65 protein-coding genes (2 of these 65 cut by a window edge) are annotated in these 53,430 nt (G+C 58.2%); 39 read left to right on the forward strand and 26 right to left on the reverse strand.

The window, feature by feature from the left end:
- Window positions 1-573, forward strand: the 3' portion of a protein-coding gene (gene argF / locus ACR0I0_RS11780) for an ornithine carbamoyltransferase (RefSeq protein WP_171724400.1). The gene continues 354 nt to the left of window position 1, outside the view; only the last 573 of its 927 coding nucleotides appear in the window; the start codon falls outside the window, past its left edge; its stop codon occupies window positions 571-573.
- Here argF and ACR0I0_RS11785 read toward each other — a convergent pair.
- Window positions 570-1,166, reverse strand: coding sequence for a ferric reductase-like transmembrane domain-containing protein (locus tag ACR0I0_RS11785; protein WP_371732299.1), 597 nt, complete (start codon window positions 1,164-1,166; stop codon window positions 570-572). The two genes, argF and ACR0I0_RS11785, sit on opposite strands and share 4 nt — an antisense overlap.
- Window positions 1,167-1,174: 8 nt before the next feature.
- Entirely contained in the window at window positions 1,175-1,663 is a 489-nt protein-coding gene (locus ACR0I0_RS11790) for a peptidase associated/transthyretin-like domain-containing protein (RefSeq protein WP_171117607.1), read from the reverse strand.
- Window positions 1,664-1,879: 216 nt separating this feature from the next.
- Here ACR0I0_RS11790 and ACR0I0_RS11795 point away from each other — a divergent pair, with 216 nt between their 5' ends.
- The 3 genes from ACR0I0_RS11795 to ACR0I0_RS11805 all read left to right on the forward strand — a co-directional run bounded on the left by ACR0I0_RS11795 (window position 1,880) and on the right by ACR0I0_RS11805 (window position 4,849).
- Window positions 1,880-2,713, forward strand: a complete 834-nt coding sequence (locus tag ACR0I0_RS11795; protein ID WP_480491544.1) for a phytanoyl-CoA dioxygenase family protein — start codon at window positions 1,880-1,882, stop codon at window positions 2,711-2,713.
- A gap of 119 nt (window positions 2,714-2,832) precedes the next feature.
- Window positions 2,833-3,795 (forward strand): pirin family protein, encoded by a 963-nt coding sequence (locus ACR0I0_RS11800; protein ID WP_171638206.1) that lies wholly within the window; start codon window positions 2,833-2,835, stop codon window positions 3,793-3,795.
- Between the two features lie 79 nt (window positions 3,796-3,874).
- Complete coding sequence (locus ACR0I0_RS11805) at window positions 3,875-4,849, forward strand: 2-dehydropantoate 2-reductase (protein ID WP_480491547.1); 975 nt, start codon at window positions 3,875-3,877, stop codon at window positions 4,847-4,849.
- A gap of 9 nt (window positions 4,850-4,858) precedes the next feature.
- Here ACR0I0_RS11805 and ACR0I0_RS11810 read toward each other — a convergent pair whose 3' ends face one another.
- The 3 genes from ACR0I0_RS11810 to hrpB all read right to left on the reverse strand — a co-directional run bounded on the left by ACR0I0_RS11810 (window position 4,859) and on the right by hrpB (window position 9,524).
- Window positions 4,859-6,334 (reverse strand): inorganic phosphate transporter, encoded by a 1,476-nt coding sequence (locus tag ACR0I0_RS11810; protein WP_480491549.1) that lies wholly within the window; start codon window positions 6,332-6,334, stop codon window positions 4,859-4,861.
- Window positions 6,335-6,423: 89 nt separating this feature from the next.
- Window positions 6,424-6,882, reverse strand: coding sequence for an NUDIX hydrolase (locus tag ACR0I0_RS11815; protein WP_171724395.1), 459 nt, complete (start codon window positions 6,880-6,882; stop codon window positions 6,424-6,426).
- A gap of 167 nt (window positions 6,883-7,049) precedes the next feature.
- The gene (gene hrpB / locus ACR0I0_RS11820; protein ID WP_480491551.1) at window positions 7,050-9,524 is read right to left on the reverse strand and encodes an ATP-dependent helicase HrpB; all 2,475 of its coding nucleotides are present in this window, start codon (window positions 9,522-9,524) and stop codon (window positions 7,050-7,052) included.
- Between the two features lie 188 nt (window positions 9,525-9,712).
- Between hrpB and meaB the strand changes: the two genes are divergently transcribed.
- From meaB to ACR0I0_RS11840, 4 genes are all read left to right on the forward strand, one after another.
- A complete protein-coding gene (gene meaB, locus ACR0I0_RS11825) occupies window positions 9,713-10,684 on the forward strand; it encodes a methylmalonyl Co-A mutase-associated GTPase MeaB (protein ID WP_171232539.1) in 972 nt (323 codons plus the stop codon).
- A gap of 186 nt (window positions 10,685-10,870) precedes the next feature.
- Complete coding sequence (rpmB, locus tag ACR0I0_RS11830; RefSeq protein WP_050603240.1) at window positions 10,871-11,158, forward strand: 50S ribosomal protein L28; 288 nt, start codon at window positions 10,871-10,873, stop codon at window positions 11,156-11,158.
- A 407-nt stretch (window positions 11,159-11,565) separates the two neighbouring features.
- Complete coding sequence (locus tag ACR0I0_RS11835) at window positions 11,566-11,916, forward strand: hypothetical protein (protein ID WP_171638200.1); 351 nt, start codon at window positions 11,566-11,568, stop codon at window positions 11,914-11,916.
- A gap of 40 nt (window positions 11,917-11,956) precedes the next feature.
- Window positions 11,957-12,430, forward strand: coding sequence for a copper chaperone PCu(A)C (locus ACR0I0_RS11840; RefSeq protein WP_209546981.1), 474 nt, complete (start codon window positions 11,957-11,959; stop codon window positions 12,428-12,430).
- Window positions 12,431-12,522: 92 nt separating this feature from the next.
- On the opposite strand, the gene ACR0I0_RS11845 is transcribed toward ACR0I0_RS11840, so the two are convergent.
- Entirely contained in the window at window positions 12,523-13,131 is a 609-nt protein-coding gene (locus ACR0I0_RS11845) for an HdeD family acid-resistance protein (protein ID WP_171638196.1), read from the reverse strand.
- A 61-nt stretch (window positions 13,132-13,192) separates the two neighbouring features.
- Window positions 13,193-13,891, reverse strand: a complete 699-nt coding sequence (locus tag ACR0I0_RS11850) for an NAD-dependent deacylase (protein ID WP_480491554.1) — start codon at window positions 13,889-13,891, stop codon at window positions 13,193-13,195.
- A 28-nt stretch (window positions 13,892-13,919) separates the two neighbouring features.
- Between ACR0I0_RS11850 and ACR0I0_RS11855 the strand changes: the two genes are divergently transcribed.
- The gene (locus ACR0I0_RS11855; protein WP_171638194.1) at window positions 13,920-14,363 is read left to right on the forward strand and encodes a low molecular weight protein-tyrosine-phosphatase; all 444 of its coding nucleotides are present in this window, start codon (window positions 13,920-13,922) and stop codon (window positions 14,361-14,363) included.
- Here the strand turns inward: ACR0I0_RS11855 and ACR0I0_RS11860 are convergent.
- The 4 genes from ACR0I0_RS11860 to ACR0I0_RS11875 all read right to left on the reverse strand — a co-directional run bounded on the left by ACR0I0_RS11860 (window position 14,360) and on the right by ACR0I0_RS11875 (window position 16,983).
- The gene (locus tag ACR0I0_RS11860; RefSeq protein ID WP_480486969.1) at window positions 14,360-15,313 is read right to left on the reverse strand and encodes a LysR family transcriptional regulator; all 954 of its coding nucleotides are present in this window, start codon (window positions 15,311-15,313) and stop codon (window positions 14,360-14,362) included. The two genes, ACR0I0_RS11855 and ACR0I0_RS11860, sit on opposite strands and share 4 nt — an antisense overlap.
- A gap of 65 nt (window positions 15,314-15,378) precedes the next feature.
- Window positions 15,379-15,687 carry a hypothetical protein gene (locus tag ACR0I0_RS11865; RefSeq protein ID WP_171229650.1) on the reverse strand — a complete coding sequence of 103 codons (309 nt, stop codon included), beginning with the start codon at window positions 15,685-15,687 and terminating at the stop codon, window positions 15,379-15,381.
- Between the two features lie 174 nt (window positions 15,688-15,861).
- Entirely contained in the window at window positions 15,862-16,368 is a 507-nt protein-coding gene (locus ACR0I0_RS11870; protein WP_480491556.1) for a hypothetical protein, read from the reverse strand.
- Between the two features lie 486 nt (window positions 16,369-16,854).
- Entirely contained in the window at window positions 16,855-16,983 is a 129-nt protein-coding gene (locus tag ACR0I0_RS11875; RefSeq protein ID WP_256369018.1) for a hypothetical protein, read from the reverse strand.
- Window positions 16,984-17,102: 119 nt separating this feature from the next.
- On the opposite strand from ACR0I0_RS11875, the gene lepA reads away from it, so the two are divergent.
- The 5 genes from lepA (at window position 17,103) to ACR0I0_RS11900 (ending at window position 21,926) form a co-directional block, all read left to right on the forward strand.
- Window positions 17,103-18,902: a translation elongation factor 4 gene (lepA, locus tag ACR0I0_RS11880; protein ID WP_480491558.1), complete on the forward strand. Its 1,800-nt coding sequence runs from the start codon at window positions 17,103-17,105 to the stop codon at window positions 18,900-18,902.
- Window positions 18,903-19,017: 115 nt separating this feature from the next.
- On the forward strand, window positions 19,018-20,277 hold the full coding sequence (locus tag ACR0I0_RS11885) for a hypothetical protein (RefSeq protein ID WP_480491560.1): 1,260 nt from the start codon (window positions 19,018-19,020) through the stop codon (window positions 20,275-20,277).
- Between the two features lie 314 nt (window positions 20,278-20,591).
- Window positions 20,592-20,945, forward strand: coding sequence for a hypothetical protein (locus ACR0I0_RS11890; RefSeq protein WP_171641127.1), 354 nt, complete (start codon window positions 20,592-20,594; stop codon window positions 20,943-20,945).
- A gap of 83 nt (window positions 20,946-21,028) precedes the next feature.
- The gene (locus tag ACR0I0_RS11895) at window positions 21,029-21,349 is read left to right on the forward strand and encodes a hypothetical protein (protein WP_170345061.1); all 321 of its coding nucleotides are present in this window, start codon (window positions 21,029-21,031) and stop codon (window positions 21,347-21,349) included.
- Window positions 21,350-21,455: 106 nt separating this feature from the next.
- Window positions 21,456-21,926, forward strand: a complete 471-nt coding sequence (locus ACR0I0_RS11900) for a hypothetical protein (RefSeq protein WP_480491562.1) — start codon at window positions 21,456-21,458, stop codon at window positions 21,924-21,926.
- A gap of 74 nt (window positions 21,927-22,000) precedes the next feature.
- Here the strand turns inward: ACR0I0_RS11900 and ACR0I0_RS11905 are convergent, their stop codons facing one another.
- The 3 genes from ACR0I0_RS11905 to ACR0I0_RS11915 all read right to left on the reverse strand — a co-directional run bounded on the left by ACR0I0_RS11905 (window position 22,001) and on the right by ACR0I0_RS11915 (window position 23,786).
- Window positions 22,001-22,417, reverse strand: a complete 417-nt coding sequence (locus ACR0I0_RS11905) for a type II toxin-antitoxin system Phd/YefM family antitoxin (protein ID WP_171724388.1) — start codon at window positions 22,415-22,417, stop codon at window positions 22,001-22,003.
- Between the two features lie 828 nt (window positions 22,418-23,245).
- Window positions 23,246-23,383 (reverse strand): entericidin A/B family lipoprotein, encoded by a 138-nt coding sequence (locus tag ACR0I0_RS11910; protein WP_152457342.1) that lies wholly within the window; start codon window positions 23,381-23,383, stop codon window positions 23,246-23,248.
- Window positions 23,384-23,444: 61 nt separating this feature from the next.
- Window positions 23,445-23,786, reverse strand: a complete 342-nt coding sequence (locus ACR0I0_RS11915; RefSeq protein WP_171724387.1) for an ArsR/SmtB family transcription factor — start codon at window positions 23,784-23,786, stop codon at window positions 23,445-23,447.
- Between the two features lie 368 nt (window positions 23,787-24,154).
- Here ACR0I0_RS11915 and ACR0I0_RS11920 point away from each other — a divergent pair, with 368 nt between their 5' ends.
- The 6 genes from ACR0I0_RS11920 to ACR0I0_RS11945 all read left to right on the forward strand — a co-directional run bounded on the left by ACR0I0_RS11920 (window position 24,155) and on the right by ACR0I0_RS11945 (window position 28,035).
- Window positions 24,155-24,787 (forward strand): ATP-dependent Clp protease proteolytic subunit, encoded by a 633-nt coding sequence (locus tag ACR0I0_RS11920; protein WP_117869644.1) that lies wholly within the window; start codon window positions 24,155-24,157, stop codon window positions 24,785-24,787.
- A 131-nt stretch (window positions 24,788-24,918) separates the two neighbouring features.
- On the forward strand, window positions 24,919-26,187 hold the full coding sequence (gene clpX, locus ACR0I0_RS11925) for an ATP-dependent Clp protease ATP-binding subunit ClpX (protein ID WP_152457344.1): 1,269 nt from the start codon (window positions 24,919-24,921) through the stop codon (window positions 26,185-26,187).
- Between the two features lie 193 nt (window positions 26,188-26,380).
- Window positions 26,381-26,743: a RidA family protein gene (locus tag ACR0I0_RS11930; protein ID WP_171724386.1), complete on the forward strand. Its 363-nt coding sequence runs from the start codon at window positions 26,381-26,383 to the stop codon at window positions 26,741-26,743.
- Window positions 26,744-26,822: 79 nt separating this feature from the next.
- Window positions 26,823-27,206: an NADH:ubiquinone oxidoreductase subunit NDUFA12 gene (locus tag ACR0I0_RS11935; protein ID WP_152457346.1), complete on the forward strand. Its 384-nt coding sequence runs from the start codon at window positions 26,823-26,825 to the stop codon at window positions 27,204-27,206.
- Window positions 27,207-27,217: 11 nt separating this feature from the next.
- Window positions 27,218-27,670 (forward strand): outer membrane lipid asymmetry maintenance protein MlaD, encoded by a 453-nt coding sequence (mlaD, locus tag ACR0I0_RS11940; protein ID WP_209835006.1) that lies wholly within the window; start codon window positions 27,218-27,220, stop codon window positions 27,668-27,670.
- Window positions 27,667-28,035, forward strand: a complete 369-nt coding sequence (locus ACR0I0_RS11945; protein ID WP_480491565.1) for a DUF2155 domain-containing protein — start codon at window positions 27,667-27,669, stop codon at window positions 28,033-28,035. The genes mlaD and ACR0I0_RS11945 overlap by 4 nt, the downstream gene beginning before the upstream one ends.
- On the opposite strand, the gene aat is transcribed toward ACR0I0_RS11945, so the two are convergent.
- From aat to ACR0I0_RS11965, 4 genes are all read right to left on the reverse strand, one after another.
- Window positions 27,990-28,622 carry a leucyl/phenylalanyl-tRNA--protein transferase gene (gene aat, locus ACR0I0_RS11950; RefSeq protein WP_480491567.1) on the reverse strand — a complete coding sequence of 211 codons (633 nt, stop codon included), beginning with the start codon at window positions 28,620-28,622 and terminating at the stop codon, window positions 27,990-27,992. The genes ACR0I0_RS11945 and aat overlap by 46 nt on opposite strands.
- 48 nt (window positions 28,623-28,670) lie before the next feature.
- Window positions 28,671-30,020 (reverse strand): acetyl-CoA carboxylase biotin carboxylase subunit, encoded by a 1,350-nt coding sequence (gene accC / locus ACR0I0_RS11955; RefSeq protein ID WP_480491568.1) that lies wholly within the window; start codon window positions 30,018-30,020, stop codon window positions 28,671-28,673.
- Window positions 30,021-30,029: 9 nt separating this feature from the next.
- Window positions 30,030-30,524 carry an acetyl-CoA carboxylase biotin carboxyl carrier protein gene (gene accB / locus ACR0I0_RS11960; protein ID WP_171638174.1) on the reverse strand — a complete coding sequence of 165 codons (495 nt, stop codon included), beginning with the start codon at window positions 30,522-30,524 and terminating at the stop codon, window positions 30,030-30,032.
- Window positions 30,525-30,675: 151 nt separating this feature from the next.
- Complete coding sequence (locus ACR0I0_RS11965) at window positions 30,676-31,212, reverse strand: LuxR C-terminal-related transcriptional regulator (protein ID WP_152457352.1); 537 nt, start codon at window positions 31,210-31,212, stop codon at window positions 30,676-30,678.
- A gap of 189 nt (window positions 31,213-31,401) precedes the next feature.
- On the opposite strand from ACR0I0_RS11965, the gene ACR0I0_RS11970 reads away from it, so the two are divergent.
- The 5 genes from ACR0I0_RS11970 (at window position 31,402) to ACR0I0_RS11990 (ending at window position 37,318) form a co-directional block, all read left to right on the forward strand.
- Entirely contained in the window at window positions 31,402-32,694 is a 1,293-nt protein-coding gene (locus tag ACR0I0_RS11970; protein WP_480486986.1) for a helix-turn-helix domain-containing protein, read from the forward strand.
- Between the two features lie 78 nt (window positions 32,695-32,772).
- A complete protein-coding gene (locus tag ACR0I0_RS11975) occupies window positions 32,773-33,153 on the forward strand; it encodes a response regulator transcription factor (protein WP_152457354.1) in 381 nt (126 codons plus the stop codon).
- Window positions 33,150-33,458 carry a hypothetical protein gene (locus ACR0I0_RS11980; RefSeq protein ID WP_245218138.1) on the forward strand — a complete coding sequence of 103 codons (309 nt, stop codon included), beginning with the start codon at window positions 33,150-33,152 and terminating at the stop codon, window positions 33,456-33,458. The genes ACR0I0_RS11975 and ACR0I0_RS11980 overlap by 4 nt, the downstream gene beginning before the upstream one ends.
- Window positions 33,458-36,136: a sensor histidine kinase gene (locus tag ACR0I0_RS11985; protein WP_171638170.1), complete on the forward strand. Its 2,679-nt coding sequence runs from the start codon at window positions 33,458-33,460 to the stop codon at window positions 36,134-36,136. The genes ACR0I0_RS11980 and ACR0I0_RS11985 overlap by 1 nt, the downstream gene beginning before the upstream one ends.
- A gap of 78 nt (window positions 36,137-36,214) precedes the next feature.
- Entirely contained in the window at window positions 36,215-37,318 is a 1,104-nt protein-coding gene (locus ACR0I0_RS11990; protein ID WP_480491571.1) for a FliM/FliN family flagellar motor C-terminal domain-containing protein, read from the forward strand.
- A gap of 3 nt (window positions 37,319-37,321) precedes the next feature.
- Here the strand turns inward: ACR0I0_RS11990 and ACR0I0_RS11995 are convergent, their stop codons facing one another.
- From ACR0I0_RS11995 to ACR0I0_RS12010, 4 genes are read right to left on the reverse strand one after another with little or no spacing between them, the layout of a single operon-like run.
- On the reverse strand, window positions 37,322-37,753 hold the full coding sequence (locus ACR0I0_RS11995) for a protein tyrosine phosphatase family protein (RefSeq protein ID WP_480491573.1): 432 nt from the start codon (window positions 37,751-37,753) through the stop codon (window positions 37,322-37,324).
- A 9-nt stretch (window positions 37,754-37,762) separates the two neighbouring features.
- Window positions 37,763-38,194: a DUF6691 family protein gene (locus ACR0I0_RS12000; RefSeq protein ID WP_480491575.1), complete on the reverse strand. Its 432-nt coding sequence runs from the start codon at window positions 38,192-38,194 to the stop codon at window positions 37,763-37,765.
- Complete coding sequence (locus tag ACR0I0_RS12005; RefSeq protein WP_480491577.1) at window positions 38,194-38,622, reverse strand: YeeE/YedE family protein; 429 nt, start codon at window positions 38,620-38,622, stop codon at window positions 38,194-38,196. Before ACR0I0_RS12005 ends, ACR0I0_RS12000 begins: the two co-directional genes overlap by 1 nt.
- A gap of 35 nt (window positions 38,623-38,657) precedes the next feature.
- Window positions 38,658-39,521, reverse strand: coding sequence for an MBL fold metallo-hydrolase (locus ACR0I0_RS12010; protein WP_480491579.1), 864 nt, complete (start codon window positions 39,519-39,521; stop codon window positions 38,658-38,660).
- Window positions 39,522-39,764: 243 nt separating this feature from the next.
- On the opposite strand from ACR0I0_RS12010, the gene ACR0I0_RS12015 reads away from it, so the two are divergent.
- Window positions 39,765-39,980 (forward strand): hypothetical protein, encoded by a 216-nt coding sequence (locus tag ACR0I0_RS12015; protein ID WP_480491580.1) that lies wholly within the window; start codon window positions 39,765-39,767, stop codon window positions 39,978-39,980.
- A gap of 9 nt (window positions 39,981-39,989) precedes the next feature.
- Here ACR0I0_RS12015 and ACR0I0_RS12020 read toward each other — a convergent pair whose 3' ends face one another.
- Window positions 39,990-40,208 carry a hypothetical protein gene (locus ACR0I0_RS12020; protein ID WP_171117671.1) on the reverse strand — a complete coding sequence of 73 codons (219 nt, stop codon included), beginning with the start codon at window positions 40,206-40,208 and terminating at the stop codon, window positions 39,990-39,992.
- Window positions 40,209-40,368: 160 nt separating this feature from the next.
- Between ACR0I0_RS12020 and ACR0I0_RS12025 the strand changes: the two genes are divergently transcribed.
- Both ACR0I0_RS12025 and ACR0I0_RS12030 read left to right on the forward strand, forming a co-directional pair.
- Window positions 40,369-40,557, forward strand: coding sequence for a hypothetical protein (locus tag ACR0I0_RS12025; RefSeq protein WP_171638158.1), 189 nt, complete (start codon window positions 40,369-40,371; stop codon window positions 40,555-40,557).
- 79 nt (window positions 40,558-40,636) lie between these two features.
- A complete protein-coding gene (locus ACR0I0_RS12030; protein ID WP_152457363.1) occupies window positions 40,637-40,900 on the forward strand; it encodes a DUF2312 domain-containing protein in 264 nt (87 codons plus the stop codon).
- A 578-nt stretch (window positions 40,901-41,478) separates the two neighbouring features.
- Here the strand turns inward: ACR0I0_RS12030 and ACR0I0_RS12035 are convergent.
- The 3 genes from ACR0I0_RS12035 to ACR0I0_RS12045 form a co-directional block, all read right to left on the reverse strand.
- The gene (locus ACR0I0_RS12035; protein ID WP_480491582.1) at window positions 41,479-42,540 is read right to left on the reverse strand and encodes a YeeE/YedE family protein; all 1,062 of its coding nucleotides are present in this window, start codon (window positions 42,538-42,540) and stop codon (window positions 41,479-41,481) included.
- 41 nt (window positions 42,541-42,581) lie between these two features.
- A complete protein-coding gene (locus ACR0I0_RS12040; protein WP_152459831.1) occupies window positions 42,582-42,890 on the reverse strand; it encodes an ArsR/SmtB family transcription factor in 309 nt (102 codons plus the stop codon).
- 100 nt (window positions 42,891-42,990) lie between these two features.
- Window positions 42,991-43,365 (reverse strand): thioredoxin domain-containing protein, encoded by a 375-nt coding sequence (locus ACR0I0_RS12045; RefSeq protein WP_171638155.1) that lies wholly within the window; start codon window positions 43,363-43,365, stop codon window positions 42,991-42,993.
- Window positions 43,366-43,445: 80 nt separating this feature from the next.
- Here ACR0I0_RS12045 and ACR0I0_RS12050 point away from each other — a divergent pair, with 80 nt between their 5' ends.
- From ACR0I0_RS12050 to ACR0I0_RS12100, 11 genes are all read left to right on the forward strand, one after another.
- Entirely contained in the window at window positions 43,446-44,186 is a 741-nt protein-coding gene (locus ACR0I0_RS12050; RefSeq protein ID WP_171724378.1) for a cytochrome c biogenesis CcdA family protein, read from the forward strand.
- 14 nt (window positions 44,187-44,200) lie between these two features.
- The gene (locus ACR0I0_RS12055; protein ID WP_480491584.1) at window positions 44,201-44,779 is read left to right on the forward strand and encodes a thioredoxin family protein; all 579 of its coding nucleotides are present in this window, start codon (window positions 44,201-44,203) and stop codon (window positions 44,777-44,779) included.
- A gap of 131 nt (window positions 44,780-44,910) precedes the next feature.
- Entirely contained in the window at window positions 44,911-45,387 is a 477-nt protein-coding gene (gene soxX, locus ACR0I0_RS12060; RefSeq protein WP_171638149.1) for a sulfur oxidation c-type cytochrome SoxX, read from the forward strand.
- Between the two features lie 47 nt (window positions 45,388-45,434).
- The gene (gene soxY / locus ACR0I0_RS12065) at window positions 45,435-45,851 is read left to right on the forward strand and encodes a thiosulfate oxidation carrier protein SoxY (protein ID WP_152457370.1); all 417 of its coding nucleotides are present in this window, start codon (window positions 45,435-45,437) and stop codon (window positions 45,849-45,851) included.
- Between the two features lie 36 nt (window positions 45,852-45,887).
- On the forward strand, window positions 45,888-46,217 hold the full coding sequence (gene soxZ, locus ACR0I0_RS12070; RefSeq protein WP_171724376.1) for a thiosulfate oxidation carrier complex protein SoxZ: 330 nt from the start codon (window positions 45,888-45,890) through the stop codon (window positions 46,215-46,217).
- 70 nt (window positions 46,218-46,287) lie between these two features.
- Window positions 46,288-47,133 (forward strand): sulfur oxidation c-type cytochrome SoxA, encoded by an 846-nt coding sequence (gene soxA, locus ACR0I0_RS12075; RefSeq protein ID WP_480491586.1) that lies wholly within the window; start codon window positions 46,288-46,290, stop codon window positions 47,131-47,133.
- An 88-nt stretch (window positions 47,134-47,221) separates the two neighbouring features.
- A complete protein-coding gene (gene soxB / locus ACR0I0_RS12080) occupies window positions 47,222-48,919 on the forward strand; it encodes a thiosulfohydrolase SoxB (protein ID WP_480491587.1) in 1,698 nt (565 codons plus the stop codon).
- Window positions 48,920-48,943: 24 nt separating this feature from the next.
- Complete coding sequence (soxC, locus tag ACR0I0_RS12085) at window positions 48,944-50,206, forward strand: sulfite dehydrogenase (protein WP_171638141.1); 1,263 nt, start codon at window positions 48,944-48,946, stop codon at window positions 50,204-50,206.
- Window positions 50,190-51,515 carry a c-type cytochrome gene (locus ACR0I0_RS12090; protein ID WP_209547055.1) on the forward strand — a complete coding sequence of 442 codons (1,326 nt, stop codon included), beginning with the start codon at window positions 50,190-50,192 and terminating at the stop codon, window positions 51,513-51,515. Before soxC ends, ACR0I0_RS12090 begins: the two co-directional genes overlap by 17 nt.
- A 2-nt stretch (window positions 51,516-51,517) precedes the next feature.
- Window positions 51,518-52,225, forward strand: a complete 708-nt coding sequence (locus ACR0I0_RS12095; protein ID WP_171724371.1) for a c-type cytochrome — start codon at window positions 51,518-51,520, stop codon at window positions 52,223-52,225.
- 24 nt (window positions 52,226-52,249) lie between these two features.
- A protein-coding gene (locus ACR0I0_RS12100) for an FCSD flavin-binding domain-containing protein (RefSeq protein ID WP_480491589.1) crosses the window boundary here: on the forward strand, window positions 52,250-53,430 show its 5' portion. 82 nt of this gene lie beyond the right edge of the window; only the first 1,181 of its 1,263 coding nucleotides appear in the window; the start codon lies at window positions 52,250-52,252; its stop codon lies beyond the right edge, outside the window.

A 53,430-nucleotide genomic window follows, 5' to 3' on the forward strand; every position in this document is an offset into this window, starting at 1 on the left:
GAATATTCCGACGTGCCTGTCATCAACGGTCTGACCGACCGCACCCATCCCTGCCAGATCATGGCCGATGTTTTGACGTTCGAGGAACACCGTGGCCCTATCGCGGGCAAGAAAGTGGTCTGGACCGGCGACGGCAACAATGTCTGCGCTTCCTTCCTGCACGCCGCCGGTCAATTCGGATTCGATCTGACCTTCACCGGCCCCGCTCAGCTTGACCCGGAAGAGGAGTTCATGGGGTTTGCCCGCCAGAAAGGTTCGAAAATCGTGATCGAAAGGGATCCGCACAAAGCGGTGGAAGGCGCGGACCTCGTCGTCGCGGACACCTGGGTTTCGATGCATGATTCCCAGTCGGCCAAAGAGCGCCGCCACAACATGCTGCGTCCATATCAGGTCAATGCTGAACTCATGTCGCATGCCAAACCGGATGCGCTGTTCATGCATTGCCTGCCGGCCCACCGCGAGGAAGAAGCGACCTCCGAGGTCATGGACGGCCCGAACTCGGTCATTTTTGATGAGGCCGAAAACCGTCTGCATGCACAAAAGGCGGTGATGCGCTGGTGCCTGGGCGTCTAAGGGCGTCGACGGATATCCCACACTTTCAATTTGGCGAGCGTGCTTGCGCTCGCCAAGAGGACCAGTGCGCAAAGCGCTGTTTTGGTTACGATCTCCATCGTGCCTTCGATCAGCATGGCGTGAACAAGGCTGCCGACAATCGTCACCCCGGCCAGTGCGGTGTGGCTCAGCCGCCAAAAACGAAAACGCAGGCGCAGACGTTTGCGGAAGACCCCTAACAGGGCCACCCCGAAAGCGGTCCACATGGCAATGACACCCCAGGCCGAGAACGGCGTTGGCGATGCGAACAACAATGCATCCACCACATCCGGCGGGCTGGTAAGCCACAACCCCGCGACATGGACAACAATCGCCAGCACAAGGGTCAGGCCGATCCAGCGGTGAATGTGGCGGCTCATCACTGCGGACAGGCCCGGAAGGTATCTTCCGGCCAGAAGCGGTTGCAGCAGCAGCAGGCCCAAGCTCAGAATTCCGGCAAACCCGGCGAGGATATAGGCTGGATCGCGCCAGGCAAGATACGGGCTGCCTGCCGCAGCGATCAGGGGAACGGCAAGGGCGGCGATCAGGGTCGCCCAAATGGCACCGGTTCGGATCACCGGGATCAGAGCGGTTGCAACACGAAATGCGCAGCCAGTGTCTTGTCTTTGGAACTGGACATCACAGGCCGCAGGAACACGGTTTCGAACGCGCCGCTGTCATAGGCCAGATGCCCGTGCGGTTGACCGAATGCAGGAACGATCTGCGGCATTTCCAGGCGGAATTCACCCTTTTCATCCGTCAAGGTCGCTCCATGGCTTTGCGGGTCACGCTCGTGCCCTTCTGTGGTATGGGCCCAGATCTGTATGCGCTGGCCGGGCAGGGGGGCGCCATCGCCCGCCCGTCGTACGGTGCCGGTCATCCAGAACCCGCCGCCACCGATCCGGTCCACGATTGGCGCGCCGGGGCGATAGTTGTTCGATCCGCCCCGCATCGAAGGCGTCGGCGCAATCCCGGCTGCGCGGGCAGGCACCAAAAGCCCTGTGGCGCCGGTCGCCAAAACGGCAACACCTTGGGTGATCAGGGAACGGCGGGACAGCAACGCATCTGTCATCGAGAAACCTCCAATACGCGATCCAATCTTGTCAGTCTGCGGCTTCCATCTGAAACATAGCATGTTTCCTTCAAAATCCGAGGCCGTGCGCGGTTGGATCCCCGCGTCCTCACCGTTCTGTGAGTGATTCCGGGTCGTCGAAACGAATCTCTTTGACCTCTGGCGGTGCCTGGTGCGATGCTCGGGGCCACCGAACCACATCGGGATGATTATTCCATGACGACAGCAGATATGGTCACACAGGAAGACATTGCCGCCTTCCAACGCGATGGTGCTGTTGTTCTGCGGTCGAAATTCTCATCCGACTGGTTGTCATTGCTGCGCGCAGGTATCGACGCCGACCTTGACACGCCGACGGATAATTTCACCCGTCATACCAAGGATCCGAACGCCCCGGGCTATTACGAAGACTACTGGGCCTGGAACAAAATCCCGCAATTCAACGAATTCGTTCACAAGTCGCCCTGCGCTCCGCTTGCCGCCGGGTTGCTGGGGGCGCCATCCATCAACCTTGTCATGGACAACTGGTTCCTGCGCGAGGCCGGCTCGACCTCGCGCCCACCCTTCCATCAGGACCTGTCTTACTTCGACTTCGAAGGCGCGATGTGTGTCCTTTGGTTGCCGCTGGAACCCGTGACCAAGGAAAACGGCATCGCATTCGTGAAGGGTTCACACCTATGGGACAAGCTGTTCATGCGGGTGCGGTTTGTCGATGGACATCCCAGCTATGAGCCCACCGAAGTCGCCGGGCTGACCTATCATCCGCCACCCGATGTCAATGCCGACCCAGGCGCGTATGAGTTGCTGCAATGGGATCTGGAGCTTGGGGATTGTATCTTTTTCGACATGCGAACGCTGCATGGCGGGTTGTCCTCGACCACGCCGTCGGAAACGGTGCGGCGCTTCACCCTTCGCATGACGGCACCTGATGGTGTCATCCGGTATCGCGGCGACTGGGCCAAGGACGAGCGTGCGCAGTTCGAGGCGGCAGGCTATGGCGAGGGGGATCGGATTGACGGGCCGTTTTTCCCGCAACTCTGGCCGCGTTGATCGGAACGGCGCCGCACGCAATCTGTGCGATTGTGCACTTTATGGGCTGCTTCGCGTGGCTATTTCTTACCTGAGTGAACGCGGGTGGCCTGACCATCTGCAACGAAGGGAGAGCTGAAATGAGTTGGAACCCGACGCACAATCCGGAGTGCATTTCGGAGAATCCGGCGCTGGACACATTAATCATCCCGCGTGCCCGTGACCTGGGAGGGTTCGAAGTGCGCCGCGCGCTGCCTTCGGTAAAACGACAGTTGGTAGGCCCTTTCATATTTTTCGATCAAATGGGGCCGGCTGAATTCATCACCGAAGGCGGCATCGACGTGCGCCCCCACCCCCATATCGGACTGGGCACGGTTACCTATCTGTACCAGGGCGAATTCGAGCACCGTGACAGCCTTGGCACACATCAGATGATCTATCCCGGCGAGGTCAACTGGATGGTTGCAGGGCGTGGTGTCACCCATTCCGAGCGCACCAGTGACGAAACACGCGGCAGGAAACACAGCCTGTTCGGCATTCAGACCTGGATTGCTTTGCCCGAAGCGCATGAGGATATGGCCCCAGATTTCGAACATCACAAACAGGCCGCGTTGCCGCATATTCAGGATGCAGGCGTCAGCGCCCGGTTGATCCTGGGTTCGGCTTATGGTGAAACCAGCCCGGTCACGATGCTGTCCGAAACCTTCTATCTCGACGTGCAATTGGAACCCGGCGCGTCTTTCCCTTTGCCTGACGACCACGAAGATCGCGGTGTCTATGTTACGCAAGGTTCGGTCGAAATCGCGGGCGACAGGTTTGACGAGGGCCGCATGATGGTGTTCCGGCCCGGGGACAAGCTGTCTGTCAAGGCCGGTGCATTGGGCGCACGGCTGATGCTGCTGGGCGGAGCGACCCTGAATGAAGACCGCTACATCTGGTGGAATTTCGTTTCGTCTTCGAAGGAAAAAATCGAAACCGCAACCCGTGAGTGGAAAAGCGCCGATTGGGCCAATGGTGCATTTCAACTGCCTCCGGGCGACGATCAGGAATTTATCCCTATTTCCAAAGAGCTTGAGCGCACCAAACCCCGGCTGGCCCGCTAGCGCGTGACGTCGGGGGCAAGCGGGCTTGTGTCACAGGACGTTTGCGGTGATCCTTTTCGGGTGTACCGGAGGGGGTATCATGAATCTTGTCCTTGCAGGCGCGGGCAGCATTGGCTGTTACTGTGGTGCTTTGCTGGCCCATGCGGGCCACGCTGTAACCCTGCTGGGTCGCGCCCATGTGCTGGACCCGATCCGAGAGCACGGGCTGAAGGTCACTGACTTTGATGGCCTTGACGTCACGATTCCGACCGGGGGCCTGACGCTCAGCGAAGATCCGGCCTGTCTGGATCAGGCCGAACTGGTCATCGTCACCGTCAAATCGGGTGCAACCGCAGACATGGCCGAGCAAATTGAGCGCTTTACGCGGCAGGATGCCCCGATCCTGTCCTGGCAAAACGGTATCGAAGCTGCCGCAACATTGCGTGAGGCCTTGCCGGGGCGCGATGTGCGTGCGGGTATGGTTCCGTTCAACGTGGTGCCAAACGGCCCTGCCACCTATCATCGGGCCACGTCCGGAGAGATCGTCATCCAAAGCGGCACCGGTGATCTGGCTGCGCAGCTGAGCAGCGCAGACCTTCCCGTAAAGTCCAGCGACCAGATCGAAGCCGTGCAATGGGGCAAGCTGGTGATCAACCTGAACAATGCGCTCAATGCCTTGTCGGGCCTCACGTTGGTGGATCAGCTGATGAACCGCGACTGGCGCAATCTCATGGCGGATCAGATGTCCGAGGCGCTGACCGTCCTCAAGGCGGCGGGTCATCCCGTGGCCTCGACCACACCGCTTCCGGCATGGATGACCCCGCATATTCTGCGGCTGCCGACACCGCTGTTCACCCGCATCGCGGCCCGGATGCTGACAATCGACCCCAGCGCGCGAACGTCCATGGCCTATGACCTCATGGCCGAGCGGCAAACGGAAATTGACAGCCTGCAAGGTCACATCATCCGGATGGGTCACGAAACCGGAGTGCCAACACCCATCTGCACGCAGGTGTCCGACCTGATCAAGCATGCACCCGATCACCCGTTGTCGCCGGAACAGATCAGGCTCTGACGGTCTCCCTCAGGCGAACGCGGTCAACACCCAGTAAATGACGGCCGACATGGTTGCGGCGGCGGGCACAGTGACTACCCACGCGGCCACGATGGTCATGAAATGCGACCGCCGTACCAGCTTGCGACGGCGGTATTCTTCCGGGGCAAGGTGATGTTCTGTGCGTTGACGCTTTCCCTGTTTGCGCCAGCGCTCGGAATCCCACTCTCGGTAGAAGCCGACGCCAAAGACTGCACCAACGGCGATATGGGTCGAACTGACCGGCAGGCCAAGCCAGCTGGCCAGAATTACGGTGATCGCCGCCGACAGGGCGACGCAAAAGGCGCGTATCGGGTTCAGCTTGGTGATCTGGCGGCCCACCATCCGGATCAGCCTGGGGCCGAACAGAAACAGACCGAAGGAAATCCCGAACGCTCCGATGATCATCACCCAAAGCGGGATTGGAACTTTCGCGGCGAACTCTCCGAACTCGACCGCGTGGACAATCGCAGCCAGCGGACCGACCGCATTGGCCACGTCATTTGCACCATGGGCAAAGCTCAGGAACGTGGCCGAGATCACAAGCGGCAGGCCGAACAGCGTCTTCAGCGACCGGGTTCGGTTCTCCATCCCTTCGGATCTGCGCTTGACCCACGGGACGGTCACGGACCAGGTCAGCAGCCCCACGCCCAACCCGATCAACAGGGCCATTTCCGGATCGATATGCACGATCCGTTGCAGGCCTTTGACGGACAGATAGGTGGCAAAGGCCCCCGCCATCACCGCCAAAAGGACAGGTACCCATTTGCGCGCGGCGGCGATCTTGTCGTCCTGATTCTGGATTTTCGACTTGATCAGCGCCAGAAAAGCCGCGGCAACCGCACCCCCGAGCATCGGCGAAATCACCCAGCTGGCTGCAATTGCACTCATCGTGCCCCAGTTCACCGCGCTCAGGCCCGCTGCTGCAATGCCCGCACCCATCACCCCGCCCACGACTGAATGCGTTGTGGACACAGGGGCGCCAATCCAGGTCGCCAGGTTGACCCACATGGCCGAAGATATCAGCGCTGCCATCATGGCCCAGATGAACACCTCGCTGTTTTGCACCGAGGCGGGATCGACAATCCCCTTCGAGATGGTCGAGACCACGTCACCCCCCGCAAGCAACGCACCTGCGCTTTCGGCGATGGCGGCAATCACGATGGCACCGCCCATGGTCAGCACATTCGCGCCGACCGCTGGCCCCATGTTGTTGGCCACGTCATTGGCACCGACATTGATCGCCATATAGGCCCCGAACGCGGCCGCCGCGACCACGACATGGCTGCCATCCGCCCGACCGAACAGGACCGCCGCCGTCAGCCCGGCAAGCGCCATGAAGGCCAGTGCGACCCCCGGTGCCAGCAGGTGGCGCGCGACATGGATGTTGGCGGTTTCGACCCGCGAAATTCGGTGCAGGTCGCTGTCCAACGTTTGCCAGCGTGGTTTCGGATTCGTGTCAGACATGAACTTGGTCAGATATTGTAGGATCGTGCGCCACTAACGGTATCCGGATGCTCAGGCAAGCTGGGTGCCATCGAAATGTTGCGAATTCCTTACAGTCTGCGCAACAAGGCCTGAAGCTCGGGCTCTTGCACCAGAGTGGCCGCTTCAACCGGCGAAAACCAGCTGCGCTCGCGCTGATCGGCCTCGGGAAAGTCATCCGCCAGCGCGCGCACCGAAATCCTGTAGACATTGGTCAATACCGGTTGCGCTGATCCGTTTTTGAGGATCTTGTCATAGGTGAATTGGCCGACGGGTTCATCGTGAACTGCATCCGCGCGCACCCCGGCCTCTTCCCAGGCCTCCTGAAGGGCTGTTTCCGCGCCACTCAAACCATCGATGGGCCAGCCTTTCGGGATGATCCAGCGTTTGGTGTCACGGCTGGTGATCAGCAGAACCTGATCGTGCCCGTCATAAACGCGGGTGCATAACGCCGCAAACTGCACCCGTCGGGGGCGCAGGAACAGCGGTCGCCCGACCTCTTCCCAGATATTTTGCAGCCATGCATTCATCAGTTTTTTTGTCAGTCTACTCTATGCCTTTAAAGTTGATACGACTTAACAACGGAAATGGTGAGTTTCAATTAAACCTTCCAGTTTTGGCCGGGTTTGGCCGATTCTTGAGGGTTTTCTGGGTTGTTTTGTGGATTTTGGGCAAGGCACGGGCTTTGCTGACGGCTCTAGTCACGTCTGCGTTTTGCCCTCAGCGTGGGATCAGCCTGGGTCGGGTCTTCGGGCCAGGGGTGTTTGGGGTATTGCGCCCTCATGTCCTTACGTACATCCGCGTAAGAGCCCGCCCAGAAACCGGGCAGGTCACGCGTTATCTGGATCGGGCGCTGCGCCGGTGACAGCAGAGTGATCTTCAAAGGCTGGCCGCCGATCGCCGGGTGTCGGGTCACGCCAAACACTTCCTGCAAACGGACCGAGATTTCCGGTACGGCCGCGCTGTAATCAATTGGCACCTTGCGCCCCAGCGGCGTTTCAAATGACCCCGGAGCGCGCCGGTCCAGTTCCTGCGTCTGCGCCCAGTCCAGCCGGGCGCGCAGGGCGGGCAAAAGATCGAATTTCTTCCAGTCTTCGGCGCTTTTGACCCCTGACAGCATGGGCAGCAACCAGTCTTCCATATCGGCCATCAGGCCTGCGACCGAAAAATCGGGCAGATCGACGCCATCGGCGCGCACCAGTTCGACACGGGCGGCCAGGCGCGCGGCGGCACCCTCCAGCCGCAGGCCCAGATCGCGTATCCCATCCAGCATCGCGCGGGCCACGGCGTCGTCCGGGACGTCCTTCCAGATGCGGTCGTCCAATGTGATCGCACCGAACCGCTCTTGCCGCCGCGACACGACGCGCCGCTCGCGTTTGGACCAGGCGCAGGTCTCGACCCAGCCGATCTGATCCGCGAACAGATCGCGGATGTCGCGTTCCGAAATCTGGGTGGCCATCCGGACCTTCGCCTCGCGCGGGTTGCCATCCGTGTCGATGACGACCAGAAACGGAGCGTTGGCCAGTGAATCCGCACTGTCCAGAACAACGCCTTTCCCCCCTGACAGCACATAGCGCGGCGCGTCGCCCTTGCGCCGCTGTCCGATGCGGTCAGGATAGGCCAGCCCGGCCATGGCGGCGGGGCTCAGATCGACCGATTCGCCCTTGGCCTGTTTCCGCAGCCGTCTGGTTTCGGCATTGATCCGATCCACTGCGCCCATGTTGACCTGCCAGACCCTGTTGCGCTGAAAGGCCCGGGGATCGCGCAGCGCCTCTTGCCGCAGGGTGATATCCACCGGCGCGCCGCGAAGGGGGTCACGCTCGGCCATCAACGCTGCCAACAGGGCGGCGTTCGGACCGGCCCGCACAAGCATGTGCCCCAGCCGGGGATGCAAGGGCAGTGCCGCCAGGGCGCGCCCATGATCGGTGATCCGCCCATTGGTATCGAGTGCGCCCAGCATTGACAGCAAAGCCCGCGCCTCGGCCATCGTCCCCTCGGGAGGTGGAGTCAGAAAGGCCAGATCGGCCGCGTCAGCGCCCCACAGGGACAGCTCCAGCGCCAGCCCGGTCAGATCCGCCGCTTCGATCTCGGCAGGCGGGTAGGCGGCCAGCGCACCGTCTTCCCCCTTCGACCAGAGCCGGTAACACACCCCTTCGGCCACCCGTCCGGCCCGGCCCGCGCGCTGTGTGGCCTCGGCCCGGGTCACCCGTTCGGTCACCAGCCGGGACATGCCCGATCCCGGATCGAACCGAGCCCGCCGGGCCTGTCCCATATCCACCACGACCTTGATGTCGGGGATCGTCAGCGAGGTTTCGGCAATCGACGTCGCCAGCACGACTTTGCGCCCTTGTTCCACCGGGGCAATCGCGGCACGCTGGGCCGCAAAGGGCATGGCTCCGAATAACGGGCGCACCACGCAACTGTCGGGCAACCGACCGTTCAAAAGGCTTTCAGCGCGTCGGATCTCACCCTCTCCCGGCAGGAAAACCAGAATTCCGCCGCCGGACTTCCGGGTCTCACGCTCGGCCTGCACCACCAGATCGATCAACGCATCCAACCGTCGCGCTTGCGGCCCCAATGGCCGATCCAGCCAGCGCGTCTCAACCGGAAAGCTGCGCCCGTCCGATGTGACCAGAGGGGCCGCCATCAACGCACCGACGGGATCCGCATCCAGCGTGGCTGACATGGCCAGCAGGATCAGATCGTCCCGCAATGCGTCGGTCACTTCGAGGCACAAGGCCAGCCCCAGATCGGCGTTCAGAGACCGTTCGTGGAATTCATCGAAAATCACTGCGCCAATTCCCGGCAGATCCGGGTTGGATTGCAGCATCCGGGTCAGGATGCCTTCGGTCACCACCTCGATCCGGGTGTCTTTCGACACTTTCGCCTCGCCGCGCACACGGTATCCCACGGTCTGCCCTGGGCGCTCTCCCAGGGTCTCGGCCATCCGCTCGGCAGCGGCTCGGGCCGCCAGCCGCCGGGGCTCCAGCATCACGATCCTGCCTTCGCACAAACCCGCCTCGAGCATTGCCAGGGGAACCCGCGTGGTCTTGCCCGCCCCCGGTGGGGCCTGCAATACCGCGCGGCCCTGCGCGCACAATCTGTGCAGCAGTTCGGGAATGGCGTCGTCGATGGGCAGGCGTATCGTCATCCGGTTCTTATCCGCGATCATGCTGGTGTCGTCCAGTTCTCGCGCCGCGCACGTTCTGGTGACACCGGGGCGGCAGAATCAACCCTGAACGGCCAAGCAACGCACGAATTGACGCAGCTTTCGCTTTGATCGCATTTCCGGCGACCTGCGGTCTGGACAAACGCCCCCCGAGCGCGGCAACTATTCCTGCCTCTAGGATCGGGACAAGAATGCAGACAGACAGCCTCAGCGACAGGATTTTGAAGGGCGAGCGCCGGGCGCTGGCCCGCGCGATCACTCTGGTGGAAAGCAATCGCGCCGATCATCGTGCACAGGCCAGCGAGCTGTTGGCCCAGCTCGCAGGATCGGGGCGTCAGGCGCTCCGGATCGGTTTGTCGGGTACGCCCGGGGTGGGCAAGTCCACCTTCATCGAAAGCTTTGGCATGATGCTGACGGGGCAGGGGCTGCGTGTCGCGGTTCTGGCAGTCGATCCCAGCTCTGCCCGTTCGGGGGGCTCGATTCTGGGGGACAAAACCCGGATGGAACGCCTGAGCCGCGAGAAGAACGCCTTTATTCGCCCCTCCCCCAGCCAGAGCCATCTCGGCGGCGTTGCCCGACGGACCCGCGAGGCCATCGCCCTGTGCGAGGCCGCAGGCTATGACGTGGTGCTGATTGAAACCGTGGGCGTCGGGCAGTCTGAAACGGTGGTGTCCGAATTGTCGGACCTGTTCCTGTTGCTGTTGGCCCCGGCGGGTGGGGACGAATTGCAGGGTGTCAAACGTGGCATCATGGAGATGGCCGATATCATCCTGATCAACAAGGCGGATGGCGACCTTAAGGCCACGGCGACCCGGACATGCGCAGACTATGCCGGCGCGTTGCGATTGCTGCGCAAGCGCCCGCAGGATCCCGAAGGTTTTCCCAAGGCAATGACCGTTTCAGCGGTCGAAGAACAGGGGCTGGAGCAAGCCTGGGACGAGATGCAATCCCTGACCCGGTGGCGCCGCGACAACGGTATCTGGGAAGCCAACCGGGCCGCCCAGGCGCGATACTGGTTCGATCAGGAAGTCCGCCATGCCCTTCTGGCTCGGCTCGACACGCCGCAGGCCAAGGCTGAGATGGAACGCCTGAACGCTGAAGTCTCGGCCGGGCGTCTGAACCCGGCCCGCGCGGCCGAAGAACTGCTTGGCACGCTGAGCTGACGGGGTGAAAGGGGGCAAGGTTTCAAAGGCGGGCGCAAAATGAAAGAATTCGTTCGGTCCGTCTTGACGCTTCCTGCGATTCCCACTACACGCATCCAACCAGTTTTCGGGCGCGACTTCGGGTTGTGCCCCTTGTGATTTGGCCGAGGGCTTTGTGCCCGGCCTCCAGAAACAAAGGAAGAAACCATGTCGCGCCGTTGCGAACTGACCGGAAAAGGCCCGATGACTGGCAACAATGTCAGCCATGCCAAAAACAGAACTCGTCGTCGTTTCCTGCCGAACCTGAATGACGTTACCCTGCAGTCCGAGACCCTGGGCCGCGGCGTCAAGCTGCGCATCTCGGCAGCCGCCCTGCGTTCGGTTGACCACCGCGGTGGTCTGGACGCATTCCTGGCCAAAGCCAAGGATGAAGAATTGTCGGCGAACGCGCTGAAAGTGAAGAAGGAAATCGCCAAGGCGCAAGCCACGGCCTAAGCCTTTTCGCTTACGGGATTTCAGGCCCTGCACCTCTGAGGTGCGGGGCTTTTTTGTTTTGAGACGCCCGCTGCTGCCTTGCTTTGTTTTCAAATTCGAAATTATTTCTCGCCATTGGTGAATTGCTTCACATACGGAAAGCCGAATCTGACCTATCGTCACTGTCATTCATCAGGCGGGGGCCTCACTATGACGTTAAAAAGTTTCTACCTTTTCCTGTTTCTGGCCGCGGTTTTTCGCAAAGCAATTTCGGCTTGTACGCGGATGCAGCGCAGGGTGAATCGTTCCCACACCAGCTTCAATACAAGCAAGGTGAAACGACCGGGAATTGATTACTGAAACCAGCTTCAAGCGCGACCCTTTGGCGCTTGAAGCTACTTTGCTGACTGACCTATACCCGGGTCAGGATGAGACCTGCCATAACACGATTCCTGCCTTATGCTCTGTCCCTGCTTTTGGTTCTGACCGGGCAGGGCCTTGCGGTGTCCCGCGGCATGGACAGGGCCGTGGGTCAGATGGTGTTGTGCACAGGCACCGGTCCGGTCGTTGTCTACATGGACGAAGACGGACAGCCCACCGCGCCACCGCATTACTGCCCGGATTACGCGCTGTCCCTGATGGGCGCGGTCGCCATTGCCCAGCCGCCCATGCCTATGGCACCAGAGCAGGCGCAGTTAGCGCCGCTGCGACATCTGGTCAATCAAATCGCCTTGCCGGTCCCCGGCACCCCGGCGCGCGCGCCGCCTGTACGTGTTTGAAGACACTACTTTTTCAAACCTACAATACAGGAGAGGCACGATGTCCCTCAAAACTACTCTGTTTGCAACCCTGGCCGCCGTGACCCTGGCCATGCCCGCTGTTGCCGAAGGCACTATCAAAGTTGATGACGCCTTTGCCCGGTCGTCGGGAAAGACCGCCAAGGCAGGTGCCGCGTTCATGATGATCCAGAATCTGGGCGATGCGGACGACCGTCTGGTCGGCGTGACGTCGGATGCCGCTGCTCGGGTTGAACTGCACACGCACAAAGTCGACGACAATGGCGTGGCCAAGATGGTGCATGTCGAGGAAGGCTTTGCCATTCCGGCAGGCGAAACCCACATGCTGAAACGCGGCGGAGACCACGTGATGTTCATGGGGCTGACCGAACCGTTCGAGCAGGACGCCATGGTTCCGGTGACGCTGATCTTTGAAAAGGCTGGCGAGGTTGAGATCGAAATCCCGGTCGATCTGGAGCGTCAGGACATGGGTGGGCACGGATCTCATTCGAACTAGGGCAACGCCTGTCTTCGGGCCGCGCTGCGGCCGTCATCCATGCGTCAGGCCGGGCATTGCCCGGCCTGTTGTTCCTGCGGCCGCCGCTGGTGCTATTTGTTGACGTTTTTCATACCGACGCGGTCACCGGCCTGGCGGAATCGGGATGCCAGCCAGAACATGACCGCGGCGATGGCCAGTGCCGAAAAGGCGATGCCCCATCCCAGCGCAACAAGCGCGACCGCTGGCCAGATCATCAAAACAAGCCCGACCACAAGCGCGACAAAACCCGAGACGCGCATGGAGCCGCGTTGAGGGTCTCTTTCGTGCATTTGCCCGGATGCCGCCAGCGAACCGATCCCGATAATCAGCGCCCAGGCGCCCATGAGGAAAAAGGCCAGTTTGACCGTCCCTTCCGGCCAGATCAGCAGGACAAGCCCGATCAGAAGCGCACCGATTGCAGCGCCGCCCATTACCCCGCGACGCCCAACGCCCAAAAGCGTCAGGCCACCATCGAGGATCAGCAGCACACCAACCAGCCGCAGCAGCAACGCGATGCTGCCAGACGGCCAGAACAGCGCTGCAATACCGACAAGCCCGGCCAATACTCCGCGCAGCAGAAAGGTCCACCACAGGCTGGAAAGCTGCTCTCCCAGCATGTCGCGCCCGGCCATGCTGCCTTCATCCAGAATTTCACCGGTCCGGGGGTCCTGATCCGTCATGTCTTGTCCTCCAGTCGTTTCGGGGGCATTCTAACCGAATTAAGCGAGTGTTGTCTGTACTTTAACTATGCGGCGCAAGCAGGTGCCCGACCCATTGCGGAACTGTCTGGGTCGCTTTGCCGGCAACTCTTTCATCAAACCCGGATGCGCCCGGCGACGGTTCCAGATTGATCTCGATCGTCCGAGCGCCCGCCGCTTGTGCCTCGTGCACGAACGCTGCCGCCGGATAAACCTGACCCGAGGTGCCAATGGCGGCAAAAAGCCACGCGCTGCTCAGGTGGTCATAAATCTCGTCCATGAAATAGGGCATTTCACCAAACCAGACCACATCGGGCCGGGCCGTGGGCCGCGCACAGGCGGGGCAGGATTCCCCAACCGCCATTTCGGGCGGGGCGGTCCAGCGATGGCCACAAGCTGAACACAGCGCGCCCGCCAAAGTTCCGTGCATGTGGATGACATCCGTTGCGCCGCCCGCCTCGTGCAGGCTGTCCACGTTCTGGGTTACGATCACGACGTCTCCGGGCCAGTCCCGTTGGAGCCGGGCCAGTGCTTCATGAGCGGCATTGGGTTGAACTTCGGAGGCCTGAACCCGCCGCGCATTGTAAAACCCTTGAACCAGTGCGGGATCGCGGGCGAATCCTTCCGGCGTGGCGACATCCTCGATGCGGTGCTGGGCCCACAATCCACCCTCATCGCGAAAGGTGCTCAACCCGCTCTCGGCTGATATTCCGGCCCCGGTCAGAATCACGATCTTTTCCATTTCTCCTCCGCGCGGTACAGCTTGGTGCATGTCACACCGTATCCTCTTTGTCTGCCTGGGCAATATCTGCCGCTCGCCTGCGGCAGAGGGCGTTTTTCGCGCCCGCGCGCCACATCACGTAACCGATAGTGCCGGAACCATGGGCTGGCATGCGGGAAAACCGCCCTATGGCCCAATGCAGGCAGCTGCGAAGGTCAGGGGAATCGATCTGGGCGACCTGCGCGCGCGTCAGTTCACCGCTGCCGATTTCGACCGCTTCGACCTGATCCTGGGCATGGACGCCAACAACATCGCGGATATCGAGAATCTGCGCCCCGCCGGCAGTGACACCCCGGTGCGCCTGCTGACCGATTTCGCCCCTGAGGCCGGCGCGGATCATGTGCCTGACCCCTATTACACACGGGATTTCGATGGCGCGCTGGACCTGATCGAGGCAGCGGTTGACGGCCTTGCTGCCCATCTGGACAGTTAACCGCCGATCACCCGCAGCGATCCGCTCAGCCAGGGCAGTTTGGCCAAAGCCGGGTCAACGATCTGGTTCTGCATCAGACGCCGTGTCATGCCCGCGACCTCCTGCGGCACCTGATCGGACCAGCCCGTTCGCGCCAGCAATGATATGCTGCGCGAGAAATCCCCGAACGGGGCAGGGTGGGCCTCCAGCCCGTCATGAAAACGCGCTGCGCGCATGAAGCCCAGCGGCGTCGTGATCGCCCAACCCAGACCCCGTGCAACCATGGCCATAAGCGCCATGTGCGAGCCGATCTCGAACCGTTCCTCGAACTCCTGCGCGTCGCGCGCCATATGCGCCTCGATCTGCCGGCTGATCAGCTGCTCGCGGGCATAGCGCAGATATGGCAGGCTGTTCTGCACAGCCTCCACTCCGCCCGCCCCCTGAGGCGCAACCAGAATGAACGGATCCCGGACCAGAGGGTACTCGACCACCCCTTCCAGCACTTCTCCGCTATGGGCGGTGACGGCCATATGCAGGCGTTGTTCGGCCAAGGCCTCGAACAGATCGAGGCTCGACAAGGTGATCAGTTTGAAATTCGATCGGGTCAGACTGTCCGCCAGCAGCGTGGCCAGCCGTGGGGTCAGGTCATTGTCGAAGTCGTCGATCAATCCGATGGAGAGCGTGGTCAGATGCCCCAGATCCATGACCGACAATTCGCTTTGTGCCATTTGCAGCTCGGCCAGAACCGCCTCGGCCCGCACCAGAAAACTGCGCCCGGCCTGCGTCAGGCGCATCGGTCGGCGCCCGTGATCGACCAGTTCGGTGCCCAGAGCCTTTTCCAGATTGCGCAACTGTTGGGAAACGGATGGCTGGCTGAGCCCCGTGATCTCGGCGGCCTGTGCCACCGATCCCGTCCGCGCCAAAGCCTCGAACACCTCAAGGCCCCGCAGGGTCAGCCCTTTCATCACCATAAGATACACCTTTCGCTGCGCCTTTCTGGGGCGCAGCGTGGATCAGGTCAAGGTTTCAGAGGGGCTTAGCTGCAGATCGCCTGCGCCATCTGGCCAAAGTTCTGATACCGGTCCCACAGCGCATCGTCGCGCGCGGTCTGCGACATCTTCAACTCCTGCGCCTGATGGGGGTCGGTGAACCATTTGGCCACGGTTTTCTGATCGCTGCGGGTAAGCGCCTGATCCGCCACGCGCTGGATGCAACTGCACCGATCCCGCGTCGCCGCCGACCGGTCCGACGCCAGACACGCCCGCTTGATCTGCGCCGCATCCGCAACCGGAGCCACCGCCGTCAGCGATGCCGCACAAAATGCGATTAAGAGGAACTGTTTCATACTCGAGCCTCGTTTTTTGCCTGCCCGGAGGGATCTTGCGCCCCTCTCGGCCTGCGCGGGAGTATGAATCAAATGGGCGCGCGGATCAATCATACGTTGCGAAAAAGTGATTGCACGAGCCGGAAACGATACAATCCCGCCACCCCCGTAGGCCGGGTTTCAGCCCGGCACCGGTCAGGACAGGAGCGGGAGCCACCTTTCAATGGCCTCGATCAACGCTTCAATTTTCTCCGGGTGTTTAGCTATGTAAGCGTCAACGATCGCTGTAGTGCCTTTGGTTGAGCCTACAACGACCGCAGTGCCAACTCCTAAATTTGCCTTACCAACGCACCACTTGAGTAAGCCAAACAGTCCTGCTTTGAGTTTGCCCAGAATTGCTTCAATCCACTCACGAGCAGGGCGTTCCTCTTCCAAAGCCGTCGAGAGGTCGTCGGTCGCTTCCCAGATCAAGGTTATCGCGTCGGACAACCGTTCATCTTCGATGCTCTTAGGAGGGTTGTTCCCTCCGATGCCGTGGCGTGCTGAGGTTCTAACTGTCAGGCTACCTTTGATGTCCGATAAGGCTTTCTCGACTTCCCACCTTGCCTGAATTTCCGCAATTTCTTCAGCAACAGCTTCCGGGCCTGCGTTCCAAATACTATTGCCAGTCAAAGCAACCCGCCGCTGAAGTTCCCAGTCCAACGGTTCACCCTTCAGCATTCCCTCGTACCATTCAGCCCAAAACTCCCATGGCGTCTCGGGGGCGTTTTCGGAAAACCGCTGCGACAAGCTGGCGTACGGCTCTGGTACTGCACCATGCCACAGTTCGGTGGCAAACACCTGCTCAGTTTCATCTGGTGTCGCGGCTAGCGCAATAGCATCGGCAGATAGCGCTTGGATAATTTCGGCACCGTAGGTGAATGCGTTGGCATTGAGATCTTGAATTGTTTCGGCAGGCGTGGCGCGCGTTGCATAGAAGGTTGCGGCGACGGCAGTAGCGACGTTGGATAAGGTCGGGTCGGTTAATGTACCGTACCCGTTTTCGGTATTGGCGGCGTCGAGGGTGCCTAGAGTACTAGAGGTGATCGAAGCTATTTCTGGGTAAAGCCCAGTACCAACGAGTCCAGAAACAATATTGGCTCTAAAGCAAGCTAGAAGAAATTGCGCCTGTTCGCGGCTGCTACTTTCTTAATCTGATAAAACAAAAGCATAGGGAAGAACTTGTAAGGCTGAACGCGTCGCAAGTGCTTTCAGTGCCGTGTTTGAAAGCGAATTTAGCCAATCTTCAAACTCTTCTGGACGGGTTAAAATAACCATGTGCATTCCTGCTAATACGAGCGGTCCAATCTGCCCTCTTGAAGTTTAGCGGACAAGGCACCGAAACTCTGTCGCGTTTCTATTGACCAATCCACGATTCCTCTACATATCCCCAACCCATGACAGACCTCGCTCATATCCGCAATTTCTCCATCGTCGCGCATATCGACCATGGCAAATCCACCCTTGCTGACCGGCTCATCCAAGAGACCGGAACGGTGAAGGATCGCGACATGAAGGAACAGTTGCTCGACAGCATGGATATCGAGCGCGAGCGTGGCATCACCATCAAGGCCAACACGGTTCGCATCGACTATACCGCCGACAATGGCGAGCAATACGTGCTGAACCTGATCGACACCCCCGGCCACGTAGACTTCGCCTATGAAGTCTCGCGGTCGATGCGCGCGGTCGAGGGCTCTCTGCTGGTGGTCGACTCGACCCAAGGGGTCGAGGCGCAGACGCTGGCGAATGTCTATCAGGCCATCGACGCCGATCATGAGATCGTGCCGGTGCTCAACAAGATCGACCTGCCCGCGTCCGACTGTGACCGCGTGGCCGAACAGATCGAAGATGTGATCGGTATCGACGCGACCGACGCCATTCAGGTTTCCGCCAAAACGGGGCAGGGCATCCACGAAACTCTGGAAGCAATCGTACAGCACCTGCCCGCACCGAAGGGCAATCTGGACGCGCCTCTCAAGGCGATGCTGGTGGATTCGTGGTACGACGCCTATCTGGGCGTCATCGTTCTGGTCCGCATCATGGACGGCACGCTGAAAAAGGGGATGCGGGTCAAGTTCATGTCAAACAACACCCTGCACCATGTCGACCGTGTCGGCGTCTTCCGCCCCGAGATGCAGATGGTCGACTCGCTTGGCCCCGGCGAGATCGGATTCCTGACCGCATCCATCAAACAGGTCCGCGACACCCGCGTAGGTGACACCATCACCAATGACCGCAACGGGACCGAAGTCGCACTGCCGGGCTTCAAACCCGCGCAGCCGGTGGTGTTCTGCGGTCTGTTCCCAGTGGACAGCGCCGAATTCGAAGACCTGCGGGATGCAATCGACAAACTGGCGCTCAACGATGCCAGCTTCAGCTTTGAAATGGAAACTTCGGCCGCGCTTGGCTTTGGCTTCCGCTGCGGTTTCCTGGGCCTGCTGCATCTTGAGGTCATCCGCGACCGGATCGAACGCGAATATGATATCGAGCTCATCACCACCGCGCCGTCGGTGATCTATCACGTCTACATGAAAGACGGCGAGATGATCGAGCTGCACAACCCCGCCGACATGCCCGACCCGTCGAAGGTCGACCATATCGAGGAACCGCGCATCAAGGCGACCATTCTGGTGCCCGATGAATACCTCGGCGACGTGCTGAAACTGTGTCAGGACCGCCGCGGCATCCAGCTGGACCTGACCTATGCGGGGTCACGTGCGATGGTTGTGTACGACCTTCCCCTCAACGAAGTTGTGTTCGATTTCTATGATCGCCTGAAATCGGTAACAAAAGGTTACGCCAGCTTTGACTACCAGATGACCGGCTACACGCAGGACAATCTGGTCAAGATGTCGGTGTTGGTGAATGACGAACCCGTTGATGCGCTGTCGACCATGGTTCACCGCGACCGTGCCGAGATGCGGGGCCGGGCGATGTGCGAAAAGCTGAAGGACCTGATCCCGCGCCACATGTTCAAAATCCCGATCCAGGCCGCTATCGGAGGCAAGGTCATCGCGCGCGAGACCCTCTCGGCCCTGCGCAAGGACGTGACCGCGAAATGCTACGGCGGCGACGCCACGCGGAAACGCAAACTGCTGGACAAGCAGAAGGCGGGGAAAAAGAAGATGCGCCAGTTCGGGAAGGTGGATATCCCGCAGGAGGCATTCATATCCGCGTTGAAGATGGACAGTTAGAAGCTGTTTGAGGTTATTTTCAGGAAGCTGTGTCGAGGCATTTTTTTGATTTGGCTTCTCTACATTCGGTTCATTTAACTTGGGCGGCAAACCCCAAATCTCTGAGAGTAAACTAATGGAAGACTTCAAAATTGATTGGAGCAAAGAAGGTTCAGATCTTCTCCAAGAAATCATTCGTTGGCGAAAAACCACCATTCTGAGAAATGTGACTGCGCTAGATAAACTAAACGAACAATTAATCGAGCAAGACATATTCAATCACAAAGACTTCAAGAAAGTACGATTTAGAGTGGGAACTCAAAAGGAGTGGGGCGACAGAACCGGCGTCTCTCAAGCGACAATTGGGAACTATGAGCGCAGCGAAACGTATCCAAACAAAAACACCCGATTGAGGCTTGTTGATGCTATTAGATTTTTTAGGGAACGCGAGGCTGCAAAGCTCCAAGGTAAGCGAAACCTGGATGTTGAGCTGGATGCAGTAGAAGCAAAGAAAACGGCCGATAATTCGATACTAGATGCTGCACTTACAGACTTTCGGTTTGATGCAGAAGAACAAAGGGTAATCGCGGTACCTTTCAATCTAGATGTAGTTGAAGCCGAAATCGAAGAAATTGAGCAAGACAAAAAGGACCTGTTGGAAAGTTTAGGTTCTCAAGCTGACGATCTCGCAATTTCTTTGGAAAAAGGCGCAAACGCAAGTGTTTCGCGTATGGTTGAATCGTTAAAGTCTTACGCTAGAGAAACAGAAAAAAAGCGTCCAAACCCCCGAAAGCTGTTTCGTTTAGGGACTAATGTATTTAGGGCTTCCTCAAACGACGACATTGTTTTTGGAGTAAATGATTGGGATCGTCAATCGCTTGATGGCTTTGTGGCGGATCACAATGAGCTAATGCGGCTTCACTACAAAGAAGCATTGGCTAAAGCTCAAAAGGTGGACGCCGCTCACGTCCCGGACGACGCGGATTTGCCGAGTGGAAAAGAGTTTCAAGAAGTTGCAGAGGTTATTGAGAATGCAAAGGATAGTGATGGGCAGGCGCTCTTTGATAGCGATATTTCTACTCTCCTGAAGGATATTGGTCGCGAGATTGAAGAGCAGGCCGAGGCGGAAATACTAACAAGCGATCCAGAACGGAAGAAAGCTTTGCGCCGTAGGCGGGTAGAGGCAATCAAGAATGGCTCCATAATGCTGGGCCGTTTTTTGTTTGTTACGAGTTTCTTTATTGCCGTCGATCCCGCAGTGGCGTTGGGTACAGCGGGAAGCGTGGCGTCAATTCTTGGTTTGGTGGAATCCAGTAGCCCGGGGATTGTAAAAAAATACTACGAAAAAATTAGAGCCGCGCTCCCATTTCTCCCGAGGTTGCCCGGGTCTAAGTAAAATACCTCATGGTGATTTTGGCCAGAGTTCTGGGTTAAAGTGTGAACTCTTGCCCGGCGGCACCGCCGGGCCGCGCCGACCCGCCCCCCGTTAAACCAGATGTTAGCCTTCGAAAAACCGGGCGGCGCGTTTGCGCCCCCGGGGCTCCGCCCGTTCGCGGCTGAATTCGTCCACTGGACGAATTCCGAGACGCCGCTCATCCCCTCGGGTCGGCGCGGCCCTCGGTTCTACCCGACCCCCCCCAATTTCTGAAATCCAGCCAAAAGTGCTAGACTCCCCGCATTCCAAACAGATTTTTCAAAGGGGGAAGTGTTATGGACCCGCAATTGCGTTCCGAGATTTCGATGCGCCGTCTTGACCATTATTACGACGTCATGCGCACCTCGATCTTTGCCTATGTCGCCATCGCCGCGGTCATTGGGTTTGGGGCCGAAGGAGTTGCTCTGCCGCTGATCGTGCTGGTGCTTGTGATCACCACCTATGGTGTTCTGGCGGGCAAGACCGCGCTGGAAGATGTTGAAAACCTGCGCGGCGACATGACCGAGGAGTTTGCGCAGACCAGCTTTGCCCAAGGATTGAAGGCGCGTAACCTGAAAGGGCTGATCCTGACGTCGAATGTGTTGCTGGGTCTGATTGGGCTGTCCGAACTCATCGCAATCGTGTTCTGACCGAAGTCTGTGATCAACCTCACAGCTTCAACTTCGCCCACCTGCTAATGTTGACGCGACGGCAACCTCGGCAGGAGGCCCTTATGTCCACATCGCTCATCCCTCTCATCGCCCTCGGGTCGGCGGGTCTTTATTCCGTTGCCATGATCTCGATGAAGTTCTGGTGGAAAATTCCCGGTGTTGGCCTGACCCTTCTGATTGTTGCCACGCTGCTGGCCGCCGCGACGCTGGAACTTGCCGCGCTTCGCAACGAACGGTTGGGCATCATCTATACCGGCATTCTGGGGGCCGAGGTCGTGCTGATCGCCATCGCCTCGTATTTCCTGTTTGGCGAGAACTTTTCCTATCGCGAGGGGATTGGCATCGCGCTGGTCATTGTCGGGACAGCTTTGGCCTGGGCCTGAAACTCCATTCTAAGCCCCCGCTGAACCAATCATGAAGTTTCCCTTAAGTAAGTTGTAACCGGTTCGGGCGGTCCCAATCTGTTGACCAGACAGAAGGAGAGAGCCCATGACCAGATACATGACTGCCGGAGCAGCCGCTTTGGCCACGACCCTCGCCCTTGGAACGGCCGCGCTGGCCGATACCACGCCCGACCTGCGCGGCACCTGGCTGGGGTCTTACACGACCGTTCAGCCCAGCCATTACTACAAAGGCGATCAGCCCCGGTTCAATCAGGCCGAATGGATGCTGGATGTGCAGCTTCAGGACGGCAACGTTTTCTGGGGGCACAGCAAATGGCGTCGCGATGGCGTTTCCGACTGGAATGAATACGAGGCCACCGGCACCATCAGCCTCGATGGGACGGGCAGCATCGGCATCGTCGAAACCTCACCTCTGCTGATCGGCGCGAATGCGTTGATCGATGCGCGGTACGAAGATGGCAAGATCTTTGCAGATTTCCGTAGCCTGCGGAACGGAACGACCTACAGCACCGTTCTGGAACGTCAGGTGAACACTGTCCGGCCCGGACGATTGTAGGGGGTAAGTATCGCTGCTGCAATTTTGACTGCGGCGGAGGTTAGTAGGTTGCCACGTGCGGGTCGGACCGCTTCTCAAAAACGGAACAATCGTCTCCACAGCGCGGAGACGGGCCGGGCGGCCAGTTCACCGCCTGCGATAGGAACCAGACCACCCCGCGCAAGAATGCGGCGTTCCTCGGCGCGGGTCATCTGGATCTCGCGAACCTTCAGCGCGGCTTCGCGCGCGGTGACATAGCTGCCGTCCGGTCCCGGTTCCATTCCGGGGATGTTGCGTCCCCGCGACCACATTCCGCGAATGCCCGACAGCGGGTGTTTCCACCCGATCTCGTCATCATCCTGCAAATGCCAGATCCGCTTCGCTTCTGCGACCGAGACCAGAGCGGCCAGCGGTTTGCCGTGCCGGGTCAGTATGATCACTTCGCGCGGGTCCTGTGCGCGGGTGACCAAAGCGCCCAAATGGGCGCGCGCATGGGAAATGGTGCAACGCATCGGCGAATCTCCGTATGTACGATTCGAAAGATTGGTGGTCCGAGAGTTGTACAAACCCCGCAATTCTCAACTAATGGCGCGTGCGGTGGCCTTTGCGCCCGCAGCATTGGGCCAAAAGCCGGGCTCAGGTTCAGGCCTGAAAATGTCCCGGGACAAACATGCGTGGAGTCGAAACTTCTCGGATTATCCACAAAGATTTCCCGGCAGATACCAACAATTTATCCCCGTCTAATTTTCATGCTGCAGTGCTATTTTCTTGTCAGATACAAGGCGTGCTGCAACAGTCTGTACACCACACAGGTTCTTCGGAACCGAAGGTGGGACGCAAAGGCCCGGGGGTCTTGGCAGAGAGACTGGATCTTAGGATTTGCGTTGAACTGCAATGGCTTACCGGTGGGTGATCAGCTGAACGAGGGTTTCGTGCCCAAGTCGGATGGCCACTTTCTCAGAAGGCCGATGCACGCTGTGATGTCTCTTCGGGGACAATGCAGCCGCTGCAGTCTCTCTGGGGGCTGTAGCAACTGGATCGGGTGCTCTTCGGAGCGCATCGACCCGGTAAGGCGTCAGGAGTGTCCGAAAGGACGCATGCAAAGACCGCGTCTGCGCACCTGGCGCCTTTTCCTTTGCCGGATTTCGGTTTCATACAGGCTACCACTCACCCCTGCCGAAAGGGACCGGGGCTCTTCTGCGTGTGCGAAAGAGCCCCGATTTAGCGTCAGATGATGCAATGCCGCGTCTATGCACCTGTAAGGGAAAGCTACCGCGGCATGCCATGTCTTTCAACTACATATTGAGAGAAGGCCCGCGCGCGGCGCAAAATAAAGTGTATTACAGGCTTTCCTGCACGTCGGTTGCTGCGCCTTGGATGGCATCTCCGGCTTTTTCGATATCCTTGCCGGCGCCTTTGGCGGTTTCGCAGGCAGTCAGTGCAAACAGGCTCAGGCCCATCAGAATTACGCGGATCATGTTCGTCTCCTTGGTGCTCGATTATTTTTCGGTAGCACCTTTTTTCAGCCGGAGCCAGTTCCTAGGTCGGGCCGTCGCTGCAGAAGAGCTCGTAAACGACTTCGAGCATGCGGCGGGGACGATCATCCGCCAGACGATAGTAGATGGCTTTACCTTCCCTGCGAGGTATCACCAACCCTTCAAGTCGCAGACGGGAAAGTTGCTGTGATACAGCGGCTTGCCTGGCGGACAGCAATTCTTCCAGTTCGGTGACGGATTTTTCACCGGACACCAGATGGCAGAGGATCATCAATCTGCCTTCGTGGCTTATCGCTTTGAGAAAATTAGAGGCGCGTGTCGCGTTGGTGACCATGCGGTCAAAATCTTCTTTTGACATGTCCTGGGACAGCTGAGGAAGTGCCATCGATTGAGTTCCTTGCAAACCCGTTGGCCGGGCGTTGTTTCCGTAACGTAAAGAGACGTGAGTGTAAGACCCTTCAGTACATGTTTCGTACATTCATTTCTATATGTATGAATCAAAATAGCGTGATGTATGAAAGGGGAATTCGGATTGAACGTTCCCGCAACGCGAGGGGGCAGATGATTCACTTTAAGGCGATCTGCTGATCGTTGCCGGAAACAACAGATGGTTCGCCTTGACGATTGATGATGATCCACATTCGGTCAGCGTTCTCACTTGCCCCCCTTGCAGCCCCCCTTAGCCGACACTAAGACTCAGGTAACACTTGTTGGGATATTGTCCCGATCCATAGCTAAACAGGCAGGTTACGAATGTTCGATCCCGTAGAAACCTACATGAATACACTTGTTCCCATGGTCGTTGAGCAGACCAGCCGGGGCGAGCGCGCCTATGATATTTTCTCCCGCCTGCTGAAAGAGCGGATCATATTCATCAACGGACCGATTCATGATGGGATGAGCCATCTTGTTGTGGCGCAATTGCTGCACCTCGAAGCTGAAAACCCCAACAAGGAAATCTCGATCTACATCAACTCGCCCGGCGGAGTGGTAACCAGCGGTTTGTCGATTTACGACACAATGCAATATATCAAGCCGAAATGTTCCACATTGGTGATCGGTCAGGCGGCCTCGATGGGCTCGGTCCTGCTCGCCGGGGGCGAGAAGGGAATGCGCTTTTCACTGCCCAACAGCCGCATCATGGTGCACCAGCCCAGTGGCGGGTACCAGGGCCAGGCCAGTGACATCATGATTCACGCGGCCGAAACCCAAAAGCTGAAGGATCGCCTGTATGACATCTACGTACGTCATACGGGGCAGACGAAAAAGGCGGTCGAAAAAGCGCTGGATCGTGACAATTTCATGAGCCCGGAAGAGGCCAAGGAATGGGGTCACATCGATGAGATCGTTGAAAATCGAGCGAAAATGGACACGGAAGAGGCCTGAGGCCGATACCCCGCGTCACCGGCGCGGGGGTCATTTTGAGATTGTAGCCGCCAGAGTGCTGGCCTAAGCTGCACACACAGGTGTAAGCGTCCCCGAAAAGGGGCGCAGGGACGAAGCCCGAAAGGTAGATCATGGCGACGAATTCAGGCGGCGATGGGAAAAACACGCTCTACTGCAGCTTCTGCGGCAAAAGCCAGCATGAGGTCCGTAAGCTGATCGCAGGCCCCACGGTTTTCATCTGTGATGAATGTGTTGAGCTGTGCATGGACATCATCCGCGAAGAGACCAAGGCCAGCGGACTGAAGTCATCTGACGGCGTTCCGACGCCAAAGGATATCTGCGAAGTTCTGGACGATTATGTAATCGGTCAGGCCACGGCAAAGCGGGTTCTGTCAGTTGCCGTTCACAACCATTACAAGCGTTTGAACCACGCACAGAAAGCGGGCAGCGATATCGAACTGGCAAAGTCGAATATCCTGCTGATCGGTCCGACCGGTTGCGGTAAAACGCTGCTGGCGCAAACGCTGGCGCGTATTCTGGACGTGCCGTTTACCATGGCTGACGCGACGACCCTGACCGAAGCCGGCTATGTTGGTGAGGATGTCGAAAACATCATTCTCAAGCTGTTGCAGGCGAGTGAGTACAACGTCGAACGCGCGCAGCGCGGCATCGTCTATATCGATGAGGTCGACAAGATTACCCGCAAATCCGAAAACCCCTCAATCACGCGTGACGTGTCGGGTGAGGGCGTGCAGCAGGCATTGCTGAAACTGATGGAAGGGACAGTGGCCAGCGTCCCCCCACAGGGTGGCCGCAAGCATCCTCAGCAGGAATTCCTGCAAGTGGACACGACGAACATTCTGTTCATCTGTGGCGGTGCATTTGCGGGTCTGGACAAGATCATCGCGCAACGTGGCAAAGGCTCGGCCATGGGCTTTGGCGCCGATGTGCGCGACAATGACGACCGCGGTGTAGGCGAGATATTCAAAGATCTGGAACCCGAGGATCTGCTGAAATTCGGACTGATCCCGGAATTCGTCGGTCGTCTGCCGGTTCTGGCGACGCTTGAGGATCTGGATGAAGACGCGCTGGTGACCATCCTGACCAAACCCAAGAACGCATTGGTCAAGCAATACCAGCGTTTGTTCGAACTGGAAGATGTTGAACTGGCCTTTACGGATGATGCCTTGAAAGCAATCGCCAAAAAGGCCATCGAGCGCAAAACCGGCGCGCGCGGCCTGCGGTCTATTCTCGAGGATATTCTGCTGGACACCATGTTCGAACTGCCGGGCATGAAAAATGTCAGCGAGGTTGTGGTGAACGAAGAGGCGGTGATGTCCGACGCGCAGCCGCTGTTCATCTATGCCGATGCGGCCAAGGAATCGGCCTCGGCGGGCTGAGGCCGGGCTTTTACCGCGACGGTGGGACTTCACTTGAACCGGTTCAGGGGGCTCTGCCCCCGCTGCCCTTCGGGCATCCCCCCGGGATATTTTTAGCCAGATGAAGCTGTGGATCCGTCGCTCGCACGCGAAGTCATGCGTGGTCAGGCGGCGGAAGCTTAAGCAAGTTTTCGAACATCAAAGGTGACGGATTATGGCAGTGCAGCGCATTTCTTCGGGTGGTGAGTTCGAAGCCAAGGTCGGGTACTGCCGCGCAGTGGTTGCGGGCGGCTGGGTTCATGTCGCCGGGACCGTCGGGCGGGGCGAGGACGTGGTGGCGCAATGCCGGTCTGCGCTGGACATCATCGGCAAGGCGCTGGCTGAGGCAGGCGCAGGCTTTGACGATGTGGTTCGGGTCACCTACATGTTGCCGGACCGCAACGAGTTTGAGCCGTGCTGGCCGATCCTGGCCGAGACTTTTGGCGCCAATCCACCGGCTGCGACGATGATCGAATGCGGTTTGATTGATCCGAAATACAGGATTGAGATCGAAGTGACCGCCTTTTTGCCGGAGTGACGCAGGTGGTATCAGGGGCACTGGACCTTGGCGGGCCTTTGGTCCATACCTTTCTTCGACGAAATGCCGGAGGCACCCGATGGGAATCCTGAACAGTCTTTTGCGAGCCGTGACCTGGTGGAATGGGTCAACTTTGAACACTCAGATCTACACTGCACGCAAGGGCGTGAAAGTGGGCGAAGACAATGAAGGCAACGTGTTTTACCGCAATGCTGATGACAGCAAGCGTTGGGTTATCTTCAATGGCGAGGCCGAAGCCAGCCGGGTTGATCCTGAATGGCATGGTTGGTTGCATCGCACTTGGGACGAGCCTCCGACAGATAAACCGCTGCCGCATAAATCCTGGGAAAAACCACATCAGGAAAACCTGACCGGCACCGCGCTGGCCTATGCTCCTGCCGGATCTCTGCGTCGCGCGGAACCGGTTGAACGTAAGGACTATGAGGCCTGGAGCCCGGAATAAACGAGGCGATAATGTCGACCCATAACTGGACCGAAGTTCTTGTCGGCGGCGTCGTATTGGCCGGTGCCTTTGCATTTGGTGTCTATGCCAGCCAATCGACGGGCTTGTCGCAAGGTGCCGCTGGATATGAACTGGGCGCGTCTTTCAGATCTCTGGAGGGGGTGGGTGTCGGTACGGATGTGCGCCTTGCGGGCGTCAAGATCGGGACCGTGACGGGCGTCACCCTGAACCCGGATACCTACCGCGCTGACACGACTTTCACGATTGCAGACGGCATTCTGGTGCCGGACGACAGTGCCATTGTCATTTCCTCAGAAGGTTTGCTGGGGGGCAATTTCGTCGAGGTGATGCCAGGTGGGTCACCATTCTACTTTGATCCCGGCGACGAGATCGAGGATACGCAGGGCGCGGTCAGCCTGATTTCGCTGCTGGTCAAGTTCGTAGCCGGAGACGGCAGCGAATGATGCGCGCCACGATTCTTGCCTTGTTGCTGGCCGCCACAGGTGCGGCCGCGCAGCAGAAAGTTCAATCTGGGCCCGGGGCAATGCTGCGGGGCCTGGACAAGGTGAACGGCCAGACTGTCGATGTTGAATTGCAGACCGGCGCGACGGCAGCGATTTTTGGGCTGGATGTTGCCTTGGGAGATTGCCGTTTTCCCGTTGACAATCCAACGGGTGACGCATTCGCCTATCTGACCATCTGGGAGAGTGGGAAGGCCGATCAGCTGTTTGACGGTTGGATGATCGCAACCTCCCCTGCATTGAATGCGCTGGATCACGCGCGTTATGACGTTTGGGTCATACGGTGTATCATACCCGCCGCCGATTGATTCAGCGGCACCGAGAAATCGGCGCTGTGGTTCAAGGCCTTTTCCAGCTCTTTCTTGTAGGCGCCGCGCGGAATTTCGATTGCGCCCAAAGAGGCCAGGTGCGCGGTCAAAAACTGCGTGTCAAACAGACGGAACCCGGTTTGCCTCAGGCGGTCCACAAGATAGGCGAGGGCGATCTTCGAGGCGTCTTTGCGTCTTGAAAACATGCTTTCGCCGAAGAATGCTGCGCCCAGGGTCACGCCATAGACGCCGCCCACCAGCGTGTTGTTTTCCCAGACTTCCAGTGAATGCGCATACCCTGTTTGGTGCAGCTGGCGGTACAGGTCATTAAGTTCGGCGTTGATCCAGGTATCTGCCCTGTCGGCGCACCCGTCGACGACGCCGGAAAAGTCCTGGTCGATCGAGATATCGAACCCGCAGTTTCGGATACGGCGCGCCAGGCTTCGAGAAATGTGGAAACTGTCCAATGGAAAGACGCCGCGAAACTTGGGATCGACCCAAAACAGGTCGGGGTCATCGCGATGCTCGGCCATCGGAAAGATACCGATGGAATAGCCATGCAACAAAAGTTCTGGGGACAGGCTCATGTCAGGTATGAGGCAACCGGAGGGCAGGCGCCCTCCGGTCCTTGGTGACTATTGTTCCATGTTCTCCGCAAGCCAGCGCTCCAGCCAGTGGATGTTGTAGTCGCCGGTGTGCAGATCGGGTTCCTGCAGCAGTGCGTGGAACAGAGGGACCGTGGTATCGATACCGTCGACAATCAATTCCCCCAGTGCGCGTTCCAGTCGGGCCAGCGCTTCGGCCCGGTCACGACCCTGCACGATCAGCTTGGCGATCAGAGAGTCATAATAGGGTGGAATCGAATACCCGTCATAGAGAGCCGAGTCCATTCGAACACCAAGGCCCCCCGGCGCGTGATAGGCCGTGATCTTGCCGGGGCAGGGTGAAAATTTCGGCAGCTTTTCGGCGTTGATCCGAACCTCGATGGCGTGGCCGTTGATTTCCAGATCGTCCTGACCGAACGACATCTGTTCACCCGCTGCGACAAGGATTTGTTCGCGCACCAGATCGACGCCAAAGATACCTTCGGTGACCGGATGTTCCACCTGAAGGCGGGTGTTCATTTCGATGAAATAGAACTCGCCATTTTCGTAGAGGAACTCGATGGTGCCGGCGCCGATATAATTGATTTTCGCGACCGCATCCGCGCAGATCTTGCCGATCCTGGCGCGTTCTTCGGGTGTGATGCAGGGGCCCGGGGCCTCTTCGAACACCTTCTGGTGGCGCCGCTGAAGCGAACAATCCCGTTCGCCCAGATGAACAGCCTTGCCTTTCCCGTCGCCAAACACCTGAATTTCGATGTGGCGCGGCGTGGTCAGGTATTTCTCGATATAGACTTCGTCATTGCCAAAGGCGGCCTTGCCCTCGGCCCGCGCAGTCATGAAGGCGCTTTCCATTTCGTCAGCGTTCATCGCAACTTTCATACCGCGACCGCCGCCGCCTGCGGTAGCCTTGATGATGACCGGATAGCCGAATTCCTCACCGATCTTCTTGGCCGTCGCAAGATCAGGCACGCCGCCGTCTGATCCCGGCACGCAAGGCACTCCCAGCGCCTTCATCGTGTCCTTGGCAGTGATCTTGTCGCCCATGACGCGGATGTGTTCTGCGGTGGGGCCGATGAACGTGATGTCGTGATCTTCGACGATCTGCACGAACTCGGCATTCTCGGACAGGAAGCCATAGCCAGGGTGGATCGCCTGCGCACCGGTGATTTCACAGGCCGATATGATCGCGGGCACGGACAGGTAACTCTGGGGGCTGGGCGGGGGGCCGATGCAGACCGATTCGTCCGCCATGCGCACATGCATTGCGTCGCTATCCGCGGTGGAGTGGACGGCAACCGTCTTTATCCCCATCTCGCGGGCAGCGCGGATGACGCGCAGGGCGATCTCGCCTCGGTTGGCAATCAGGATCTTGTCGAACATGGGCCCGCCTTACTCGATGATGACCAGAGGTGTGCCAAACTCCACAGCGTCGCCATCGCCGACCAGAACACGCTTGATCGTGCCCGACTTGGGCGCGTGGATGTGGTTCATGGTCTTCATCGCTTCGACGATCAGCAGCGTGTCGCCTTCGGAAACGGAAGCGCCGACCGAGATAAATGCGGGCGCGCCGGGCTCGGGCTGCATGTAGACGGTTCCAACCATGGGAGAGGTCACAGCACCAGGGTGGCTGGCCGGATCTTCCTGAGCGGCAGGGGCTTCGGCCACGGCAGGCGCAGCCGCAGCGGCAGGAGCTGGTGCTGCCGCAGGCACGGCAACCTGAACTGGTGCAGCTGCGGCCTGTGTCATGCGGCTTACGCGCACGTTCAGGCTGTCTTCCTCGCCATATTCGCGCTTGACCTGCAATTCGGTCAGGTCATTGTCACGCAGCAACTCGGCCAGAGCCTTGATGAATGCCACATCCGCTTCGTGTTTGGTGTCTGTCATGAGTGTCCTCGACGGTTCCCCTTTGGCCCGTCTGTTTCTTGCGGGCTCTGATCAAATTACGCAGGGTTATAGGCTAAGCGGCGGTGCATGAAAAGCGCCGACTCGCACCATCACAGGCGGGAATCCCGCATAATTTAAAGGGGCGGACAGGTTACAGAGGCATCCCTGACAATTTGGCGACAAGCTCGGACAGTTTGCGGGCGCCGAATTTCTCAAGCAGACGGGCGCGATAGGCTTCGATTGTGCGGTAACTCAGGCCCAGTTCAGCACCGATTTCCTTGGCGGACAGGCCACGGCAGGACAGGATCGCCACTTCGCGTTCTCGAACGGTCAATTCGACAAGGGGACGTTCTTCCGAGATGTCGGAAAAGCTCCAGATTCCATGGCGGAAAGGGTCATCGGGCGTCAAAGAGCGGCCACGGGCGCGGCACCAGAACAGATCACCATTGCGGCGCCGCATGACGCGTTCATCCGTGTAGTACCCGGTGTCTCGCATCACTTGCAGGCTGCGTTCCCCGATCCTCTCCCAATCCGCGACCGAGGGATAGAGATGCAACAGCGGCATGTTGCGGTAATCGGCCTCTTCCCCGCCGAAAGTGCGGGCGAATTGCAGATTGCAGCGTCTGATGATCCGGTTTTCCAGTTCAACAAGCCCGATCGGTGCATATTCAAAGGCGGGGTCACTCATCCGCTTATCGTGCCGGGAAACCACGCGGAATTGAAGGGGAGATGCGGTTTCTTGTGGCCATTGATGCGCATTGGCGGCTGCCGCTTTTGTTAAGGTTGTAAATATGGTTTGAAAATATCTCGGTAAACTAGCGAAACACATGATATGTTCTGAAAAAAGTGGCTGAAGCCTTGTCAGGAGAATACGATCATGCGCGATATGTTGACGGGAAGCCGTATTCGGGAAAGACGGCAGATTGCCGGGCTTCGGCAAGCGGAACTTGCCCGCCTTGCCGGGATATCCGCGTCCTACCTGAACCTGATCGAACATAACCGCCGCCGGATAGGTGGCAAATTGCTGGTGGATATAGCGTCAGCGCTTTCCGTCGAACCCTCTGTCCTGACACAGGGGATCGAGGCAACCCTCGTGTCGGCCTTGCGGGAAGCGGCGGATGACGCCGTCGGGCAGCAGGCCGAAGTGGACGGGCTGGAAGAATTTGCCGGGCGCTTTCCCGGATGGGCCGGGGTTCTTGCGCAGATGCACCGCCGGGTTGTTTCGCTTGAGCGGAATGTCGAGATCTTGTCGGACCGCCTGACTCATGACCCGCATCTTGCGGCATCAATGCACGAAGTGCTGTCAACGGCGGCGGCGATTCGTTCAACAGCGGCAATTCTTGCAGACACAGAGGACATCGAAGCAGAGTGGCGGGAACGGTTTCACAAAAACCTGCACCAGGATGCAGAGCGGCTGGCCGGGAGTTCAAAGGCACTTGTAACCTTTTTGGACGAAAGCGACTCGTCAATTGATCCGCGCGGTGTTCCGCTTGAAGAGGTCGAAGCGTTCTTCGAATCCCGCAGGTACAGTTTTCCGGAATTGGAACAGGGCGAGGACGTGGATGCCGTTGATCTGAGCAGTCTCAACACGTCGGCTGCCCGAACTGTGGCGCGTGAAGTTCTGAAGATGTATCGCGATGATGCAATCGCTTTGCCGCTGGATGCGCTTCGATCGAGCCTGCAAAAAGGCGACACGGATCCCATTGCGTTGGCTTATCGCTTTTCCGTGGACGTCGCCACCGTTCTGCGTCGATTGGCGTTCATACCCGATGACGTGTTGCCGCAGCCGGTTGGCATGGTGCTGTGCGATGCATCCGGCAGCGTATTGTTCATCAAGCCGATTCCGGGCTTTGCTTTGGCGCGGCATGGTGAGGTTTGCCCGCTGTGGCCGTTGTTCACGGCTTTGAGCCGCCCACTTGTTCCGGTGCGCAAGCAGGTTGTCCAGATGGGGCGGACCCCGGCTGAATTCGAATGCTTCGCCTATGCTTGGCCTTATGCGGTATTGGGGTATGATCAGGATCCCGTTTATCGCTCGGTTATGCTGGTCCGTTCGGGCAACGAGGCGGCAGGTGCCGCTCCGGTCACGCAAGTCGGACCAAACTGCCGCGTCTGTCCCAGCAATGCTTGCGAGGCCCGCCGCGAACCGTCGATTTTGAGCGAAGGCTTTTGACACTTTCCCGACAGAAGGCTTAATCTGGCGGGGACCGATCTGAGGATGGAGGAACGGTCTTGGGGAGGAACTGAAAATATGAGCCGTAAGGTTCTGTTAATCGAGGACGAGCCGAACATTGCCGAAGCTATCCGGTTTCTGCTGACCCGCGAGGGATGGCAGGTGGACACGCATGGCGATGGCACGGATGCGGTTCAGGTGATTCAGAGGGCACAGCCCGATCTGGTCATTCTGGACGTCATGCTGCCGGGCAAGAGTGGCATGGATATCCTGCGGGACATCCGAGAGATGGAAGAGCTGGCAGGTTTGCCGGTTTTGATGCTGACGGCGCGCGGTCAATCGCGCGACAGGGAAATGGCGGAAAACGCTGGTGTCAGCCGTTTCATGACCAAACCGTTTTCCAATGCCGAAGTTCTGACGGCTGTGCGCGATCTTCACGCGCAGGCGACGCGAATATGATGTCTGGCGAGGGCAAAAAGGGCGCACCACAGGGCGCACGCCCCTCGCTTTTTCTCGAACGTCAAAGCTATCGCCGACGTAGGCTGGCGGATGCGGCGCGGCTGCTGCCATTCTTGGGGGCGGCGCTGCTGGCGCTTCCGTTGCTGTGGCCCGATCAGCCCGGCAAGGGCGAGGCTGTCCCCTTGTCTTCAGCAATGTATTACATCTTTGTCTGCTGGGGCGCTCTGATCGTGGTTGGGTTGGTTTTTGGAATTGCCGCCCGCCGTTTGGGCGTGCGCGAGGATCAAGACGCGGACGCTGAGTGATGGCAACCATTAACACGCTGATCCTGGTTTGCCTTGGCTATGTCATCTTCTTGTTCGCCGTGGCTTTCGCCGCCGATCGGATGGCTGCGGCAGGGCGGGGCAAGTGGCTGCGCTCGCCCCTGATCTATACCTTGTCGCTGTCGATCTATTGCACGGCATGGACGTTCTATGGTGCGGTGGGCAATGCCGCGCGGTCCGGGTTGGAGTTTGTAACGATTTACCTTGGCCCAACCCTGGTGATGGTCAGTTGGTGGTGGGGACTGCGCAAACTGGTGAGGGTCGGGCGCAGTCAGCGGGTGACCTCTATCGCGGACCTGTTGTCATCGCGCTATGGCAAGTCGAACACGCTTGCCGTGTGTGTGACCATTCTTGCCGTGCTTGGCGGAACACCCTACATCGCGCTCCAGTTGCAATCAATCACCTTGTCCTTTTCGATTTTTGCCGAAGCCGATTCATCGGGTCTGTACCGCGAAGGGTCCAGTGTATTCTGGATGGCAGCGGGGCTTGCGGTGTTCGCAATTCTTTTCGGCACGCGCAATCTGGACGTGAACGAGCGCCACCACGGTGTGGTCACCGCCATTGCAGTGGAGGCCGTTGTCAAATTGTTTGCTCTTATCGCCGTGGGCGTTTTCGTAGTGTGGGGCATTGCCGGTGGCGTTGGCCCGATGATGGATAGGATAGATGCCTCGGAAATCGGAGAGTGGAACGTCGATGCCGGGCGCTGGACGACTTTCATATTCCTGTCCGCCGCGGCCTTTATCTGCCTGCCGCGCATGTTTCAGGTTATGGTGGTCGAAAATGATGACGAAAGCCATCTGCGAACCGCCGCCTGGGCGTTTCCGCTCTATCTGCTTTTGATGAGCCTTTTTGTCGTGCCAATTGCCGTCGTTGGTCTGGACCTGTTGCCAGAAGGGGCCAATCCCGATCTGTTCGTGCTGACGGTGCCGCTGTCGCAGGGCAATGACTGGTTGGCCATGCTGTCCTTTATCGGCGGGTTTTCGTCCGCAACGTCGATGGTCATCGTCAGCGCAATGGCCTTGTCTACGATGGTCTCGAACCATGTGGTCATGCCCATTTGGTTGAACACGCATGAGGGTACGGGCTCGGTCTCGGGCGATGTGCGCAGCATCGTTCTGGTTGCGCGCCGCGTGTCCATCGCCGTGATCATGGCGTTGGGTTACTTTTACTATCGGTTGTCCGGTGGGGGTGCGGCACTGGCCTCGATCGGATTGATTGCCTTTGCCGGAATTTCACAGATTCTGCCTGCTTTGGTCGGGGGATTGTTCTGGCGCGGAGCAACCCGGACAGGGGCGCTGGTCGGGTTGAGCGTCGGTTTCGCACTTTGGATATATACGCTTTTGTTGCCAGGTATGGGCGCGCCGTGGATGCCGGAGGCCGTCATGCAGAATGGGCTGTTCGGCCTTGCTTGGTTGCGTCCTCATGCCCTGTTCGGGATAGAAGGGATCGATCCGATGGTCCATACCGTGATGTGGTCCCTGTCCCTGAACACCATTGCCTTTTGCATAGCGTCCCTTCTGAGCTTTCCCAGCCCTCTGGAGCGTTTGCAGGGTGCGCAATTCGTCAATGTTTTTGACCACTCGGTTTCACCTGGTGGCTGGTCCGGCTCGGTTGCGCAAAGCGAAGACCTGATGATCATGACACAGCGTATTCTGGGCACCGCGCCAGCGCAGGAGTTCTTTCAGGCAGAGGCTGAAAAACAGGGCGGCCGGTCGCATATGCCGGAACCGACCCCGGGTTTCCTGAACCGGCTGGAGCGAGAGTTGAGCGGGTCGGTCGGCACCGCCACGGCGCATGCGATGATTGCCCAAATCGTCGGAGGGTCTTCAGTTTCCGTAGAAGATCTGCTGGCGGTGGCGGATGAATCGGCGCAGCTTCTGGAGTATTCGGGGAAGTTGGAAGAGAAGTCGTCGGAATTGTCCCGTACGGCGCGCCAATTGCGCGAAGCAAACACCAAGCTTACGCAGATTTCCGAACAAAAAGACAGCTTCCTGAGCCAGGTCAGTCACGAGTTGCGCACGCCGATGACCTCGATCCGAGCATTTTCCGAGATCATGCGGGATACAGAGGGCCTGAGCCGTGAGGAACAGACCCGTTATGCCGCAATCATTCACGATGAGGCCTTGCGCCTGACCCGGCTTCTCGACGATCTGCTGGACCTGAGCGTGCTGGAAAACGGGCAGGTCAATCTGAACCTCAGCGATGACAGTTTGCGTTCGGTTCTGGACCGGGCGGTGTCCAGCGCGCTGGCCGGAGCAGAGCGGAAAATCACGGTTCGCCGGACTCTTACGGCCGAGCGAATGTCCCTGCATACGGATCTGGACCGGTTGGGGCAGGTGTTCATCAACCTGATCTCGAACGCACAGAAATACTGTGACGCGGAAGAACCGGTATTGGTCATTTCAGCCCACGACGTCGGCGGCAGGGTCATCATAGATTTCATCGACAACGGCAGCGGCATTCCACCCGGCGCGCGTTCGATGGTGTTCGAGAAATTTGCCCGTGTCGGGGTCGACAAGGCAGGGGGCGCAGGTCTGGGTTTGGCTATTTGCCGTGAGATCATGCAACGGTTGGGCGGTGAGATCACATATTTGCCCGGGCAGGGCGGTGCGGCGTTCCGGGTCAGCTTGCCTTTGGCTTTCCAGCAGGCCGCGCAATGACACGGCCATAAAGAACTTCGTAACGCTCGGCAGGGTAAATCAATAGCCAGTTATTGAAGCAACTGGTGATCGGGCGCCATGTCACAAACCGTCAGCGCTGCTTTGGCGCGCAAACTGTCTGTTGGACGAAAAGATCTGGGCGATCGCCCGCGTTCGGTTTTGCGGGCGCTGCGCTTGGGGTTTGCGCGGGCAGCAAGTGATCGATTGAACCTTCCCCTGGCTGTCATCGGGGCAAAACAGGCCAGCCGCACGCAGGATGACATGGCGGAATCATTCGCTCAGGATTGGCTTATGTTGGTGTTTGACGGGCCGGAGGGGCGCGCAGGGATTTGCCTGAGCCCGCATGTGGTGTCCGCCATTGTGCAAACCCAAACCATCGGTGAAATACTGCCCGGTGATCCGGCCCCAAGGGCCTTTACGGATACGGACGCCGCCATGGTGGTGCCATTCATCGAAACCGCTCTGACCTTGACTGCCGGCTCAATAGACGCTGCGGCCGAGCAGGTCTGCCTGACGGGATACGAGTTCGCGGCACGTACGAAAGATTCGCGCGGCTTGTCGTTGGCCATGACAGAAGATGAATACCGCGTCTTCGATCTGACGGTTGATCTGGCCGGCGGGGCGCAGCAGGGACAGATCTCGATCTTTCTTCCAGAGCATCTTGCCACGCCGGAAAAGGCAGAGGAGGTCACGGATCCGGCCGGTCCCCGGCTTGAGCAGGCATCGGGTGTTGTTCGGGCGGAACTGAAGGCCGTTTTGTGCCGGATGTCGCTGCCACTGTCCGATCTGTCAGAGATACAACCTGGATGTGTTTTGCCATTGCGCGGGGCGCGCCTGGACAGAACTGAGATATTGACCATCGACCGAAAGCCAACGGGTATTGGCCGCCTTGGTCAATGTGGCGGGTTGCGCGCCGTTCGGTTGAACGAACATTCGACCCTGCCCGCCTTGTCGGGGGACGAAGCGCAGGAGTTTATCGAAAGCCGAGGGAGAATGCAGCCGCACGATGACCTGGTCGAACCGGTTTCCGGCGCGGTGGATGCCATGCCTCCGGAAATTGAGGGCGCGGGTTTGGATCTGACGGACACCGATCTGTCACTGAACGATTCCGAACGGATGGTCGCAGAGATTTCGCAACTGGCTGGCCTTGACGCAGCCGACAGAAATTCCGACGCAGAATAGGGTTTAGTCTGCCTGGCTGCGAAAATGCTCTAGTGCAGGGCGCAGGTTTTCCAGTTGATATCCGGCATTTGTCGTGGCGGCTAGAATGTCGTCCGTGCTCATGCGGTCGCATTGACCAAGGGCCCAGACCACCGAACACCGAGTGCCCGAGGCGCAATAAGCCAGAACCGGGCCATCGCAGCTTTCTGCCAGGTCACGCTGCTGCTTTGCAATCTCGGGCGTTATGGTCTGGTGGGTCAGCTCCAAAACCTCGTAGTCCATGCCTGCCGCACGGACGGCTTCACCGATCGCGTCGGATTGCATGACTGCGGGAACCTCAACATCGGGCCGGTTGCAGATCACCTTGACAAAGCCTGCCTCGGCAATTGCCGGGACGTCTTCTATAGTGATCTGCGGTGAGACAGCATAGCGGGGCGTGATCGGTCGAATCTCCATGCCAAATCCTTAGGCCGCGTTTGCGGCTCTGTCCAGTTGCGCCCCCAGCGTTGGCGCGATGAACATGCCTGCAACCATCGCGATCAGGAAGACCAGGCCACCCAAACCACCATAGGTCAGCGAGGCCATCGCCGGTCCCGGGCAAAGCCCGGCCAAGCCCCAGCCCATTCCGAACAGGACGGAACCAATGATGAGCCTGCGATCAACCTCGGACCTCGGAGGAGATGGAAAATCGCCTCCGGTCAAGGCCTTGCGCCCAGAGGTTAGCCTCCAGGCTACAAGCATCGGCAGGATGGCGCCGCCCATCACAAAGGCCAGGGTCGGGTCCCAGTTTCCGAAAACATCCAGCCAGCCCTGAACCTTGGTCGTGTCCGTCATGCCCGAAATCAACAATCCGGCACCGAACAGCGATCCTGCGAGCAAAGCAATCAAAAGGCGCATCAGATCAATCCCCAAACATGGCGCAGCAGAACGAGGGTCATTCCGCCGGCAAGAATATAGAATACGGTGGCCACGATGCCGCGCAGAGAAAATCGCGAGATGCCACAGACCCCGTGACCCGACGTGCAGCCATTGGCGATACGCGTTCCCACACCGACCAGAAGCCCGGCCACAACAACAAGGCCCAGATTGCTGGTGAGATGCGTTTGGGTCTCGGGGGCGATCAGTGGCCGCAGCAGAAGCGGCATTCCGATCAACCCGGCGATGAAGGCCAGACGTTCAGCTTTGGTGTCGCCGGCCTCACCATCGACAAGGCCACCCAAAATGCCGCTTGCACCCATGATCCTGCCATTTCCAAGCAGGTACATGGCTCCGCCCAGGCCAATCAGCAGGCCACCGCACAGCCCCCAGATCCACTCGATGTTCATGTGGGATAATCCTTTTTAGAGTGACTTGTCTCGCGTCAGATTTTGTTCACCGGCAGCTTCAGGAATACATCGCCTTGCTCATCGGCAGGCGGCATCTGCCCCGCCCGCATGTTGACCTGCAAAGAGGGCAGGATCAGGCGCGGCATGGCAAGGGTGGCGTCCCTTGCGTCACGCATTTCCACGAATTCTTTGATGCTGCGTCCTTGTCCGATATGGACGTTCAGCGCTTTCTGTTCGCCTACCGTCGTTTCCCAGGCGTATTCATCGCGGCCCGGCGCTTTGTAGTCGTGCCCGACAAAGATGCGCGTTTCGTCCGGCAGCGACAGGATTTTTTGGATCGATTCAAACAATGTGGCTGAGGAGCCTCCGGGAAAATCGCAGCGGGCCGTGCCGAAATCCGGCATGAACAGCGTGTCGCCCACAAAGGCGGCGTCGCCTATCACATAGGTCAGGCAGGCCGGGGTATGGCCCGGGGTATGGAGAACATCGCCGCGCATCTGCCCAATGTGAAAACTGTCCCCCTCCGAGAACAAGGCGTCGAACTGGCTGCCATCGCGCTGGAACTCGGTTCCTTCATTGAAGACTTTGCCGAACGTGTCCTGCACGGTGACGATCTGAGCGCCAATTCCAATTTTGCCGCCCAGTTCCTGTTGCAGGTAGGGGGCCGCAGACAGGTGATCGGCGTGAACGTGGCTTTCCAGAATCCATTCGACCTTTAGATCGCGCGCGCGCACAAAGTCGATGATTGCGTCAGCCGATTTTGTCTCTGTGCGCCCCGAAGCATGATCGAAATCCAGAACACTGTCGATGATGGCGCAGGCACGCCCTTGCGGTTCATGAACAACATAGGACACCGTGAAGGTTTGATCGTCAAAAAACGCTTTCACTGCGGGTGTCATGATTTCCTCCGTATCGGTTGTCATTATCATATATGTAAAATGGAATGTGACGCAACATCGAACCTGTGTTTGATGCGCGTCAAGGCATTCACGATTAAATCAGCTTAAACTTTAGCCCATCCGCGCCGGATTGCCGAAAACGCGAATGTGTTGGGCAATATCCTGCACAATTTCAGGTTAATATCAGCGGGTCTTATTCCCGTTACCTATATCTGGGATACTGGCGACACTTGGGAGGGTACTATGACATCAACAAGTCTCTATTCCGAAGCAGAACGGCTTGAACAAGAGCTCAGAAATGCGAGCCTTGATACGCGTTTGGCGCTTCAACCGAGTGTGAGCAAGGTTGTCGACCGTATGCGACAGCAGGGGATGCAGGTGCCGTCCCGCCTGCGGCGTCTGGATGCAGCCCTGTGCGAAGACGCCATTGAAGCGCAGTTCGATAACCTGCCGATTTGAAACAAGTGGTCATCCAAAGGATATCCCGAGGATGACCAGCATCAATCCAAGGACGGACAGGAACAAAGACGCCAGGTTCCAGGGCAAAACGCCCTGAACGGTCGCGCGCAGTTCGTCGTCTGACAGACCCGCCTTGCGCGCTTTCATCACGCGAAGAATGCACCAGATCAGGCCGGCGAGGCCGGTCAGAGAAAGGGCTGCGCCGCCCCAAGTGATGAATTCGAACATGGTGCCCTACATCTCTTCGTGAACTACCCCAGCGCTTACCGGAACGGATCACGCCGTACAAGTGCGCTTGGGGATTGGGTGGGATTGGGTGCTTGCGACCCGGGCGGCGGCATTGTATCCGGCTTCCTGCATCAGATTTCAGCCCTTGGGACCGACGCGTATGGAAGGCATCATCAAAGATCAGACTGCCGCCAACTGTCGCGTGACTGCCGATGAGCCGTGCCAGTTCATCGAACGGTTTGAGGGTCTGGATGCGGTGAAAACAACCTGGTGGAACAGCGGAAAGAAGCCATGGCCGAGGCCCGGGCACGTCGTTGCTTTTGCCTCCAGAAAACTGTTTTGTGTGTAGCAACCACAGCTTGAGACGAATACACGAGGTATGAACTGTATTCTCTTAGCGGTGATGATCCAGAATTGGGAAGAATTGGATGAGCATGTCGGAAGAAGCAGAAGCAAGTTACAAGGTCACCTCTGGGGAGCTGCGCCAATTTGTTGAGCGTATCGAGCGCCTGGAGTTGGAAAAGAAAGACATCGCGGATCAAATAAAGGAAGTGTACGCAGAGAGTAAATCGCGCGGCTACGATGTGAAGGCTCTTCGCAGCATCATTTCTCTCAGAAAAAGAGACAAGGATGATATTGCCGAGCAAGAGGCTGTCATCGAGATGTACAAAGAAGCCTTGGGCATGAACTAAGGCCGGTTCTTGGCAAAAGCACTAATTCATTCAGGCTGACAAAAGCTTTACGAAGAAATGCGTGTCACTTGCCGAGACTGCAACATGTGCAGCCAGACAGGGCGGAGATTTCAAATATCGCAGACCTGGCTGGCTGTGCGGTGACGTCTGCTGCCTCAGTGGCCTTGTGGGTTTGCAGGGTCTTTGCTGACGACGAATTCTCGTTTTCGCTGGAAGATCTTCAATGTGTCAGAAAGCCGAAGCTGCGGTTGCTGAAGACCTTGTTGCCTTTTTTGATAGTTTGTCCGAGGCAAGACCTGCCTCGTGATTGCCTGAAGGCTTGCGGCTCAAAGGCTGGGTTCTTTTAGCATTGAAGATCGTTGAAGATTCCTGTTCCGCCTTTTGCGGAGTGACACATGCGATTGGGCTGTGGAGGTTTCTCGACCGACCCTGCGGCATTGCGGGTGAGAGCGCTGCAAACCATCCTGTCGGTCAACCAAAGGCCGGTCATGCACCAACTTACAAAGCCTGACCACTCAAGTGGGGCTGATCAGCGCGACCGACACCTTTTTGGCATAAGGCATGGTGGTGTTAAGAACTCAGCGCTCGGTAATGAAGGACAGTCCGGACACGAGCTGTCTCAGTCCAAGCGCCGCGCCCGCAAAGATCGCGGCGAATGTCACGGGCGCGCTGTATACCAGAAGTGAAAAGGCAGATATGCCTTGTCCGACGCTGCAACCGACTGCGATGATCGCTCCGGGGCCCATGATCGCCGCGCCCAGCATCTGCCGTTTCAATTCGCGTGGATCTTCGCAGGCTTCCCAGCGAAAATGACCCTTTGACCAAGACCCCAAAAACGCGCCGATCAGAACGCCCGAGACTGATCCGACGGCAAAAGACAAAGTGTTGCCGGACGCTGTCATCAAGTAGAATATCGTGTCACCCAAGGGTGCAGCGAAGGTATGGGTTTGCACCGGCTCACCGTCAAAGCCGTGGGTCGCTACCCAGTTCGTGCCAAGCCAGCCCGAGACAATCGCCAGTCCAACCACAGATCCCCAGAACACCTGCGCTGGCGTGCGGCGGAATTGCTGGTTCGCCAAAGCGAAGACCACCAAAATAACACCGACGGCAGAACCGACGAGCCACGCCGGAACTGAGGTCAATCGTTCAGCTAGAAAGCTGACGCTTTGGGGCGCGCTGATATCCATTTCTACTGGAAACAGCCAAACCCGCAGATATGCCAGGGGGCCGGACATTACGACATACGCCGAAAGGCCCATGATCAGTACGATGACGAAGGATCGAAGGTCGCCACCTCCCAGCCTTGCCAGCGCCCCATAACCGCAGTTCCCGCTGATGGCCATTCCATAACCGAACATGAGGCCGCCCACGATCGAACCGATCGGGTTCCAGGTCTGGGCAAGGTAGCGTGTTCCGACCGGGTCAAGCCACCCGAACGCCATGGCGGCATGGCTTCCAACAATGGCGACGCCAATCGCAACCGCCCACATGCGAAGTCGCCGATCATCGCCTGCGTAAAGGAAGTCTTCGATTGCACCCAACGTGCAAAAGCGACCGATGCGTGCAGCCAGCCCCAAAGCGATGCCCCCAATCAAACCGATCAGAGCAACGGCATTTGCGTCTCCCAATGCTTCGAACATTGCCAGTCTCCTCCCAAAGCTGGCGGCGTCTTGACCGGCTTCTACGTCTCCCGGCAGAAAAGATCGTAAACGACTTCCAGTATTTGCGTCGAACGATCATCAGCCAATCTGTAATAAATTGTCTTACCCTCGCGCCGTGTTTTGACCAAGCCTTCAAAGCGCAGTCGGGATAATTGTTGGGATACGGCGGCCTGTCTCGCCGACAGCATCTCTTCCATCTGGGTGACGGACTTTTCACCCGATGACAGATAGCACAAGATCATCAGACGCCCTTCGTGGCTGATGGCCTTCAGGAAGTTTGATGCCGTCTGGGCATTCTCCATCATTCGGTCCAGATCTTCTGCACACATGTCCTTTGTGAACACCGGCAGTTTCGATGGTTTGTCCAAAAGGATCGCCTCGCTTTCTCAGCTTCACGCATTCAAAACAGTTTATGTAATTTGCCGCCGATTAGCCAGAGGTCTCAACCTGTACCCCTGCGTCACGTAGCATCACGCCCAACAACCCCCAGAAAAAGTCTTCGCCGGGGTAGCCTTCGATCCGGCCGACTTCGTGGCCGTTGTCCAACAAAACAAAGGTCGGAGTGTAGTGGAGAGGTCGTTTTAGGGTGATCCCATCCGGCAGGGTTTCATGGATGTCGACACGCCGAAGCGGGGCGGCATTTCCTTCCTGTGTTTTCGGGTAGATCCCCGAGATTTCGGAATCCCATCGGGCACACCACATGCACCCATCTTCTTCGGCCATCAGAAGCGTCATTTCAGCCCGTAAAGCCAAAGGCGAAACAAGCAACGTGACCGCAAGCACAAGCAGGAAAAGGTGGCGCATCTCAAGCTCCGATTGACCGCAGCGTTATATCTTTATTACTTTGAATGTATGAATGATAGCGTGCCAGGACGGGTTTGACCATGCTCGACATCACTTTTGCAGGGGCTTTGGTCGCAGGGGTGTTGTCATTTCTGTCCCCGTGCATCCTGCCGATTGTGCCGTTTTACCTCAGTTACCTGGCGGGTGTCGGGATGGAGCAGATTTCTGCAAGTTCAGTCATTTCCGGCAACGTTCGCCGCAGGGCAACGCTTTCTGCAATCGCTTTTGCAGCAGGGATCATAACGATTTTCATGGCGCTTGGAGCCACGGCTTCGATATTCGGTCAAATGATCCGCGAATACTTCGATATCCTTCGATGGATTGCCGCGGCCATCATCATGGCGATGGGCTTGCATTTCCTGGGGCTGATTCGCATCGGATTCCTGTATCGCCAGTTTCAGGCGGATGTCGGTGAAACATCTAACCTGAGCCTGATTGGTGCGTATGTTCTGGGACTGGCATTTGCTTTTGGCTGGACGCCCTGTGTCGGGCCCGTGCTTGCTGCAATCCTGTTTACGGCGGCCGGAACCGAGACGGCTTGGCGCGGTGCGATGCTTCTGTTCGTTTACGGGGCGGGAATGACTGCCCCCTTTGTTCTGGCGGCCTTTTTGGTGCGCCCCTTCATGCAGTGGATGGCGCGGTTCAGAAAGCATTTACCCCTGATCGAGAAGGCCATGGGCTGTCTGTTGATTCTGTTCGGCGCTCTGATCGCAACCAACTCAATCAATCGCGTGGCCCAATGGATGCTGGACCATATGCCCTGGCTTGCGGCCATCGGATAATACGGGAGGAAAACATGAAGCGAACATTGTCAGTTTTGATGGCATGCATAGTGGGCGTGGCGGTTTCCGCCGCCGAGCTTGGCGACGACGGGTTGCATAAAACACCGTGGATGCGCGACACGTTCAAAGACCTTCGCGAGGATCTTGAAGAAGCGTCAGATGAAGGCAAGCGCCTGGTTTTGTTTATCGAGCAACAGGGCTGCATCTATTGCAAGAAAATGCACGAAGAGGTTTTCCCCCAGCCCGACCTGGCGGCGTACATCGAAAAGAATTTCTTTGTCGTCCAACTGGATCTGCACGGAAGCACCACGGCCACCGACTTTGACGGGGAAGAGAGCGAGCAAAGAGCGTTGATGCGCAAATGGGGGATTCTGTTTACGCCGACCCTTGTATTTCTGTCGGAAGAGGTTCCCGAGGACGCCACCGCCATTGATGCAGCGGTTGCAGTCATGCCGGGGGCGTTTTCGAAGGGAACAACTTTGGATCTGTTCACCTGGGTCTTTGAAAAGCGGTACGAACTTGAAAATGGTGAAGATTTTCAGCGCTACCACGCACGGCGCATTCAGGAGCGAAACAATGTTTCACAAGACTGAGGTCCGGGGATATAAATAAAAAAATTCATTGTAATGAATTTAATGTTGCGACAGACCGCCCTCGTCGACTACGGTACACAAATGCTTTGGGTCGCAAAGCGCCGTCGGCGTGTTAGCAAATGGGAGGGATCATGAAGCTGAGACTCTTAACATTGGTCTGCGCAATGACAGGGGGTGCCGCGTTTGCCGCGGATACCGACCCGAAAAACGTAACCTATGGTGAATATGGTGCCGTAGAGGTCTCGTTGACCGGCGCAGCCGGTGACGCGGCAAATGGCGCGCTGATCGTTGGCGACAAGTCAAAAGGCAATTGCGTGGCGTGCCACTCGGTCTCGGCTTTGGCCGATATCCCGTTCCATGGCGAGGTTGGCCCGGCGTTGGATGGCGCCGGTGATCGTTGGTCCGAGGCCGAGCTTCGCGGATTGGTTGCAAACGCGAAAATGACGTTCGAAGGCACGGTGATGCCGGCATTCTACAAGGATGACGGCTATATCCGCCCGGGCGACGCCTATACCGGCAAAGCCCCGACCGAGCCCCTGACGTCGATCCTGACAGCGCAGGAAATCGAAGACGTGGTCGCGTTTCTTGCAACCCTGAAAGAGGAATAGTCGCGCTTCGATAGCGTGATTTTTCGAAGATTCAAAGGAGATTGAAAATGGAACTCTCTCGCCGCGAAACTCTGGCCCTTGGGCTGGGCGCCGCGTTCCTGACAATGATGCCGTTTCGTGCAAACGCGGCCGCCGAGGATGCGATTGCCGCGTTTACCGGTGGGGCGGATGTGGCTGACGGCGGTGTTACACTGACGGCACCTGAAATCGCCGAAAACGGAAACACCGTACCGATCGAAGTAAGCGCCCCGGGTGCGGCGTCGATTCTGATCGTTGCAGCAGGCAACCCCGAACCGGGCGTCGCAACGTTCAACTTTGGCCCGCTGGCTGCTGAACAGGCTGCCTCAACTCGTATCCGCCTTGCCGGAACGCAGGATGTCATTGCCGTGGCGAAGATGGCAGATGGCAGCTTTGCCAAGGCATCCGCGACCGTGAAAGTGACAATCGGCGGCTGCGGCGGCTGATAGCCACGCGCGCCTCGAAGAACAGGAGACTAACCAATGGCATCCGGTGTGAAACCCCGCGTCAAGGTTCCGAAGAAAGCCGCAGTTGGCGAAACCGTCACGATCAAGACATTGATCAGCCACAAGATGGAAAGCGGTCAGCGCAAGGACAAAGAAGGCAACGTCATACCTCGATCGATCATCAACCGTTTCACCTGTGAGTTTAACGGCGAAATGGTGGTCGATGTGACGATGGAGCCGGCAATCTCAACCAACCCGTATTTCCAGTTTGAGGCAACCGTGCCCGAGGCAGGTGAGTTCGTGTTCACCTGGTACGATGACGACGGCTCTGTCTACGACGAGAAGAAATCGATCGAGATCGCCTGACGGCTCGACCAATAAGGCAGATCAGCGCCGGACATGACGTTTGGCGCTGGTCCACCAAGGGAGGAACGTAATGAATACAAAGGCATTAACGGCGATCGCGTCAGTTCTGGTTTTCCCAGTGGCAGCATTGGCCGGACCTGACGAAGACAATCTTGTGATCAATGACGAGCTGGACATGACCTCGGTCACCGAAGCGCCGGCGCATCTGGAAAACCTGGACACGATCTATTCCGGTTGGCATTTCCGTACGGATGAAACCCAGGCCCTTCAGATTGATGATTTCGACAATCCGGCGATGATCTTCGTCGACCAGGCTGCCGACCTTTTTGAGACAGTCGATGGGGCTGCCGGCAAAAGCTGTGCCTCTTGCCACGACGGGGTGGAAAGCTTCAAGGGATTGCAGGCTTCCATGCCGAAGGTTGATGCCGAAACCGGCAAGCTGGTGGTCATGGAAGATCTGATCAACGCGTGCCGGACCGAGCACATGGAGGCCGATGCCTGGAAATGGTCCGGCGGCGATATGCAGGGCATGGTCGCTTTGATCGGCCTACAGTCACGCGGGATGCCCATGAACGTTGCCATTGACGGTGACGCCGCCCCGTATTGGGAACAGGGCAAGGAAATGTACTATACGCGCTATGGCCAGTTAGAGCTGAGCTGTGCCAACTGTCATGAAGACAATTGGGGCAATATGATCCGGGCAGATCACCTGAGCCAGGGAATGATCAATGGGTTCCCGACGTATCGTTTGAAACAGGCCAAGCTGATTTCGCGACACAATCGTTTCCGCGGTTGTATTCGTGATACGCGGGCGGAAACCTTTGCCGAAGGTTCAGACGAATTTCGTGCGCTGGAGCTTTATGTTGCCTCGCGTGGCAACGGGCTTTCAGTCGAAACTCCGGCCGTACGCCAGTAACAACAGGCCCGCGTAGGAAGTGTCCAGCGCGGGTTTTTCCGTTAGTTTAACATTCACACATTTATATGTGAAACAGGAAAGCCGAAAGATGATTTCTCGACGTGACTTCTTGCAGGTTTCAATGGCGGCATCGGCTCTGTACGGGGCATCCGGGTTTGGCAATTGGGCCAGGCTTTCCGCACAGCAAAGTCTGACGCAGGATCAGCTGCTGGAGTTTGAGACCTTTGGCAATATCAGCCTGATCCATGTCACCGACATTCACGCACAACTCAAACCGATATTCTTCCGTGAACCCGAGATAAACTTGGGTATCGGTGAGGCAAAGGGGCAGATGCCGCATGTCACGGGGGCCGCGTTCCGCAAGGCCTACGGGATCGAAGATGGCAGCTCGTCGGCCTATGCGCTGACCTACGACGACTTTTCAGCCTTGGCAAAGACCTACGGTCGGGTTGGTGGTTTGGACCGGGTTTCGACGGTGATCAATGCCATCCGTGCGGACCGGCCCGATGCCCTGCTTTTAGATGGCGGCGATACCTGGCACGGGTCTTACACCTGTTACCAGACGGCTGGTCAGGACATGGTCAATGTCATGAACGCGCTGAAACCTGATGCAATGACCTTTCATTGGGAGTTCACGCTGGGCAGCGACAGAGTCAACGAAATCGTCGAAGGGCTGCCCTTTGCCGCCTTGGGTCAGAACATCTTTGATGCCGAATGGGATGAACCTGCGGAACTGTTCAAGCCCTACAAGTTCTTTGACCGGGGAGGTGCAAAGGTTGCCGTGATCGGACAGGCGTTCCCTTACATGCCAATCGCGAACCCGGGTTGGATGTTCCCTGAATACTCTTTCGGCATTCGGGACGAAAACATGCAGGCCGTGGTGGACGAGGTTCGCGATGCCGGTGCCGATGTCGTCGTCGTCCTCAGCCATAACGGCTTTGACGTGGACAAGAAAATGGCAGGCCGGGTGGAGGGGGTCGACGTGATCCTCAGTGGCCACACCCATGATGCGCTGCCCGAGCCCGTTCTGGTGGGCAAAACGCATATCATCGCGTCCGGCTCGAACGGCAAGTTCGTCAGCCGCGTGGATCTGGACGTGCGGGATGGGCAGTTGATGGGGTTGAAGCACAAGCTGATCCCGATCTTCTCTGATGTTATCGCTCCGGATCCTGCGATCACCGCCCTGATAGATGAGCAGCGCGCGCCCTATGAGGCGACGCTCAGTGAAGTGATCGGCAAAACGGACTCGTTGCTCTATCGTCGCGGCAATTTCAACGGAACCTGGGATGACCTGATCTGTGATGCCCTGCTTAAGGAGCGGGAGGCAGACATTGCCATGTCCCCCGGTGTTCGTTGGGGGCCGTCGATCCTGCCGGGGCAGGAGATCACGCGCGAGGACATCTGGAACGTCACTTCGATGTCGTATCCGAATGCCTATCGCACGGAAATGACGGGTGAATTCATCCATGTGATCCTTGAGGATGTTGGCGACAACCTGTTCAATCCCGATCCCTACTACCAGCAGGGCGGGGATATGGTCCGTGTCGGTGGGCTGGGTTACCGCATCGATGTGACCAAGCCGCAAGGGCAGCGGATCAGCGAGATGACCCTGCTGAAGACGGGTGAAGCGATTGATCCGTCGAAAACCTATGTCGTGGCCGGCTGGGCCAGCGTCAACGAAGGCACCGAGGGCCCGCCGATCTGGGATGTCGTCGAAAACCACATTCGCAACCTTGGAACCGTAACGGTGCAAGAGAACACCAGCGTCGATGTCGTCGGCGTCTAAGAAACAGATGGAGACCTAAGAGATATGGATGACGCGTTCAAACCGTCCCGCCGGGCCTTCCTGAAAGGCAGTGCTGCGGTCGCCGCGGGGTCAGTTGCAGGTGCGGCAGTGGCAGAAACGCCCGACCCCCTGATAACAGAGCTTCAGGATTGGGCATCGTACACGGGTGCAGGCGTTGACGAGACACCCTATGGCATGCCGATCAGCTATGAATCCCATGTCGTGCGCCGCAATGTGGAGTGGCTGACCGCCTCTCCGATTTCGTCGATCAACTTCACGCCGATCCACGCGCTTGATGGTACAATCACACCCCAGGGCTGCGCCTTTGAACGGCACCACTCGGGCGCAATCGAGCTGCGCAAGGAAGACTATCGGCTGATGATAAACGGTCTGGTCGATCGCCCGCTTGTCTTTACGTATGACGACATCGAACGTTTCCCGCGCGAAAACCACGTGTATTTCTGCGAATGCGCAGCGAACACCGGGATGGAGTGGGCGGGTGCGCAGCTCAACGGCGTGCAATTCACCCATGGTATGATCCACAACATGGAATACACCGGTGTTCCGCTGCGCACGCTGTTGCAAGAGGCCGGCGCCGATATCTCGCCCGACAAATGGGTCTATGTCGAGGGCGCGGACGCGTCGTCCAATGGCCGCTCCATTCCGATGGAAAAAGCGCTGGATGATGTGTTGGTGGCCTTCAAAGCAAATGGCGAGGCCCTGCGGATGGAACATGGCTATCCTGTGCGCCTGGTCGTGCCAGGCTGGGAAGGCAACATGTGGGTCAAATGGCTGCGCAGGATCGAGGTCGTCGACAGGGCGGTCGAAAGCCGCGAAGAAACATCAAAGTACACCGATGTTTATGCTGATGGCACGGCCCAGAAATGGACTTGGGTGATGGATGCGAAATCCGTCATAACCTCGCCCAGCCCGCAAATGCCGATCAAACATGGGCCCGGGCCGCTGGTGATTTCAGGGCTTGCATGGTCAGGCCACGGACAGATTACCCGTGTCGATGTATCCAAGGACGGCGGCATCACGTGGGAGACGGCACGCCTTGGCAAGCAGGGCGACACCAAGGCTTTGACACGTTTCTATCTCGACACGAATTGGGACGGGGCGCCCATGCTCCTACAGGCCCGAGCAATGGATGAGACCGGCTATGTACAGCCAACCAAAGACCTGCTGCGCGAAAAGCGCGGCGAGAACTCGGTCTATCACAACAACTGTATCCAGACGTGGTACGTAAGCGCAGAAGGGATCGCCGAGAATGTCGAAGTCTCTTAGCCATGTTTTCCTGCCCGTATTCGGCGGCACAGCGTTACTGCTTGCGGGGGCGTTGGTGTTCGCCAACCGAAACTTCGGCCAACTGAAGATCGAAACTTTGGAAACCCGGATTGGTCAGGTTGAGGCCCACGCAGCAGCCGCACAGGAAAAAGCGAAGTCAGAAGCCGAACGAGCAGCCCAGCTTGAGCTCAAAGTCCAGGAAATTCAGGCCGCCGCAGCGGAACGGGTTGCGAATGGCGCGAACCTGACCGCACCTGCGCCCAGCCGCGAGGGCACCTATGGGCTTGGACGGCCTGCGCTGGAGGAAGAGATCGCGGCCTGGGACGTTGACGTTTTGCCGGACGGGCGGGGCTTGCCTGTCGGATCGGGCGACGTTTGGACCGGCGAAGAAGTGTTTGCCGACCGCTGTGCGTCATGTCACGGAGAGTTTGCCGAAGGTGTGGACAACTGGCCCGTTCTTGCCGGTGGGTTCGATACGCTTGCAAACGAAGATCCCGTCAAGACCGTCGGGTCCTACTGGCCGCATTTGTCTACTGCCTGGGACTACATTTCCCGTTCCATGCCATTTGGCGAGGCGGGCACTTTGACCGCGGATGAGACCTATGCGATTGTTGCCTACATCCTGTATTCAAATGATTTGGTGGATGACGATTTCGAACTGAGCAACGAAAACTTCGCCGAATTCGAGATGTACAACAAAGACGGTTTTGTCGTCGATACGCGACCCGAGACCGAGTACGCCGAATCGCGCAAAGAGCCTTGCATGGAAAACTGCAAGGCAGAGGCCGCTGTCACAATGCGTTCCGTTTTTCTGGTCGAGACGCCGCCCGAAGGTGGGTCGAACTCGGTGATGAATGATGCCACCGTTGAGGGGTTGCCGACATTCACTGCGGACGGCCCGTCGTTCATTCCGGCAGCGGCACCCAAGCCCGAGGAAAAAGCCGCCGCGGAGCCAGCCGTTCAAGAGGCCGAAAAGACCGACGAAGCAACGGAACTGGTTGCCGCCGGAGCGAAAGTCTTCAAGAAGTGCAAAGCCTGCCATCAGGTGGGTGAAGGTGCAAAGCACGGCACCGGGCCGGCGTTGAACGGAATTGTCGGGGCCAATGCAGGATCGGTCGAGGGGTTCAAATACTCCAAGGCGATGAAAGCCGCATCCGAGGCCGGCCTTGTTTGGACGGATGAGGAAATGGCGGCCTTCCTGACGAAACCCAAGGATTACATGAAGGGCACGCGAATGTCTTTTGCGGGGCTCAGGAAGCCAGACGACGTTGAGGCCGTGATTGTCTACCTCAAATCGTTCGGAAGCTGATCATGCGGTGGCCGGACATACTGGCGTGCACGGCGGTCTTGGCGGCTTTCGCCACATCGACCTACGCAACCGAAGACCTTGGTGATGCCGAGGCCGGGAAAACGGTGTTCGCCAAATGCAAGGGCTGCCATCAGGTTGGCGAAGGAGCGGAAAACAAAATCGGCCCGCATCTGAATGGTGTCTTTGGGCGCAAGGCCGCGGGCCTTGACGGTTTCAATTATTCCAAAAGCCTGGTGCGCGCGGGAAATTCGGGTTTGGAATGGCACGCTGACACTCTGTCAGCCTATATCGAAGATCCACGTGCATTTGCGTCGGGCACAAGGATGAGCTTTCGCGGTCTGAAAGACCCGGAAGACCGGGCCAATGTGATTGCCTATTTGCGGGGGTTTTCAGACAACCCTCGGGATATTCCCGAAGCGGACCCAACCGCGAAAGGCACGGACCATTCCGTCGATCCAGCGATCCTGGCGATTCAGGGAGATCCCGAATACGGCGCATATCTCAGCAGCGAATGCACGACATGTCATCAGATCGAAGGAAGTGACGAGGGTATCCCGTCGATCGTGTATTGGCCCGACGAGGATTTTGTCGTCGCCATGCACGCATACAAGGACAAAAAGCGGCCACACCCGGTTATGCAAATGATCGCCGGAAGGCTGAGCAATGACGAGATCGCGGCCTTGGCCGCATATTTCAATAACCCAGAGTGATTGTGCCCAAGGGGAGGAAACGCGATGACACTCAATAGACGTACATTTCTAGGAGCGGCCGGGGTGGCGGCAGCCGGATTATCTGCACCGATGGTTCTGGCTCAGGGCAGGCCTCGGGTCGTTGTTGTCGGCGGCGGTGCAGGCGGCGCTACGGCTGCCCGCTATATTGCAAAGGACAGCAAAGGTGAGATCGACGTGATGCTGATCGAGCCGTCGCGGACCTACTACACCTGCTTCTTCTCGAACCTGTATCTTGGAGGGTTCCAGGAACTGTCGGATATCGCGCACAGCTATGGCACGCTTGCCGCCGACTATGGGATAAACGTGGTCCACGATTGGGCCATCGGTGTTGACCGCGATGCCAAGACTGTATCATTGGCTGGGGGTGGCTCGGTTCCGTATGACAAGCTGATCCTCAGCCCGGGTATCGATTTTGTCGACGGGGCTGTTGAAGGCTGGGACGTCTCGGCGCAAAACAAGATGCCGCATGCGTACAAGGCCGGCTCGCAGACAGAACTTCTGAAAGCTCAGATCATGGCGATGCCCGAAGGCGGTACTTTTGCGATGGTTGCACCACCAAACCCGTACCGCTGCCCGCCCGGACCCTATGAACGGGTCTCGATGGTTGCGCATGTTCTGAAAGCAAACAATCCCACTGGGAAAATCATCGTGGCGGATCCGAAGCCGAAGTTTTCGAAGATGGCATTGTTCCAGGAAGGCTGGGCAAACCATTACGAAGGCATGGTCGACTGGATTGGTGAAGACTTCGGTGGCGGCAATGTCTCGGTAAACCCGGACGCGATGACGGTGACCATCGACGGAGAAGAGACCAAGGTCGACGTCTGCAACGTGATCCCGGCGATGAAAGCCGGACGCATTGCCGAAATGGCTGGAGTGACCGAAGGCAACTGGGCGCCGGTGAACGCCGCGGATATGTCCTCCAAGGCGGATCCGGACATCTATGTCCTGGGCGATGCCAGCCAGCAGGGTGACATGCCGAAATCGGGTTTCTCGGCCAATAGTCAGGCGAAAGTGTGCGCGAATGCCGTGCGGGGCGCGTTGACCGGATCCAAGGTGTTCCCGGCCAAGTTCTCCAACACATGCTGGTCGCTGATCGACACGGATGATGGCGTGAAGGTTGGCGCAACCTACGAGGCGACGCCGGAAAAAATCGCCAAGGTGGACGGCTTCATCAGCCAGACCGG

This window comes from Ruegeria sp. AG6 (assembly GCF_056541565.1).

Bases quoted from the DNA above. Each gene is read 5' to 3' on its own strand.
- ACR0I0_RS11790 (WP_171117607.1), bottom strand. From the start codon at position 1,663: ATGACAGATGCGTTGCTGTCCCGCCGTTCCCTGATCACCCAAGGTGTT.
- ACR0I0_RS11795 (WP_480491544.1), top strand. From the start codon at position 1,880: ATGACGACAGCAGATATGGTCACACAGGAAGACATTGCCGCCTTCCAA.
- ACR0I0_RS11800 (WP_171638206.1), top strand. From the start codon at position 2,833: ATGAGTTGGAACCCGACGCACAATCCGGAGTGCATTTCGGAGAATCCG.
- ACR0I0_RS11805 (WP_480491547.1), top strand. From the start codon at position 3,875: ATGAATCTTGTCCTTGCAGGCGCGGGCAGCATTGGCTGTTACTGTGGT.
- ACR0I0_RS11810 (WP_480491549.1), bottom strand. From the start codon at position 6,334: ATGTCTGACACGAATCCGAAACCACGCTGGCAAACGTTGGACAGCGAC.
- ACR0I0_RS11815 (WP_171724395.1), bottom strand. From the start codon at position 6,882: ATGAATGCATGGCTGCAAAATATCTGGGAAGAGGTCGGGCGACCGCTG.
- hrpB (WP_480491551.1), bottom strand. From the start codon at position 9,524: ATGATCGCGGATAAGAACCGGATGACGATACGCCTGCCCATCGACGAC.
- meaB (WP_171232539.1), top strand. From the start codon at position 9,713: ATGCAGACAGACAGCCTCAGCGACAGGATTTTGAAGGGCGAGCGCCGG.
- rpmB (WP_050603240.1), top strand. From the start codon at position 10,871: ATGTCGCGCCGTTGCGAACTGACCGGAAAAGGCCCGATGACTGGCAAC.
- ACR0I0_RS11835 (WP_171638200.1), top strand. From the start codon at position 11,566: ATGAGACCTGCCATAACACGATTCCTGCCTTATGCTCTGTCCCTGCTT.
- ACR0I0_RS11840 (WP_209546981.1), top strand. From the start codon at position 11,957: ATGTCCCTCAAAACTACTCTGTTTGCAACCCTGGCCGCCGTGACCCTG.
- ACR0I0_RS11845 (WP_171638196.1), bottom strand. From the start codon at position 13,131: ATGACGGATCAGGACCCCCGGACCGGTGAAATTCTGGATGAAGGCAGC.
- ACR0I0_RS11850 (WP_480491554.1), bottom strand. From the start codon at position 13,891: ATGGAAAAGATCGTGATTCTGACCGGGGCCGGAATATCAGCCGAGAGC.
- ACR0I0_RS11855 (WP_171638194.1), top strand. From the start codon at position 13,920: ATGTCACACCGTATCCTCTTTGTCTGCCTGGGCAATATCTGCCGCTCG.
- ACR0I0_RS11860 (WP_480486969.1), bottom strand. From the start codon at position 15,313: ATGGTGATGAAAGGGCTGACCCTGCGGGGCCTTGAGGTGTTCGAGGCT.
- ACR0I0_RS11865 (WP_171229650.1), bottom strand. From the start codon at position 15,687: ATGAAACAGTTCCTCTTAATCGCATTTTGTGCGGCATCGCTGACGGCG.
- ACR0I0_RS11875 (WP_256369018.1), bottom strand. From the start codon at position 16,983: ATGGTTATTTTAACCCGTCCAGAAGAGTTTGAAGATTGGCTAAATTCG.
- lepA (WP_480491558.1), top strand. From the start codon at position 17,103: ATGACAGACCTCGCTCATATCCGCAATTTCTCCATCGTCGCGCATATC.
- ACR0I0_RS11885 (WP_480491560.1), top strand. From the start codon at position 19,018: ATGGAAGACTTCAAAATTGATTGGAGCAAAGAAGGTTCAGATCTTCTC.
- ACR0I0_RS11890 (WP_171641127.1), top strand. From the start codon at position 20,592: ATGGACCCGCAATTGCGTTCCGAGATTTCGATGCGCCGTCTTGACCAT.
- ACR0I0_RS11895 (WP_170345061.1), top strand. From the start codon at position 21,029: ATGTCCACATCGCTCATCCCTCTCATCGCCCTCGGGTCGGCGGGTCTT.
- ACR0I0_RS11900 (WP_480491562.1), top strand. From the start codon at position 21,456: ATGACCAGATACATGACTGCCGGAGCAGCCGCTTTGGCCACGACCCTC.
- ACR0I0_RS11905 (WP_171724388.1), bottom strand. From the start codon at position 22,417: ATGCGTTGCACCATTTCCCATGCGCGCGCCCATTTGGGCGCTTTGGTC.
- ACR0I0_RS11910 (WP_152457342.1), bottom strand. From the start codon at position 23,383: ATGATCCGCGTAATTCTGATGGGCCTGAGCCTGTTTGCACTGACTGCC.
- ACR0I0_RS11915 (WP_171724387.1), bottom strand. From the start codon at position 23,786: ATGGCACTTCCTCAGCTGTCCCAGGACATGTCAAAAGAAGATTTTGAC.
- ACR0I0_RS11920 (WP_117869644.1), top strand. From the start codon at position 24,155: ATGTTCGATCCCGTAGAAACCTACATGAATACACTTGTTCCCATGGTC.
- clpX (WP_152457344.1), top strand. From the start codon at position 24,919: ATGGCGACGAATTCAGGCGGCGATGGGAAAAACACGCTCTACTGCAGC.
- ACR0I0_RS11930 (WP_171724386.1), top strand. From the start codon at position 26,381: ATGGCAGTGCAGCGCATTTCTTCGGGTGGTGAGTTCGAAGCCAAGGTC.
- ACR0I0_RS11935 (WP_152457346.1), top strand. From the start codon at position 26,823: ATGGGAATCCTGAACAGTCTTTTGCGAGCCGTGACCTGGTGGAATGGG.
- mlaD (WP_209835006.1), top strand. From the start codon at position 27,218: ATGTCGACCCATAACTGGACCGAAGTTCTTGTCGGCGGCGTCGTATTG.
- ACR0I0_RS11945 (WP_480491565.1), top strand. From the start codon at position 27,667: ATGATGCGCGCCACGATTCTTGCCTTGTTGCTGGCCGCCACAGGTGCG.
- aat (WP_480491567.1), bottom strand. From the start codon at position 28,622: ATGAGCCTGTCCCCAGAACTTTTGTTGCATGGCTATTCCATCGGTATC.
- accC (WP_480491568.1), bottom strand. From the start codon at position 30,020: ATGTTCGACAAGATCCTGATTGCCAACCGAGGCGAGATCGCCCTGCGC.
- accB (WP_171638174.1), bottom strand. From the start codon at position 30,524: ATGACAGACACCAAACACGAAGCGGATGTGGCATTCATCAAGGCTCTG.
- ACR0I0_RS11965 (WP_152457352.1), bottom strand. From the start codon at position 31,212: ATGAGTGACCCCGCCTTTGAATATGCACCGATCGGGCTTGTTGAACTG.
- ACR0I0_RS11970 (WP_480486986.1), top strand. From the start codon at position 31,402: ATGCGCGATATGTTGACGGGAAGCCGTATTCGGGAAAGACGGCAGATT.
- ACR0I0_RS11975 (WP_152457354.1), top strand. From the start codon at position 32,773: ATGAGCCGTAAGGTTCTGTTAATCGAGGACGAGCCGAACATTGCCGAA.
- ACR0I0_RS11980 (WP_245218138.1), top strand. From the start codon at position 33,150: ATGATGTCTGGCGAGGGCAAAAAGGGCGCACCACAGGGCGCACGCCCC.
- ACR0I0_RS11985 (WP_171638170.1), top strand. From the start codon at position 33,458: ATGGCAACCATTAACACGCTGATCCTGGTTTGCCTTGGCTATGTCATC.
- ACR0I0_RS11990 (WP_480491571.1), top strand. From the start codon at position 36,215: ATGTCACAAACCGTCAGCGCTGCTTTGGCGCGCAAACTGTCTGTTGGA.
- ACR0I0_RS11995 (WP_480491573.1), bottom strand. From the start codon at position 37,753: ATGGAGATTCGACCGATCACGCCCCGCTATGCTGTCTCACCGCAGATC.
- ACR0I0_RS12000 (WP_480491575.1), bottom strand. From the start codon at position 38,194: ATGCGCCTTTTGATTGCTTTGCTCGCAGGATCGCTGTTCGGTGCCGGA.
- ACR0I0_RS12005 (WP_480491577.1), bottom strand. From the start codon at position 38,622: ATGAACATCGAGTGGATCTGGGGGCTGTGCGGTGGCCTGCTGATTGGC.
- ACR0I0_RS12010 (WP_480491579.1), bottom strand. From the start codon at position 39,521: ATGACACCCGCAGTGAAAGCGTTTTTTGACGATCAAACCTTCACGGTG.
- ACR0I0_RS12015 (WP_480491580.1), top strand. From the start codon at position 39,765: ATGACATCAACAAGTCTCTATTCCGAAGCAGAACGGCTTGAACAAGAG.
- ACR0I0_RS12020 (WP_171117671.1), bottom strand. From the start codon at position 40,208: ATGTTCGAATTCATCACTTGGGGCGGCGCAGCCCTTTCTCTGACCGGC.
- ACR0I0_RS12025 (WP_171638158.1), top strand. From the start codon at position 40,369: ATGGAAGGCATCATCAAAGATCAGACTGCCGCCAACTGTCGCGTGACT.
- ACR0I0_RS12030 (WP_152457363.1), top strand. From the start codon at position 40,637: ATGAGCATGTCGGAAGAAGCAGAAGCAAGTTACAAGGTCACCTCTGGG.
- ACR0I0_RS12035 (WP_480491582.1), bottom strand. From the start codon at position 42,540: ATGTTCGAAGCATTGGGAGACGCAAATGCCGTTGCTCTGATCGGTTTG.
- ACR0I0_RS12040 (WP_152459831.1), bottom strand. From the start codon at position 42,890: ATGTGTGCAGAAGATCTGGACCGAATGATGGAGAATGCCCAGACGGCA.
- ACR0I0_RS12045 (WP_171638155.1), bottom strand. From the start codon at position 43,365: ATGCGCCACCTTTTCCTGCTTGTGCTTGCGGTCACGTTGCTTGTTTCG.
- ACR0I0_RS12050 (WP_171724378.1), top strand. From the start codon at position 43,446: ATGCTCGACATCACTTTTGCAGGGGCTTTGGTCGCAGGGGTGTTGTCA.
- ACR0I0_RS12055 (WP_480491584.1), top strand. From the start codon at position 44,201: ATGAAGCGAACATTGTCAGTTTTGATGGCATGCATAGTGGGCGTGGCG.
- soxX (WP_171638149.1), top strand. From the start codon at position 44,911: ATGAAGCTGAGACTCTTAACATTGGTCTGCGCAATGACAGGGGGTGCC.
- soxY (WP_152457370.1), top strand. From the start codon at position 45,435: ATGGAACTCTCTCGCCGCGAAACTCTGGCCCTTGGGCTGGGCGCCGCG.
- soxZ (WP_171724376.1), top strand. From the start codon at position 45,888: ATGGCATCCGGTGTGAAACCCCGCGTCAAGGTTCCGAAGAAAGCCGCA.
- soxA (WP_480491586.1), top strand. From the start codon at position 46,288: ATGAATACAAAGGCATTAACGGCGATCGCGTCAGTTCTGGTTTTCCCA.
- soxB (WP_480491587.1), top strand. From the start codon at position 47,222: ATGATTTCTCGACGTGACTTCTTGCAGGTTTCAATGGCGGCATCGGCT.
- soxC (WP_171638141.1), top strand. From the start codon at position 48,944: ATGGATGACGCGTTCAAACCGTCCCGCCGGGCCTTCCTGAAAGGCAGT.
- ACR0I0_RS12090 (WP_209547055.1), top strand. From the start codon at position 50,190: ATGTCGAAGTCTCTTAGCCATGTTTTCCTGCCCGTATTCGGCGGCACA.
- ACR0I0_RS12095 (WP_171724371.1), top strand. From the start codon at position 51,518: ATGCGGTGGCCGGACATACTGGCGTGCACGGCGGTCTTGGCGGCTTTC.